Consider the following 57,671-nt stretch of genomic DNA (forward strand, 5'->3'; position numbering starts at 1 on the left):
GAGCGTGCCCTCGACATCGCTGAACAGCGTGTAGGTGTCGACGATCACGCCCGCGGGGCCGGTGACGGATGTCGTGAGGCCCGGTGGGGCGAGCCCGCGCACGGTCGAGCGCATCTCGTCGATCTGGTCGGCGAACCTGTTCGCGTCCGCCAACTGCTCCATCGGCACGATCAGCAGCGCGGCCCGCCCGTCCGGGGAGGGAACCGGCGGGGGGAGCTGGGTCGTCCCGAACGGCGCGAGCCGGGCAGCCGCGGTCTGGACGGCGGTCTGGTCCTGCGCCGTGAGCGGTCCGCCCGCCCGGGCGAACACCACCACCGCGGGGATCGCGTCCCCGCCGGGCAGGCTCCGCTGGGCGACGAGCACCTTGGTGGACTCGGCGTTCGGCGGCAGGAAGGCCGCGGCGTCGTTGGTCTGCGCGTCGTCGAGCCGCGCGGCCAGCGGTGTGGCCACCAGCGCGAGCGCCAGCCACAGCAGGACGACACCCCAGCGAGCCCACCGCCCGGTCATACATCCGGCCAGGCGCTCCCCGCGCTTCAGGCGCTCCCCGCACTCCGCCGGCGTCTCGTCGGTCGCCGGCGAGCCCTCGGAGCGAGCCGAGCCCCCCGACTGGCGCATTCCAAGACCCCCCACTCGAAGCGCCCCACCGAGCCGTCGCCGGCCACGCGGCGACACACCGCTCCGAGGGAGGATCGTCGCAGCACTGAGCCGTCCGCGCCGCCTGATGTTGCCGCGATCGCGGCAGTGGGAACCCGGGCGAGCCCGAGCTGGGACGGCTCCCTACGCTTCGGCCGGGGCCGCTTTGTTGGGGAACGGGCGGTCCTGACGGAGCGGCTGGTCTCGCCGGCCGGGGCATGGGGATGGGGAACGCGGATGCGGGCGGGTCGGGAACGGGTGCGGGCGCGGGTCATGGCGGCCATGGCGGCGGCGGGCCTGGTGCTGGTGTTGGCGGGTTGCGGGCTGCTGGGCTCGGGCTCCGAGGATGACGCGGCGACGACGGGCCAGCCGTCCGCCCCGGCGACGAGCGAGGCGCCGGTGGCGGCGGCCACGGCGGCGACCGCCGCGCCGCTTCGCGCGGCGGATTTCATCCTCACCAACGACTCGGGGTTCACGGGGTTCACGCCCGCGAGCGGCGCGACCGGCGCCGATGCCGGGGCCACGCCGTTCGCCGAGTTGGCGTCCTGCCTCGGGGTGTCGGCCGCCGACGTGGCGGACGAGTCGACCGACCGTGCCCAGAGCAGCCACCTGACCAACAGCGGCACCGGTACCACCATCTGGTCGGACGCCCAGGTAGTGCCGGCCGGCCAGCTCGACCGGGACACCGGCCTGCTGCGTCACCCCCGCTTCGCCGACTGCGTGGCCGCCCAGACCAAGAAGGACGCCGTCGCCACGCTTTCGGCCAAGTACGGTGCGGGCGGCGTCTTCGACACGGAGGCGGTGACCCGCGACGGCGCGCCCCTGCCCGCGGGCGCGCTGGCTCGTACCTCGGTGGTCGTGCTCGCCGGTACCGCCAATGGTGGCCAGGCCCAGCTGTTCTACGACACCATCTACCTGGGGTCGGGTCAGGTAGAGGCGCAGCTGCACCTGGTCGGCTCGATAGATCCGCCGAGCGAGGATCTGGTCAGCGTGGCCGCGGCCCAGCTGGCGGCCAAGCTCGGCCAGAGGTAGGCAGGGGAGGGCGCCGTGGTTGGAACGGCGGGGACGCGGCCATCGGGACGTGCCCGGCGCGTCGGCGCCCTCATCGGCGCGTTGATCGTTCCGCTCGTCCTGATCGGATGCACGGACGGGAGCCCGTCCGGTGGCGTCTCCACCCGCGAGGCCGGCGACACCGCGCCGCCGCTGTCGCCGACCGCGTCGCCGAGCGCGAGCGCATCGGCGGCCACCGGGTCCGGCTCGCGCCTCGACCTGCGTGCCGTCAACTTCGTGCTCACCGCCGGGCCGGACACCCCTGGCTTCGCCTCGAAGCCCAGCTCGAAGGACGACTACCGGGAGACTCCGGACGACGACTTCGCCAAGTGCCTCGGGATCACGGCCGCCGACCTCCAGGACACGTCCACCGACACGGCCTACGGTCCCGAGCTCACGGACGCCGCCACCGGCCTGTCGGTCAGCTCGGTCGCCTCGATCGTCCCGGCCGGCACCCTCGACCGGGACGTGAAGATCCTGCGCAACCCGCGCTATCCCCGATGCACCGCCGAGTCGTTCCTGGCACAGCAGCGCGCCGACCTCCCCTCCATGGAGATCGTCTCGGCGGGCCCCGGGCCCGTGCTGCCCGGCGTCCTGGGCAGCACCTCGCTGGTCTTCCGGGTGAAGGTCGACGACCTGGCGCGCGCCGGGGGCGGGGCTGGAGGCGGCGTCGTCACCGCCTCCTGGCCCGGCGCCGCCGAGCGCGCACCGCTGACCATCGAGATCTACTACGACGTGTACTACGCCGGTAAGAGCAGGGTGGAGACGATGGTCCACGTGGTGGGCTACGTCCACCGACCGGACCAGAACCGGATCGCTGCCGCCGTCGCCCAGGTCGTCGGCAAGATCGCCCGGCAGGGCTGACCCGGCCGGAGCCGCCGATCCCGCCAGCGGGCTGATCTTGACGGTCGCGGTGCTAGGCCACGCGCCCGCGCGCTGTGGCCCAGGCCGTCGCGATCTCGGTGGCGACCCTGACGTTGCCGCGGACCACGGCGAGGTTGACCTCGAGGCTGCGGCCCGCGGTCTCGCGGTGGAACGCGGCCAGCAGGAACGGGGTGACGGCCTTGCCGCGCAGCCCGGCGCGTCCCGCCGCGGCGAGCGCGTCGGCCAGCACCCGGTCGTGCAGCTCCCGGTCCAGCGCCTCGGGCTCGGCGACCGGGTTCGCGACCACGACCGCGCTAGACGTGCCGAGCCGGTCGGCGGCGGTCATCACGGCGCTCACCTGTTCCGCGTCGTCTACCCGCCAGTCCAGCCGGTGACCGGTGCTCGGCAGGTAGAAGCCGGGAAAGTCGGCCGTCCGCCAGCCGAGCACGGTGACGCCGAGCGTCTCCAGCCGCTCCAGGGTCGCGCCGACGTCCAGGATGGACTTCACCCCGGCGCAGACGACGGTGATCGGGGTCGCGGCCAGCGTCGGCAGGTCCGCTGACTCGTCGTAGCTGACGGAGCCGGATCCCGCGGCCGGGTCGCCGGCCCCGGTCCCAGCCGCGGCCCCGGCCTCGTCTCCGGCGGCGCGGTGCACGCCGCCGAGGCCGCCGGTCGCGAACACCCTGATCCCGGCCCGGGCCGCGAGCCAGGCCGTCGAGGCGACCGTGGTGGCGCCGGTGCGTCCGAGCGCCCCCGCCGGGGCGAGGTCGCGCACCGATAGCTTCAGCACCTCGGACCCGTCGGCGGTGATCCGTTCCAGGTCGGCGGCGTCGAGCCCGACCGTCGGTACGCCGTCGAGGACGGCCACGGTCGCCGGTACCGCCCCGCCCGCGCGGACCAGCTGCTCCAGCTCGCCGCCGACCTCCCGGTTCCGCGGTGCCGGCAGCCCGTGCGCGAGCAGCGTCGACTCCAGCGCCACCACCGCCCGCCCGTCGGCGAGCGCGTCCTGTACTTCGGCGGACACCTTGATATCGGGCATGACTCGACCATAGTGGCTGGGTTGCGGTGGAAGCGCCCTTGACAGCGGATCTCGGCTGGGGGACCGCGCCGAACCGTGGTGGCCGGTGCCGGAAATTCATGGTGGCCGGTGCCGGAAATTCATGGTGGCCGGTGCCGGGAATTCGTGGTAGCACCATTGTCGGGTCGTCGAGTTCCTTCTCGATATTTCTTCTGGGTGTCGATGGAAGGTCGCCACCTGCGTCCTGACCTGCCGAGTGTCGACGGTCACAGGATTCATCGCCAAAGGAGGGCGTGACATGTCCGCGTGCTGACGGATGCGTCGGACGGGTGACAGCGGAAAACCGTTCCCTTTCGCGCCGGCGCCATTAGCCTGAATTACATGAACACAGCGGTTATGAGTGGCCGCCACCGTAAGGGGCGGCGTTTTCTCCCGGTCGCGCTGACCGCCGCCGCGGCGGTGCTCGCGACCACGCTGGCCGCGTGCCAGAGCGACGGCGCATCCGTCGTCACCCCGGCCAGCGCCATCCCGTCCGCCAGTGCGGCGCCGACGACCCCCGTCACCCCGTCGCGGGCTCCGCTGCGCGCGGCCGACTTCGCGCTCGACGCGGGCCCGGAGACCAGTCGTTACTCGATGGAGCCGGACCCCGACCAGGGCGAGAACTCGATCCTCGGCGGACCGGTCGCCGACTGCCTGCACCTGACGCAGGCCGACCTGGGCCCGGTCGCCACCGATCACGCCAACGGCCCGGTCTTCACCGACGACGAGGTCGGCACGAACATCCGGTCGTTCGCCTCGGTGTTCGCGTCGGTCGACACCGTCGCCGCGCACCGCGGCCTCGTCCGCGACGACCTGTTCCCCGGCTGCTGGGGCAAGGCGCTCGTCGACGAGACGGACTCGGACGACTTCGCCGCGACCCTGACCCACACGCAGACCGCCACGCCTCCGCCCGGGGCGACCGACCGTATCCAGATCGAGCTGGACACGTACTCGGACGGTCAGGAGATCATGATGTACTGCGACATGGTGATCATCTTTACCGGCCGGGTGGAGACCGCGATCTTCGTCGTGAACCCGTTCGAGCCGATCGACGAGGCCACCCTGACCAGCCTGACGTCCCAGGTCGAACACAAGGTCGCCCAGCAATAACACAGGCGATGGGCGGACTCGCGTCGGCAGCGGCGCCGACGCGCACGGGCCGGTGGGACAGTGTCGTCCCACCGGCCCGTGGCCGTCTCGGGGTGTGCCGTGCATCGGGTGGGCCCGTGCCCGGGGGGCACCCGCGCTCGGGCCCGCCGGGTCACAGCGTCTTCTGGGCGGCTCCCGTCGGCACCGCCGGGTGCACCGTCAGGCCGCGGCCGTCGGTGGCCAGGTCGACGATGACCTCGTCGCCGTCGTGCACCTGGCCGCCCAGCAGCTCGCGCGCGAGCTGGTCGCCGATCGCGGTCTGCACCAGCCGGCGCAGCGGACGGGCGCCGTAGACCGGGTCGTTGCCCTCGTCCGCGAGCCAGCCCTTGGCCGCGTCCCTGACCGTCAGGGTGATCCGCCGGTCGGTCAGCCGCCCGCGCAGCCGGTCGAGCTGCAGGTCGACGATCCTGGTCAGGTTCTCCTTGTCGAGCTGGTCGAAGATGAGCACCGCGTCGAGCCGGTTGACGAACTCCGGCTTGAACGCCTCGCGCACCGCGACCTGGACCATGCTCGCCCTGGCCTCCGGCGACAGCATCGGGTCGGCGATGTACTGCGAGCCCAGGTTGGACGTCAGCACCAGGATCGTGTTGCGGAAGTCGACGGTCCGTCCCTGGCCGTCGGTCAGCCGGCCGTCGTCGAGCACCTGCAGCAGCACGTCGAAGACATCCGGGTGGGCCTTCTCGACCTCGTCGAGCAGGATGACGCTGTACGGCCGGCGCCGGATCGCCTCGGTCAGCTGGCCGCCGGACTCGAAGCCGATGTAGCCGGGCGGAGCGCCGATCAGCCGGGCCACGGAGTGCTTCTCGGCGTACTCCGACATGTCGATGCGCACGACCGCGCGGTCGTCGTCGAACAGGAAGTCCGCGAGCGCCTTCGCGAGCTCGGTCTTGCCGACGCCCGTCGGGCCGAGGAACAGGAACGAGCCGGTCGGCCGGTCCGGGTCGGAGATGCCGGCGCGGGCCCGGCGCACCGCGTCCGAGACGGCTCGCACGGCGGCATCCTGCCCGATCACCCGGGCGTGCAGCTCGTCCTCCATCCGCAGCAGCTTGGCCGTCTCGCCCTCGAGCATCCGGCCGGCGGGGATTCCGGTCCAGCTCGCGACCACCTCCGCGACGTCGTCCGGCCCGACCTCCTCGTTGAGCATCGGCTCGCTGCCCGCCGCGCCGGCCCCAGCGCCGTCCGCCTTTCCACCCAGCGCCCCGGTGGCCTCGGCGAGCCGCTTCTCCAGCGCCGGGATGGTGCCGTACCGCAGCTCGCCGGCGCGCGCGAGGTCGAGGTCACGCTCGGCGATCTCGGTCTCCCGGCGGGCGTTCTCCAGCTCCTCCTTGACCTTCTGCACCTCGCCAATGGCGTTCTTCTCCCGCTGCCAGCGGGAGGTCAACGCGGAAAGCTCCTCCTTCTTGCCGGACAGCTCGCGGCGTAGCCGGTCGAGCCGGGCCTTGGAGGCGTCGTCGCTCTCCTTGGTCAGCGCGAGTTCCTCGATCTCCAGGCGGCGTACCGCCCGCTCGAGCTCGTCGATGGCGACCGGCCGACTGTCGAGCTCCATCCGCAGCCGGGACGCGGCCTCGTCGACCAGGTCGATGGCCTTGTCCGGCAGGAACCGGGCGGTGACATAGCGGTCGGAGAGGGTGGCGGCGGCGACGATGGCGGCGTCCGTGATCCGCACGCCGTGATGAACCTCGTAGCGCTCCTTGAGGCCGCGCAGGATGCCGATGGTGTCCTCAACCGACGGCTCACCCACCAGGACCGGCTGGAAGCGGCGCTCCAGCGCCGGGTCCTTCTCGATCCGGGTGCGGTACTCGTCGAGCGTGGTCGCGCCGATCATGCGCAGCTCGCCGCGGGCAAGCATGGGCTTGAGCATGTTGCCGGCGTCCATCGCGCCCTCGGCGGCGCCGGCGCCCACGACGGTGTGCAGCTCGTCGATGAAGGTGATGATCTGGCCCTCGGCCTCGCGGATCTCGTTGAGGACCGCCGTCAGCCGCTCCTCGAACTCGCCGCGCAGCTTGGAGCCGGCCACCATCGAACCCAGGTCGAGCGAGACGATCCGCCGGCCGCGCAGCGACTCGGGCACGTCGCCGTCGACGACACGCAGCGCGAGGCCCTCGACGATCGCGGTCTTGCCGACGCCCGGCTCGCCGATGAGCACCGGGTTGTTCTTGGTCCGCCGCGAGAGCACCTGGATGACCCGGCGGATCTCGGCGTCCCGGCCGACGACCGGGTCGAGCTTGCCGGCGCGGGCGCGCTCGGTGAGGTCCAGGGAGTACTTCTCCAGGGCCTGGTAGGAGCCCTCCGGGTCGCGGCTGGTCACCCGACGGGCGCCGCCGCGGACCTTCTCGATCGCGCCGCGCAGCGTGTCGGCCGTGGCGCCGGCGGAGACGAGGGTGCGGCCCGCCTCGCCGCCCTCCTCGGCCAGCGCGATCACCAGGTGCTCGACCGAGGTGTACTCGTCGCCCAGCCGGCCGGCCTGGCGCTCGGCGTTGTCGAGGACGGTGATCAGCTGACGGGACAGCTGTGGGGGCGAGACGCTCGCGCCGGTCGCGTGCGGCAGCCGGCTGACCGCGCTCTCGGCCCGCTGGCGGACCGCGTCGACCGACGCCCCGGCCGCGGCGACCAGCGCGCTCGCGACGCCGTCCTGCTGCGCCAGCAGAGCGGTGAGCAGATGCAGCGGGTCGACGAGCGGCGAACCGTCGCCGGTGGCGCGGGAGATGGCGGAGGACAGCGCCTCATGGGAGCGGGCGGTCAGCCGGTCAGCGTTCATCTGGTTCCCCACGGTCGTCGAACGGGCTGAGCAATCCTGAGTCTATCTCACTCAACTTTCGTTGAAGCTCGGATGTTCCCATGGCCAAAGGGGTGGAACGTCGCCTCGCGACGTCCACCCCTTTGTCTCAGCGGCGCGGGCCGGGACGCCAGACGACGATCGCGCCGCGGTCGACCGGGACCAGGTCGCGTCGATGGCTGGCGTGCGCCTCCGCGACGCGGCGGTCGGCCTCGTGCCGGGTCCTCACCAGCTCCTCGTGCAGCTGGCGAACCTCGGCCTGCAGCGCGAGCACCTGGGCGCCGAGCCGGAGGATCTGGCGGATGCCCTCCAGGTTGACGCCCTCCTCCTGGGAGAGGCGCTGGACTTCGCGCAGCAGCGCGACATCGCGCGCGGAGTACCGCCGGCCGCGCCCGGCGGTCCGCCCCGGCGTGACCAGGCCGAGCCGGTCGTAGGACCGCAGCGTCTGCGGGTGCATGCCGGCGAGCTCGGCCGCGATCGAGATCACGTACACCGGCGCGTCGTCGTCATGCGCCGGCCCCGGAAGGCCCGGCAGCGGGTATGCGGGCCGCGCAGTGCCCCCGCTGGCGGTCGGTGTGTCACCGGGCTCCGCCCGGCCGCCCCGGCGGCCGGCCGCGCCAGGGCCGTCCATACCGGTGGCATCCCCGCCGGGGGCTCGGTGCCCGGTGGCACCCGGCGTCGGCGGGTCGGAGACACGGTGCGCTCGTGGGTTCATCTGCCTGCCTCATTCCCCCTGGGCCGACGGACGCCGCCGACCAAGTGCCTCCCCCGAGACTGGCGAAAGTCGCCGCGGATCGTGCCCGCCATGGCGGGCACCACCCGTGAGCCGCGGCCCTGCTGGGCCGCCGTTGGTCAGATCTGCCCGAACTGCTCCAGGAGCGCCTCGCGCGGGTCACCGGGATGTGCCAGCGCGAACTCCTGCAGAGCGGTCCTGGCCTTCGGGGACAGGTCGGTGGGCTTCGGGACCGCCACCTCGACGGTGACGATCAGGTCGCCGTGGCCGCCGTCCGTCTTCGGCACGCCGCGCCCCTTGGCCCGCAGCCGCCGCCCGCTGGAGGTGCCAGGTGGAACCTTCACGGTCAGCGGCGCGCCGTCCAGAGTGGGCACCCGCACCGACGCGCCCAGCGTCGCCTCGGTGAAGGTGATCGGCACCGTGATGGTCAGGTTCGGGCCCTCGCGGCCGAACACCGGATGCGGCTGGACGTGCACGGTGACCTCGAGGTCGCCCGGGCTGCCGCCGCGCTCGCCGGGGCTGCCGCGCCCGCGGACCTTCAGTCGCTGGCCGTCGGCGACCCCCGCCGGGATCCGGATCCGCTGCTCGCGGGCACGGCGTCCACTGCCCTGGCAGTCCGGGCACGGGTGCTCGATGATCTGACCGACGCCCCGGCACTCCCGGCACGGCTCGGACAGCGCGAACCCACCCTGCGAGCGGGAGATGACCCCGAGCCCGCGGCAGACCGGGCAGGTCCGCGGCATCGTCCCCGGCCGGGAGCCGACGCCGTTGCAGGTCGCGCAGGTCGCGGCGCCCGGGATGCGGACCGTCGCCTCCAGGCCGGTCAGCGACTTCTCGAACGGAATCGTGACCTCGGCCTCGATGTCGCCGCCGCGGCGCGGTCCCCGACCCTGCGAGGACCGCTGGAAGATGTCACCGAAGCCGCCGAGCAGGTCGTCGAGGTTGACCCCGCCCTGGTTGCCGAAGCCGCCGTAGCCCCCGGGACCGCCGTAGCCGGCGCCCGGGGCGCCGTGCCCGGGGGCGCCTGGGCCCCCGGGGAAACGGCCGGACTGGAACGAGGCCCTGGCTTCGTCGTACTCGCGTCGGCGGCGCTCGTCGGAGAGGACGTCGTACGCCTCGGAGATCTCCTTGAACCGGGCCTCGGCCTTGGCATCCCCGGGATTCTTGTCCGGGTGCAGCTCGCGGGCCAGCTTGCGGTACGCCTTCTTGATATCCGCGGCCGGCGCGTCCTTGGGAACGCCGAGAGCGGCGTAGTAGTCCTTCTCGACCATGTCGCGAACACTCACGGCGCCCCTCCTTTCTTCATGAGACGGGGCTCACCTGTCAACGCTGGGGCCGCCGCCCCCCGGGCCGGGAACACTGCCCGTGTCGTCGGGAACCGACCCGTCCGCGCCGTTCTCGTCCGCGGGCTCGGCCGGTGCCTCCGGCTCGTCGACCGGCTCGGCCACCGCGACCTGCGCCACCCGCAGGACCCGGCCGCCGTACGAGTAGCCGGCCCGGAAGACCTCGACGCAGGTCGTCGAGCTGACGTCGCCGCGGTACGAGTGCATCAGCGCCTCGTGCAGCAGCGGGTCGAACTCGTCGCCGGCGGTGCCGAACCGCTCCAGCCCGACCCCCTCCAGGGCGGTCTCGAGCGACTCGGCGACCGCCTTGAAGGGGCCTTCCAGATCGCCGTGGTCACGGGCGCGACCGATGTCGTCGAGGGTGGGCAGCACCGCGCCGAGGACCCGGCCGGTCGCCTGCTCGGCGATCAGCTGGCGGTCCCGCTCGACACGGCGGCGGTAGTTGTCGTATTCCGCCTTCAGCCGCTGCAGGTCGGCGGTGCGCTCCTGCACCGCCGCGTTCAGCGACTCGATCAGCGCCAGTGTCTCGGCGTCCGGGCCGGCGCCCCCGGCGGCGGAGGCCGCCGCCGGAGAACCGGTGCCCGCGCCCGTGTGGGCGCGGACCTCCCCGCTGGTGGGGTCGATGCGTCGACGGTCCCGGACCACGACAGGAGGCTCCTCGTCTCGGCCTGACGCCCGGCCCGCGTCGTGGGCAGAGCTCACTGCTTGCCCTCCTCGTCGACGATCTCGGCGTCCACCACGTCGTCGTCGGCCGGGTTGCCGGCCGCCGGGCCGCCAGCCGCGCCGCTCGCCTGTGCCTGCTCGTACATCGACTGGCCCATCGCGGTGCTGGCCTTGCCGAGCTCCTCGGTGGCGGTCCGGATGGCGGCGATGTCGGTGCCGGCCACAGCGCCTCGCAGCGTCGCCAGCTTCTCCTCGACGTCGGTCTTGATGGTGGCGTCGATCTTGTCACCGTTCTCGGCGAGGAACCGCTCGGTCGAGTAGACCAGCGACTCGCCCTGGTTGCGGGTCTCGGCCTCCTCGCGGCGGGTGCGGTCCTCCTCCGCGTACTGCTCGGCGTCGCGGATCATCGTCTCGATGTCGTCCTTCGGCAGCGCGGAGCCGCCGGTGATCGTCATCGACTGCTCCTTGCCGGTGCCGAGGTCCTTCGCCGAGACGTGCACGATGCCGTTCGCGTCGATGTCGAAGGTGACCTCGATCTGCGGCACGTTGCGCGGCGCCGGCGGCAGGCCCGTGAGCTCGAACATGCCGAGCTTCTTGTTGTAGACCGCCATCTCGCGCTCGCCTTGGAAGACCTGGATCTGCACGGACGGCTGGCTGTCCTCGGCCGTCGTGAAGATCTCCGAGCGCTTCGTCGGGATCGTGGTGTTGCGCTCGATCAGCTTGGTCATGATGCCGCCCTTGGTCTCGATGCCAAGCGACAGCGGGGTGACGTCGAGCAGCAGGACGTCCTTGACCTCGCCCTTGAGCACGCCGGCCTGCAGGCTGGCGCCGACGGCGACGACCTCGTCCGGGTTGACGCCCTTGTTCGGCTCCTTGCCGCCGGTCAGCTCGCGGACCACGTCGACGACGGCCGGCATCCGGGTGGAACCGCCTACGAGCACGACGTGGTCGATCTGGCTGACCTTGATCCCGGCGTCCTTGACGGCCTGCTGGAACGGGATCTTGCAGCGGTCGATCAGGTCCTGCGTCATCCGCTGGAACTCGGCCCGCGTCAGCGTCACGTCCAGGTGCAGCGGGCCCTCGGCCGAGGCGGTGATGTAGGGCAGGTTGATCGAGGTCTGGCTCGACTGCGACAGCTCGATCTTGGCCTTCTCGGCGGCCTCCCGCAGCCGCTGCAGGGCCATCTTGTCCTTGCCGAGGTCGACCCCGTGCTGACCCTGGAAGGTCTTGATCAGGTGGTCGGTGACCCGCTGGTCCCAGTCGTCACCACCGAGGTGGGTGTCGCCGTGGGTGGCCTTGACCTCCACCACGCCGTCGCCGATCTCCAGCAGGGACACGTCGAACGTGCCACCGCCGAGGTCGAAGACCAGGATCGTCTGCTCCTTCTCGCCCTTGTCCAGGCCGTAGGCGAGCGCGGCCGCGGTCGGCTCGTTCACGATCCGCATGACGTTGAGGCCGGCGATCTCGCCCGCCTCCTTGGTCGCCTGCCGCTGGGCGTCGTCGAAGTACGCCGGAACGGTGATGACCGCGTCGGTGATGGTGTCACCGAGGTACGCCTCGGCGTCCCGCTTGAGCTTCTGCAGGATGAAGGCGCTGATCTGCTGGGGCGTGAAGTCCTTGGTGTCGACCTTCATCTTCCAGCTGGTGCCCATGTGGCGCTTGACCGACCGGATGGTGCGCTCAACGTTCGTGACCGCCTGCCGCTTGGCGACCTCGCCGACCAGGACCTCGCCGTTCTTCGCGAAGGCCACGACCGACGGGGTCGTGCGCGAGCCCTCGGCGTTCGCGATGACCGTTGGCTCACCACCCTCAAGCACGCTCACGACGGAGTTCGTGGTGCCGAGGTCGATGCCGACCGCTCGTGCCATGTCTGTGTGCCTCTCGATCTGATGGCACCGCCGCACGGAGTCCCGTCGGATCAGCGACCGGATCCCTGTCGGATCGGCCAGGCCAACCCGGGAGGTCGTCGATCTGGAGGCACGCCGTGTGCGGAGCCGCCGTTAAATGTGCTGTTGTACTCGCCCGTACTCGCCAACCGCCGAGCGAGGCCCGCGGGCCGCCGAGTCCCTGGCCGAGCGGAGCTCGACGCCGGGGCCTGGGCGGTCGGGCCGCTCCGCGGCGAGGCCCGGAGCCGCGCCCGGTGGGAGTCGCGGCCATCGGAAGCCGACTGGGTGCCAGCTAACACGGTGAGCCGCTCGGGTCGGGTAGGTTGAGTGCGGATGGCTCAGGATCGTCGTAGCCAGGATAGCTCGTCGAACCTGAGTCGTGTTGGCTCAACCTATCGGAGTCGACTTCTCTTCCCGGCAGCTACCCGGCACAGCGGGCACGCCAAACACCCGGCGCGGCCCGAGAGGTGGCCGGCCGGCCGAGGCGGGAGTGTCGTGCCTCAGGCCTTCTTGGGACCGTCTGAGCCCTTCGGGGGAGCGGGCGGCTCCTGCTCGGGACGGACAGCGGCGAGGCTCGGCCGGCCGCCGCTCGACCGGCGGCCACGGGGGCGCCCCGCGGACCGCAGTGACGAGATGTTCCCGCCGGTGGACTCGGGGGGCTCGGTGGCGCGGGGCAGCGGTGGCCCGGCGGCGTCACCGCCGTGGATACCGGTGTCGTCGGCATCGAGGCCCAGGCCGACGTCGTCGAGCAGGCCCAGATCGGCGTCGATCTCGTCCACCCCACCGGGGATGCCGGTCCTGGTGAAGCCGTCTGCCTGGCGGGACAGCTGAGCCTCCAACGACGCCAGCCGGTCGAGCAGGTCGGAGGCGTCGCCGTCGCGTTCCCGGATGGTGTGCAGCGTTTCCATCAGCATCAGCCACTGGTCGCGGTGCAGCGTGACCTGCTCGATGGACCGGTTGTCGACGAACGCGGGGAACAACGTGTGCGCCGCCGCCACGACCTGCTTGACCTCGGCCGGGTTGAGCCGGCGAGGCCGGCCACGCGCCCAGTCGACGATCCCGCGGATGCTGATGATCGTGACCCCGTTGACGGCGCCGTCCTTCCACAGGACGTCCGCCTCGACCATGACCAGGACCGGGCTCACCGGAATCTTCACCAGCGGGACCTCGGCACGCAGCTCGGTCTTGATCTGCTCGGCGAGGAAGGCGGCCCGCTCGATCGCGCCCGTGAGCGGCTCGCCGTCGATGCTGGCGACCTTCTTGGTGTACCGGACGACGCCCTTGCCCGGCTCGCTGCTGAGGATCAGTACGCCGGCCGGGCCGACGAGCAGGTGGCCGACGACCGCGTCGGCGCTCGGCAGCCGCATGTCGTGCATGACCACCCAGCCATGCCGGCGCAGGCGGGCGAGGGCGCGGGCCGTCTTGCGTTCCGCCTCGGCGCCTATGCGCAGGGTCTCGATCTCTGTGTCGCCGCCGAACGCGGACACGACGATGACGCCGCTCCAGCCAGCGACGATCAGTACGAATATGCCGACCGCGAAGCCACCGGGCAGGCCGACGCCGAACGCCAGCACCAGGCTGACGAGCAGGGCGACCGGCACGGATTTGGCCAGCGAGCGTGGCAGCACCCGGCCGAGCCGGTCGCGCCGCACCAGTGCCCGATGTTCACGGGCACGCCGATATTCGGAGTAGAGGTACTGACCGGGGCGCCCGGTCTTGTTCGCCGTCGCCGCCCTGGTGATCGTCGCCATCGTGCCCACCGTGGTTCGCAGGGGTGTTCAACGGAGGTCGGAGCCCGCGTCGGCGCGGCACCGCGCGGCCGGACCCGGACAGCACGCCGCTGGCGTGGTTCATCTTGCGGCCCGTGGAAGCGTGCGCACAAGCCTCGACTGACCAGGAACAGGCTGCGCCAGGAGCTGGGGCGTTGTCGCGCCGAAGGCCATCGTCGGGCGGGCCAGTGGTCGCGCCGGCTGGTAGCCGGCAGGCAGGCGCCGGTCAGCGGCCATAGCCCCGTTCCCTCCCTGTATCGCAGCCGCTCCCTGGATCGCTGCCGCCCTGGGGGGCGCGGCGTTGCGCGTGCCGGAACCGCCGGCGACTGGCCTCGGCTCACGGCGGACCACGACCTGGCGGCCCGCGCGTGCCGACGGCCCGGTGCCGCTGGCGGTCGGACGCGCCACGTGGCCAGGGTGGGGCGGACGGTGCGGAGAGTGCTGATTTCGGGACTTCTGTGCCACCGAGCGTAGCAGCGCGCCGAGGGATGGTGTGGGCGAACTGGTGATCCGTCCTCCCCGAGGCCACGCCCCCGCGAGTGCCGGCCCGCGGCCCGCTGACCTGGCCGCCAACGAGATCAGGAACGGGTCGGGCGGGTGCGTCATCCTCTCGGATCGCCGCCGGACGGATGCCCGGGGTGGCGGGGTGCGTGCGGCCGGGCGGCGGGCGATGTGTCTGAGTCGGTCTCGATTGGGGAGAAGGAATTCGTGCCGGACGGACCACGCCGTGGCAGGGTCGGGGATGCGGCGGTCGTCGAGGAGGGCGCCAGGGCCTGGGCGCCCTGACGGACCTCCTGACGGGGTAGCCGTGGATGATCGAGGCCGGGCCCGACTCGCGGTCGGGATCCTGGCGGAGTTTGGTCCGGCGTCGTGCGGTGCTGGTGGCGCGGGACACTCTGGACCACAAGTTACCGAGCAGTACGAGTAGGCTACGGCCCGTTCGCGGAGCCATAGGAGGAGCTAGTGAGAATCGCGATCGGTGGGGCGATCACGCTGATCGCCCTTGCGGTGGCCGGAAGGCGATTCTTCTGGCTGTTCACGCTGATCCGGACCGGACAGCCGGCCCAAGGGCGCCTCGACGACCTCCCGACCCGGGTCTGGAGCGAGATCTCCGAGGTCGGCGGGCAGCGCAAGCTCCTCAAATGGTCGGTGCCCGGCATCGCGCACGCGCTGACGTTCTGGGGCTTCACGGTCCTGATCCTGACGATCATCGAGACCTTCGGTGGCCTGTTCGACGACGACTTCCACATCCCGCTGTTCGGGCACTGGGCCGCCATCGGGTTCCTCGAGGACTTCTTCGCCGTCGGCGTGCTGGTGGGCCTCGCGACGTTCACCGTCATCCGTATCCAGCGGGCGCCGGCGCGCCTCGAGCGCAAGTCGCGCTTCTATGGCTCACACCTCGGCCCGGCCTGGGTCATCCTGGGCATGATCACGTCCGTCATCGTGACGCTGCTGATCACCCGGGGCGCCCAGTGGAACACCGGCAACCTGCCGCAGGGCCAGACGAAGTGGGCCTTCGCCTCCTACGGCGTCAGCAGGATCTTCTCCGGCCTCTCGCACGACGCCAACGAGGCGATCGAGACCGCCTTCCTGCTGCTCAACCTGGCCATCGTCATGGGCTTCCTGGTGCTGGTGGCCTACTCCAAGCACCTGCACATCTTCCTGGCGCCGATCAACGTCATCCTCAAGCGGGAGCCGAAGGCGCTCGGCGCGCTGGGCACCACGCCTGACATCGAGACGCTGATGGAGGAGGACGAGCCGATCATCGGCGCGGGCAAGGTCGAGGACTTCTCCTGGAAGGCGATGCTCGACTTCTCCACCTGCACCGAGTGCGGCCGCTGCCAGAGCCAGTGCCCGGCCTGGAACACCGGGAAGCCGCTGTCCCCGAAGCTGATCATCATGGACCTGCGCGACCACCTGTTCGCGAAGGCCCCGTACCTGCTGGCCGGGAGCACCGCCGAGGAGCGCGACGCGGCCGCGGAGAAGCTGGCGAAGAAGAAGGCCGTCACCGGCGTTTCCGAGGACGGCTCGGAGGAGCACACCGTCCACCACGTGCCCGAGTCCGGCTTCGGCCGCGTTCCCGAGCCGGGCAAGGCCCAGGCGGAGCGCCCGCTCGTCGGCACGGCGGAAGAGGGCGGGGTCATCGACCCCGACGTGCTGTGGTCGTGCACGAACTGCGGCGCCTGCGTCGAGCAGTGCCCGGTGGACATCGAGCACGTCGACCACATCGTCGACATGCGCCGCTACCAGGTGATGATCGAGTCGGCGTTCCCCTCGGAAGCCGGCGTGATGCTGCGCAACCTGGAGAACAACGGCAACCCGTGGGGCGTCTCGCCGCGCAGCCGCACCGAGTGGACCGATGGCCTGCCCTTCGAGGTCAAGATCATCGGCGAGGGCGAGCAGATCCCGGACGACGTCGAGTACCTCTTCTGGGTCGGCTGCGCCGGTGCCATCGAGGACCGGGCGAAGAAGGTCTCCCGTGCCTTCGTCGAGCTGCTGGACATGGCCGGCGTCTCGTTCGCCATCCTCGGCTCGCAGGAGTCCTGCACCGGCGACCCGGCGCGCCGCCTCGGCAACGAGTACCTGTTCCAGGAGATGGCCAAGGCCAACATCGAGCTGCTGAACTCCACGGGCGTCAAGAAGATCGTCGCGACCTGCCCGCACTGCTTCAACAGCCTGTCGAAGGAGTACTCGGCGCTCGGCGGCACCTGGGAGGTCATCCACCACACCCAGCTGCTCGGCAGGCTCGTCGAGGAGAAGAAGCTGGTGCCGCTCACGCCGATCGAGTCGTCGGTGACCTACCACGACCCGTGCTTCCTCGGCCGGCACAACAAGGTCTACACCCCGCCGCGCGAGATCCTCGAGGCCATTCCGGGCCTCCGTGGCCAGGAGATGCACCGGTGCAAGGAGCGCGGCTTCTGCTGCGGCGCCGGCGGCGCGCGGATGTGGATGGAGGAGAAGATCGGCACCCGGGTCAACACGAACCGGGTGGAGGAGGCCCTCGGCCTCGACCCGGACGTCGTGTCGACCGCGTGCCCGTTCTGCATCGTCATGCTGTCCGACGCGGTGACGGAGCAGAAGCTCGCGGGCAAGGCGAAGGAGACCGTCGAGGTCCTCGACGTCTCCCAGCTCCTCGCCCGTTCCCTCGCGCCGTCCACCGACGGCGCCGGAGCCCAGGCGGCCACCACCGGCTGACCGGCTGACCGGCGGCCGGTGAACCCGGCGGCGAAACCGAACGGACGGGCCCGGCGCGAGCTTCTCGCGCCGGGCCCGTCCGCGTTCGGCGGGTGAGCCACTCGCTCCCCGCCCAGTCCCGGACCGCTCGCGAACTTTCATACAGGGGTTGATGTGAGTGGATGATCGGCTTACAGTCGGTTCAGCATTCTGACCAGGCGGTCGAAGTACTGAACCGACGGTTCAAGTCAGTGAACGGATCGTCTGGCCGCCACGCTGACAGGGCGGTGTTCCATGACTGTTCAAGCGTCGTCGGAGGCGGGTGGGCCTGCCTTAGCCGGCCTGGGCCCGCGACCAAAGATCCGGGCCGTCGGCACGGAGCGGAAGTTCGGCCGCGGGGCCAGGACGGTCCATGCGCTCGGCCCGCTCGACCTGGCGGTCGGTGACGGCGAGTTCGTCTGCGTCGTCGGGCCCTCCGGCTGCGGGAAGTCGACCTTCCTGCGGATCGTCGCCGGCCTGGTCCGCCCGACCGGGGGAACCGTCGAGGTGCGGGCCAGCTCCCCGAACCCGGCCGCGATGATCTTCCAGGACTACGGCATCTACCCGTGGAAGACGGTCGAGGCGAACGTCCGGTTCGGTCTCGACGTGCGCGGCGTGCCGCGCGGGGAAGCCCGGGATCGGGCGCGAACCTGGCTCGAGCGGATGGGGCTCGCGGAGTTCGCGTACGCCTACCCACACCAGCTCTCGGGCGGCATGCGCCAGCGGGTGTCGATTGCCCGGGCCCTCGCCGTCGAGCCCGAGATCCTGCTGATGGACGAGCCGTTCGCGGCGCTGGACGCACAGCTGCGCACCATCCTGCAGGACGAGCTGCTCGCCATCTGCCAGGCGGAACGGCGCACGGTGCTCTTCGTGACCCACAGCCTGGAAGAAGCGATCGTGCTGGGCGACCGGGTCGTCGTCATGAGCGCGCGGCCGGGCCGGATCCTCGCCGAACGGGTACCGCCGTTCCCGCGGCCGAGGTCCGCCGAGGTCCGCGAGTCCGCCGAGTTCGCCGCGTTCCGCGGCGAGCTGTGGACGTTGCTGCGCGGCGAGGTGGAAACCGGTGCGCCCGCGGCCATCGCCGCCACCGCCACCACCGCCGCCACCTCGTGGGCCGGCGTGGCCGGGCCACCGGCCACGCCGAAGGGAGCCTGACGATGGCGGGGACGCGGGCCTTCGCGGCCGAAGAGGTACTCATCCGGGCACCGGGACGGGCCGAGCGGGACCCGAGCGGCACGGCCCACCGCCGCGCAGTCCTCGAGATCGGCCTCGCCGTCGGCGTGCCGGTGGTCCTGCTTGGCCTCTGGCAGGCGGCCAGCGGCCTTGGCTGGATCGACTCGCGGCTCTATCCGTCGCCCACCGACATCGTCCGGACCGGCGGCCGAATGCTCGGCCACGGCCAGCTGTGGGACGACATCTGGCACACCACCTTTCGCGTGCTCGCCGGCTTCGCCCTCGGCACGCTGGCCGGCGTGCTGTTCGGGCTGGCCATGGGCTCGGTCCGGCTCATCCAGGTCGCGCTCGAGCCCACCCTGGACGCGTTGTACGTCGTGCCAAAGCTCGCGCTGCTGCCCATCTTCCTGACGATGTTCGGCCTCGGTGAGGGCCCGAAGATCGCGCTCGTGGCGGTGACGGTCTTCTTCTTCGTCTGGATCTCGACGATGTCGGCGATCATCGCCGTGGAGGACGGCTATCGCGAGGCGGGCCGCTGTTTCGGCGCGAACAGGTGGCAGATGTTCCGCCATGTGCTGGTCCCGGCCGCGCTGCCGCAGATGTTCGTCGCGATGCGCGTCGCGGCGGGCGTGGCGTTCCTCGTCATCATCGCGGCCGAGTTCATCGTCGGTGACGACGGCCTCGGCTATCTGATCTTCCAGTCGCGGACGCTGTTCATCAACGACCAGATGTTCGTGGGCATCGTGGTCGTCGCGCTGGAGGGCGTGCTCTTCGCCGAGCTGGTCCGGCTGGTCGGCCGCCGGGTGACCAGGTGGGCGCCCGCGGACCAGGAACGCGCCCGCGGCTGACCCCCACCGGCGCCGCGCCGACGCGGTCGCCGCTCCGCGAGTCCCCGTCGAGACAAGTCCCCGCCGAGATCAGTCAGACCCTGCGCGCCGCCGATGACGCGTGGCGTCTGACTGATCTTGCCCGCGGCCGGGTGGGCCGGCTGTCGCCCACCTTGATTCGCCAGTCCGACTCGCCAGCTCTGAGGAGGAACCTCGATGAGATTCAGGCGCCGTGTGTCCCTGCTGCTCTTACCCGTGTTGTCCGCCGGCGTCGCCCTGACCGCGTGTGGTGACAGCGGCGGCAAGAACACGACCTTCACGCCGGCGTCGGCCGCCCCCATCGTGGCGGTGGCCGGCTGCGAGAACGGCTGGACCAACCCGACCGACCTTTCCGCCGGCCGCAAGCCGGCGCGCTGCGCGGCGAACGCGCCGGCGCCGGACCCGCTGCCAACCAAGACCAAGATCGTCATCACCGCGGCGACGCCGAAGGCGGAGTTCATCGCGCCGATCCGGTGGGCGATCGACAAGGGCGAGTTCGCCAAGGAGAACCTGGACGTCGAGCTGCGCCAGGTGCCGGCGGCCGACGGCCTCAACCTGCTCGCGCAGGGGCAGACCGACGTCATGGTCGGGTCGCCCGACGGCGCCTTCTTCAACGCGGTCAACCAGGGGTTTGGGATCCGCTGGGTGATGGGCAACTTCTCGGCGCCGGCCGCGAGCAGGACCGGCGTCTGGGCACGCGACGTGGACGGCCGGCCGGCGACCTTCGCGGACCTGAAGGGCAAGACGTTCGCGAGCGTCCTGGGCAGCGGCAGCCCGGTGATGTACCCGATCGTCCAGCAGGCCGAGAAGGCGGGCCTCGCCTTCAGTGACCTGAAGTTCAAGACGCTGCCCGCGGCCGACCTGGTGACCGCGCTGCAGAACGGCGGGATCGACGCCGCCTGGGTTCTCGACCCGCTGTGGATCCAGCTGGTCGGCAAGCCAGGGCTGACCTACCTGGGTGGGCAGCCGCCCGGCGAGCCGCTCGGCGGCGTGCTGTTCGGCCCGAACGTCCTCGGCGACAAGCGCGCCGCGGGCGTCGCGTTCACCCGCGCGGTGGTCCGGACGATCAACACGGCGTTCGCCGGCGACTACAAGTCGGACCCGACCTTCGTGGACGACCTCGCCAAGGTGGTCGAGCTGCCGGCCAGCCAGCTCACGGCGACGCCCTCGCTCACGACGGACTGGGAGATCCGCTCGGGCACGTCGACCCGGCTGCAGGATGCGATGATCAAGAGCGGTGCGCTCAGCTACAAGGCGCCCCTGGACGAGTCCAAGGTCGTCGACCGGTCGTTCTACGAGGCGGCCGTCGGTCACAAGGCATAGAAGTCGAAATCGCCTCCCAGGCATAGAAACCGCCTCCCGGCATAGAAACCGCCTCCGCCATCCGGTCCGGTGGGCTCGCCGAGCTCACCGGACCGGCATCCGGCCCCGCGCCCCCGGGCCGCTGGCCCGCCCCGCTGGCGGTGCCTGGCCCGGTCGGGCTGGTCATCGAAGAAAGGTGAGGCCTCGATGGCGACGTCGAATCCGACCCTGCGGGTGGTTGGACTCCTTGACGTGCTGATCCGCTATCCGCACCGAGGATTTGGCCTTTCCGAGCTCGCGCGCGAGGTCGGCATCAGCAAGGGAACCTGCCTGGCGATCGCCGACACCCTCGTCGAGCACGGCTTCCTCGTCCAGCACGCGAAGACGCGCGCCTACCGGCTCGGCCCGGCGCTGATCACCGCGGGCCAGGCGGTTCTCAGCGGTTTCGTCGACCTGCGGCCCGCACTCGGGGCGCTGGCCCGGGTGACCGCCGAGTTCGACGTCTCGTGCTCGGTGCTCGCGGTCGACAACGACCAGCTCGTCGTCCTGGAACGCGTCGGCAACCCCGACCCGACCTACGGCCTGAGCCAGGTCGGCGCCCGGATGCCGTTCGCGCCGCCGTGGGGGGCGCCGTTCGTCGCCTGGGGCCGGCCGACGGACATCGACGGCTGGCTGGACCGGAGTCTCGTTCCCTTGTCGGAGGAGACCAGGAGTGCGCTGCGCCGGGCGCTGCAGGCCGGTCGCCGCCTCGGTTTCATCGCCACCAGGGAGATCCCGCCGACTCATCCTGCGGCCGTCGACCTTCATCGCATCCGAGCCACCGCGGGAGCCGTGGACCTCGCCGCGCTACGCCGGCTCGCCGCCGCCCGCCTGTCCGAGATCGGCTATTTCATCGACGATCTGGACGCGGCGGCGACATACCAGGTGAACCACATCGCGGTCCCGCTCATCGGCCCGGACGGCCGGGTCGTCGCGAGTCTGCTTGCCACGATGTTCGGCCGGCACGTCACCGGCGAGGAGGTCCAGCGCATCGGAACCCGCCTGATCGACGTCGCCGCCGACGTCGTCGCCCGCGTCTCGCATCACCGAACAGCGCCGGAACATTTCTGAACGCACCGCGCTGGTGGCTCAGCCATCATTCGAGTAGGGAGATCGTCGCGACCGTGTTGCTGTCGTCGTGGATGTGGCGAAATCGCGACGCTGGCAACACGGTGGCGACGATCAACGGCCGGGCGGCGACGAGAACCGTATGAGCCGCTGCCCCGCTGGGGCCGGACGCGCCTCGACAGCGCGGGCCGCCAGAGCTATTCCTCCTCCGAAGTGCCCGGGTGGTGGTAGAAGAGCGGCTCGCGGCCGGCGGGCTGGTGGGGTTGTTCGGTGGGGGCGATGGGCGAGATCGGGAAAGTGGCCGGGGTGTCCGGTTCCAGGCGGAATGGCTCGCCGTGGTGGGTGAGGGTGATCGCCTCACCGTCCTCGATGGAGTAGGTCGCCGACGCGCGGTGAACCTCGACGCGCAGGTGGCGGCCGCGCACGCAGAGGCCGAAGGACAACCGGGAAAGGCCCTCGGACAGGCGCGGGGCGAAGCTGAGGACGTCGCCCTGGTCCCGCAGGCCGCCGAACCCCTCGACCAGGACTATCCAGGTGCCCGCCAGCGAGGCTATGTGCAGGCCGTCGGACGTGTTGTGCTCGATGTCGTGCAGGTCCATCAGCGCTGCCTCGCGCAGGTAGGCGTGCGCGAGCGCCAGATGCCCGCACTCCGCCGCGAGCACGCCCTGCACGCTGGCGGACAGCGACGAGTCCCGAACGGTCAGCGCCTCGTAGTAGGCGAAGTTGCGCAGCTTCTCCTCACGGGTGAACGCGTCGCCGCGCCGCTGCATCGCCAGCACCAGGTCCGCCTGCTTGACGACCTGCTTGCGGTACAGGTCGAAATACGGGAAGTGCAGCAGCAAGGGGTACTGGTCCTGCGCGGTGTTCTGGAAGTTCCAGATCTCGTGGCCGGTGAATCCGTCCGACTGTGGGTGGACGCCCAGGTGGTGGTCGTACGGGATGTACATGTCCTCGGCGGCGTCCCGCCAGGAGGCGGTCTCCTCGGCGTCGACGCCGAACTCGTACGCCCGGTCGGGGTGCCGTTTTGCCGCGTCCGCCGCCGCGCGCAGGTTCCGCTGCGCCATCAGGTTCGTGTAGACGTTGTTGTCCGCGATCGCCGAGTACTCGTCGGGCCCGGTCACCCCGTCGATCCGGAATCGGCCGTCGAGGTCGTGGTGGCCGAGCGAACGCCATAGCCGGGCGGTCTCGACCAGCAGCTCCAGCCCGACGGAATTCTCGAAGTCGTAGTCCTCGGTGACGTTGACGTAGCGGATGGCGGCGTCGGCGATGTCGGCGTTGACGTGGAAGGCGGCGGTGCCGGCCGGCCAGTACCCGGAGCACTCCTCCCCGTTGATGGTGCGCCACGGGAAGCAAGCACCGCGCAGGTTGAGCTGCTGGGCGCGTTCCTGCGCCAGCTTCAGGGTGGAGTGCCGCCAGCGCAGCGCGTCGGCCGCGGCCGACGGCTGCGTGTAGGTCAGCACCGGCAGCACGTAGCTTTCGGTGTCCCAGAACGCATGACCGTCATAACCCGGCCCCGTCAGCCCCTTCGCCGAGATAGCGCGGCGTTCGGAGCGCGCGCCGGCCTGTAGCACGTGGAACAGCGCGAACCGGACGGCCTGCTGAACCTCGGGGTCGCCCTCCACCTCCACGTCCGAGCGCCGCCAGAACTCGGCCAGGTAGGCGCGTTGCTCGTCGAGCAGGCCATCCCAACCGGTCTCCTTCGCCGCGACGAGCGCCGCCGCGGCCTGGTCACGCATGGCCGGCAGCGACCGCTGCTGCGACCAGCCATACGCCAAGAACTTGATGATCCGCAGCTTCTGCCCGGGTTTCAACAGGCCGGTGACGGTCACCCGCCCCGAGTTCGGCTCGCTCTCCGAGAGCACGCCCAACGCGCCTGGACCGTCGATGACGTGATCCATCGCCACGGCGACGCGGAGCTTGCTGTGCTGGGTGATGTGCACCAGCTCGACGGAGCAGTCCCGGGCGAAGTGCAGCTCCGGCATCAGCGGGGACTCGAGCACCGCGGCGGCCCGTGGGTCGCCTGTGCGTATCGGGAGCGTCTCGTTGGCCACCAGCTCGGACTGGACGACCACCCGCGGAGCGTCGGTGATCGACTCGACCTCGTAGCAGATCGCCGCGATCGCTCGCTGGGAGAACGAGACCAGCCGTCGCGAGACCACCCGCACCACCTGGCCTGCGGGTGACTCCCACTCGGCCTCGCGAACCAGCACCCCGTCGCGGAAGTCGATGGAACGCCGGTGCGAGCGCAGCTCGCCGTAACGGACGTCGAGCGGCTCATCGTCGACCATCAGCCGGATCAGTTTGCCGTTGGTGACGTTGATGACCGTCTGTCCCGACTCGGGATAGCCGTAGCCGGCCTCCGCGTACGGCAGCGGGCGCAACTCGTGCACCGAGTTCAGGTAGGTACCGGGCAGGCCGTGCGGCTCGCCTTCGTCGAGGTTGGCGCGCAGGCCGATGTGGCCGTTGGAGAGCGCGAACAACGACTCGGCGCGCGCGGGGTCGTCCATGTTGAGGCCGGTCTCGCGCAGGCCCCACGGGTCGACCGTGTAGCGGGCTTCCCCGCTCATCGACCGTGCCCGGCCCGCGGCTTGGCCTCACCTCGGGCGCGGCCACCCGCCGCACCCGCCGCACCCGCCGTGCCTGGCGCACCCGCCGCGCCTGGCGTCGGCGGTGGGTAGGCGTCGGCGAGCAGGTCGCCCAGGTCGGTGACCACCACGTCGGCGCCATGCGCCCGCAGCGCGTCCGCGTGCCCGTGCCCGATCCGGTCGAGTCCGACGACGTAGCCGAAGCCGCCGGCCCGTCCGGCCGCGACGCCGGCCTCCGCGTCCTCGAAGACCGCCGCCCGCTCGGGCGGCACGCCCAGCTCCCGCGCCGCGGCGAGGAACGTGTCCGGAGCCGGCTTGCCGGCGAGCCCGCGCTGCGCGATGGTCTCGCCGTCGACGCGCACCTGGAGCAGGTCGGCGAGCCCGGCGGCCCGCGCCACCTCGCCGGCGTTCGCGCTGGACGAGACGAGCGCCCGCGCCTTCCCCGCGCTGGCGCAGGCCTCCAGGTAGGGCCTTGACCCCGGGTATGGCTGGACGCCATCATCGGCGATCTTGTTCAGGACGAGGATGTTCTTGCGGTTCCCCAGGGCGTGGACCGTAAGGGCGGACGGCGGATCGCCATCGGTGCCCTCGGGCAGATGGATGTCGCGGGAAGCCAGGAACGAGCGGACGCCGTCGAGCCTTGGCAGCCCGTCCACGTACCGCTCGTAGTCCCCCTCGATGTCGAACGGCTTCTCCGGGTCGCCGGACCGCGAGGCCCAGTTCTCCAGGAAGCCGTCGAACATCTCCTTCCAGGCCCGTGCGTGGACCTCCGCCGTGCTCGTGAGCACGCCGTCGAGGTCGAAGAGGCACGCATCGATGTGGGCCGGTAGTCCAAGCGTGGCTTCGGCACCGGCCCCGGCTTCGCGGCGCCGCAGCCGCGCGAACGGCAAACGCATGCCTGCCGTCTACCCCGCCGGCGCGGGTCACTACCACGTCAATCCGGACGAACCTGGCCCGCGACGGCGGGCTCACCCGCGCCGGGTGGCTACGAGCGGGCGCCGCGGGGCAGGCGGCGCGCGGCAGGCGGTTTGCGCGGGGCGGTAGTTTGCAGGACGTGTTGTTGTCCGACCGGGACATCCGGGCCGAGATCACCTCCGGACGCGTGTGCCTCGATCCCTACGACCCTGGCCTGATCCAGCCGAGCAGCATCGATCTGCGCCTCGACCGGGCGTTCCGGGTATTCCAGAACCATCGGTACAGCCACATCGATCCGGCTGTCGAGCAGGAGGACCTGACCGAGCTCGTCGCCCCCGAGGGGGATGAGCCGTTCGTGCTGCACCCGGGCGAGTTCGTGCTCGGCTCCACCCTCGAGGTCATCACGCTGCCGGATGACCTGGCAGGCAGGCTCGAGGGCAAGTCCAGCCTTGGCCGGCTTGGCCTGCTCACCCACTCGACGGCCGGCTTCATCGATCCCGGCTTCTCCGGCCACGTCACGTTGGAGCTCTCCAACGTCGCGACGCTGCCGATCAAGCTCTGGCCCGGCATGAAGATCGGTCAGCTCTGCCTGTTCCGCCTCTCGTCCCCGGCCGAGCATCCCTACGGCGCCGCCGTCTACGGCTCCCGCTACCAGGGCCAGCGCGGCCCGACCCCGTCCCGCGCCTACCGCGACTTCACCCGCGCCCCGGTCCCCCCGGTGGTTCCGCCGGTCAACGGACAGGCCTGAACCGCGGCGACGAGAACCGCGGCGACGAGAGCGGTCGCCGACTGGTTTCAAATTATTGGTAAAGAGTCGGTCGGGCACCCGACAGCGGTCTTTGTGGTGGAATTTATGTCGGGTTTCTAACCTTCTTTTCCATGACCACAAGGAACGAAATCGAACCCCGCCGGAATGGACGGCGCGTTCTCCGGGCGGCCCTGGCCGCGACCGCGACGGTGGCGCTCGTCACGGCGCTGGCCGCGTGCGGGAACGGCGACTCGTCGGACCCGGCGAGCGTTGGCGACGGCGCCACGACCGCGTCGGCGCCCGCTGCGCCGCCGCTGCGCCCCGCCGACTATGTCCTCGTCGCCGGGCCCGCGACCAGCGGCTACTCGATGGAGGACAACACCGACACCACCGAGAGTTCCGTCTTCGAGGACCCGGTACCCAGCTGCATGCACCTGTCCAGCTCCGATCTGGGACCGGCGTCCACCGACCACGCCAACGGCCCGGTCTTCAACGACGACGACGAGGGCACCTCGATCCAGTCCGGCGCACGGGTGTTCGCGAGCGCGGACACGGTCGCGGCGCACCGCGCGCTCACCCAGCGCCCGGACTTTCCCGGCTGCGTGGCCGAGGCGATCGTCAGCCAGCTGTCCAACAGGGACAGGGAGAAGACGACCGTGACGGTCCAGAGCGCTCAGGCCGGCACGCCGCCGACCGGCTCCACTGCCCTGACGCGGCTCGACCTCGCGGTCAGCTCCGACGGCCAGAACATTGATGTCAACGTCGACCTGGTCAGCATCTTCACCGGTCGCGTCGAGTCCGTGATTCTCATCGTCAGCCCGGCGGGACCGATCGACGACAGCGAGCTGAACGGCCTGACCGGCCAGGTGGTGGCCACACTCGCCAAGCAGTGACGTGACCGACCGGCCTGACCGACCGGCCTGACCGACCGGCCTGACCGACCGGCCTGAACCCGACTCTGGCAATCGGCCACCAGCCCCGGCCCGGCAGCGCCGCTCTCGAATCGGAGGATCGGAGCGTGCGGCGGCGTTCAGACACCCGCGCTGAATTCCGCGCCCGGGCCGGGGGCATTCGGGAGGCGTGTCGCGTTGGTGGTTCTTTCCTGGCGTGGTGGGTGCGCGGGATGCTTGCGGTGTGGGTGGTCAGGCGGGAACGCGAGGTGGCGCCGCTGGTGGCCCGTTCCTGGCTGACGCGATGGTCGGGCGGGGGCGGGAGATCGCGGCGCTGCGGGGGTGGCTCGACCAGACACGGAGCGGGGTCGGGCGGTTGGTGCTGTGCGGGGGCGACGCGGGGATCGGGAAGACGAGGCTGGCGCGGGAACTGGCCGGGATGGCGTTGGCCGGTGGGTGCGCGGTCGCGTGGGGGCGTTGCTCCGAGGTGGAGGGTGCGCCCGCGTTCTGGCCGTGGCGGCAGGCGCTGCGGTCGCTCGGTGTCGACCCCGACAGCGTGCTGGGACGAGGCGAGGCCCAGTCGCCTGAGGACCGGTTCCCGGTGTTCGACGGCTTGGCCGACGTGGTGGGCGCCGTCGCCTCTCGGAATGGCCTGACCGTCGTCCTCGACGACATCCACCGGGCCGACGAGCCGTCGCTGCTGGTCCTGCGCCATCTCGCCGATCAGGTGGCCGATGTGCCTCTGATCGTTTTCGCCGCATTTCGTGACCGCGAACCTTCCGGCGTCCTGGCCCGGGTGCTGCCCGACCTGTTGCGTTCACCGGCCGCCGTGCGACTGGACCTGCGGGGTTTCGACCTGGCGGAGGTCCGCGAGCAACTACGGCGCATGACGGAATCGGCGGCCTCGGAGTTGCCAGCGGATTCGCCCGCCCGAGACGGCGAGTCCGCTGGTGACGTCGGGGATCTCGCGTCCGCCGGCGCGGAGGCGACAGCGCGGTTGGTGCTAGGCGTCACCGCCGGTAATCCCCTGTTCGTCCGGGAGATCGGGCGGGCGGTGGCCGACGGGACCTGGCGGCCCGACCGGCCGCCGCGCAGTGTGCTCGACGTCGTCGGTGCCCGGCTTGAACGGGTCGGGCCGGACTGTCGCCGGCTGGTGCAGGCCGCCGCCATCATCGGCCGGCGGTTCGGGATCGCGCTCGTCGCGGCGGTGCTCGGCGAGCCTGTCGAGGAGTGCCTCACCCTGGCCGACGAGGCGGCCGAGCACGGCCTGCTCGATCGGCTGAACTCCGGTGAGTTCCAGTTCGCGCACGCACTGACCAGGGACGCCGTCGAGGCCTCGCTCGCCGGTGCCGCGGTCACCGTGCTGCACCGCGCGGTCGCCACCGTCCTCGCGGACCGGTTCGCGGACGACCTCTCCGAACACCTCGCGGACATCGCGCGGCACTGGGCGCACCTCGCGCCTCTTGGCGTGACCGAGGCGGCCACGGCGCGGGCCTGGTCGGCGCGCGCCGCCGAGGAGGCGGTTCGCCGCCTCGCCTACGAGGAGGGCGCGCGGCTGTACCGGGCCGCGCTCACGTTCGACCAAGGCTCGGTGACCGACGCCGAAAGGTGCCGGCTGCTGGTCGCGCTTGGTCGGGCCGCCTACTTCGCCGGCGATCTGGCAGGCTGCGTGGACGCCGCGGTGCGCGCGGCCGAGGCAGGGCGGGCGGCCGGCAACCCTGAGCTGGTAGCCGAGGCCGCGCTGGTGCTCGAGGCCGCGCCGGGGCAGGGCGTCAACGCGGTCGCCGACCAGTTGTGCGAGGAGGCCCTCGCCGGCCTGGGTTCCGCCGGTGAGCATTCGAACGCCTCGCCGCCAGCCGGTCTTGCGGGTTCGGGTGGCCGGGTGGTCGCGGATGGGTTGGCCCAGGACACGGCGCGCCGGAGAATAGCGCTGCGCGCCCGACTGGTGGCACAGCGTGCCCATTTGGCGTTCTACGGCGGGGAGCAGGAGCGGTTGGCGAGCCAGAGCGCCGAGGCGCTCGCGCTTGCCCGCGCGTCTGGTGACGACCATGCGCTGGGCGAAGCCCTGCGCGCCAGGCAGGAGGCCTGTCCCGGCCCGGCCGGCCGGGCCGAGCGGCTGGAACTGGCGACCGAGATGCTGGACCTCGCTCGGCGGACGGCTGGCCCGCAGGAGGAGCCTCGAAGTCGACGTAGCCGATCAGACGGCTACCCGGGCGCCAGAGCGGCCATGTGGGGCGAGCTGTGGCGGATCGAGGCACTGGTCGAGAGCGGCCGGATCCCGGCGGCGGCCGAGGAGCTCGCGGGGTTGCGGGTGGCGGTCGAACGGGTTGGCGGGCCGGTCAGCGCCTGGCACCTAGACCGGGCGACCGCGTGCGTCGCCCAGGCACAGGGGCGCTACGCCGAGGCACGAGCGGCCGGGCGGCGTGGGTTCGACCGGATGCGGGTGATCGAGCCCGCTCCGGCCGGCGGCGCCTACCTGGCGCTCACCTGCGCGCTCGCCTGCCATCTGGGTGTCGGCGCCGGTGCTGACGCCGAGATGTTCCTGCGGCAGACGTTTGAGTCACCACCGCGCTTCCGGACGATGGCTCCGCTGACCCGGGCGGTCATGCACGTCGCCGCCGGACGGCTGGACGAGGCGGCGGCGACGTACCAGCTGGCTGGGCCGCGCGACTCGTGGTCGCTGCCGGCGTTCTTCGTCGTACCCGGGCACGTGTACGCCGTGCTCGTGGTCGCTGCCCTCGTCACCGCCGGGCTCGGCCGGCCCGACGAGCTCACCGACCTGCTCGACCGGCTCTCGGTATTCCGCGGCGAGCACGCGGTCGGCGGCGGGGTCGCGTACATGGGGCCGACGGAGCTGACGCTGGGGCGCGGCGCGCTCGCCCTCGGCCGGCTCGGCCAGGCCGTCGACGACCTGGCCGCCGCGGCCGAGAGCGCTGGCCGAGCCGGCGCGCCGGGCTTCGCGGCCGAGGCGCGCTACCACCTGGCGACCGCGTTGGTGGCCCGTTCCGCGCCCGGTGACCGGGACCTGGCCGTCGTCGCCGCCCGCGACGCGCGTCGAGTCGCCCGGGCACTCGGCATGACGGCGTACACCGACCGCGCCGCGGCGCTCGTCGTCGAACTCGACGGCGCCGCCGAGCTCGCCGGCGCCGCCGAGCTCGCCGCCGCGCGGACCCCGGGGCTCGGTGACGCCGCGCTCAGCCCGCGGGAGGACGAGGTCGCCCGGCTGGTCGCGCAGGGCCTGACCAATCGCCAGATCGCGGCGCGGCTCGTCATCTCCGAGCGCACCGCGCAGAACCACGTCCAGCACATCCTCACCAAGCTCGGTTTCAGCGCGCGCAGCCAGATCGCCGCCTGGGTCGTGCGTGCCTCCGGCTGACGGCCGCCGTGGTGGCGGATGAGTATGCGCGGTGAGTAGTTCGGCGGATGGCGTGCCGGCCGCGGCCTCCTAACGTTCCCTTCGTCGTCGGCCCCGGCTTCGGGGCCGCCAGGCGAAAGGGAACCTGGAGGAAGAGAAATGCAGTGGATCACGGTCGCCGTTCCGCCCTTCGGCACGGTCGAGCAGGCCGACGCGGTGTTCGCCCAGCAGGAACCGCCGCCTGACGGGCTCGTGGCGCGCTACGTCGGCACGGCCGACGGCAAGCTGCGCATCGTCGCCCTGTGGGAGTCCAAGGCGCACGCCGAGCGTTTCTTTGCCACGTCGCTCGGCCCCGCGCTGGCCCGCGCCCTGGGCCCCGAACCCGCCGGCATGCCCGAGGTCATCGGCTTCGATGTCGTCCGGTCCTACCTCCGAGAGCCGGTCGCCTGACCTGTATCGGCTGACGGCCCGGCCGCGCCAGGCTTCGCCATCGCCGCGCCGGCCACGGCCCGCCGCTCACTCTGACCGCTCACCCGGCCTGACGGGGTGCCCGCTCGGGCTGGCCGGGCGCTGGGGTTCGGTCCGATGCGGGCCGGCTCCAGCGACTGCTCTCCAGATCCGCCGCAATGAGATGAGGCGACCATGTGCATGGACCCGGCGGTCACGGACCCGAGTCTTTACCGGTTGATATTTGAGAACGACCGCGTCCGTGTCCTGGAGTACCGGGACGTTCCGGGCGACAGGACCAACCCGCACCGTCACCCGGACAGCGTGATGGTCACGCTCAGCGCCTTCCGCCGCCGGGTCAGCGTCGGCGGCCGCGCGGTCGAGGTCGATCTCCCCGCCGGCCAGGCCCGCTGGCTCGACGCCCAGGAGCACAGCGGCGAGAACATCGGCGACACCGACACTCACTCGATCTTCGTCGAGCTGAAGGAGCCGCGCGCCGTCGCTCTCGCCACCGCCACCGACCCTTTGGGCCCCAGCGCCGGCTGACCGGCCGTCGCACCGCCCGGCGACCGTTGCCCGTACCGGGCCCGGCCGTTTCGGCCGCGGCTCCAGGCTGAACATTCGCGATCGACGACCGTGCATATCCCGACGGGAAGGAAAATCCTGTGAACAGGATGGCGAGCAGGCGGGTGGGGCTGCGTGGGCGGATGGCCGTCGGCGTCGCGGTAGTCGTCGCCGCCACCGGGCTCACCCTGGTGTCGGCGCCACCCGCGTCGGCCGCCTGGCTCTCCAACTATGAAGGACTGGCGGACTTCAACGGCGACGGCTGCCAGGACATCGTGTGGAGAATCCACTCGGACTCGCCCCATCCCCAAGAGGGCCAGTTGTGGTTGGACGTCGGCAGCTGTACCCGCGATGGTGATGGTTTTGGCGGAAGGTATCAGATTGGTAGCGGGTGGGACGGATACACCATTGCCGGGTTTGGGGACTGGGACAGCGACGGCTACCTGGACGTCGTGGCCAGAGACCCGAACGGTGACCTGTGGCTGTACCCCTGTGAAGGCGCCCGCGGATTCACTCAGCCACGGGTGCAGATCGGTGACGGGTGGAACGGGTACACCTTCGCCGGGGTCGCGGACTGGGACCGTGACGGCAATCAGGACATCGTGGCCAAAGACTACTGGGGTTACCTTTGGCTGTACCCCGGTGACAGCGTCCGCGGGTACAGCAGCCAGCGGAGGATGCAGATCGGTAACGGGTGGAACGGGTACACCTTCGCCGGGGTCGCGGACTGGGACAGCGACGGCAACCAGGACATCGTGGCCAGAGACAGGAACGGTTACCTGTGGCTGTACCCGGGCGAGGGCGTCCGCGGGTACAGCAGCCAGCAGAGGGTGCTGATCGGTAACGGGTGGAACGGGTACACCTTCGTCGGAATCGGGGACTGGGACCGCGACCTCCACCAGGACATCGTGGCCAGAGACTTCAACAGTGAGCCGGTCCATTACCTGTGGCTGTACCCGGGTGAGGGCGTCCGCGGGTACAGCGGTCAGCCGCGGGTGCGGCTCAATTGGTACTGACGGCGCGACGTCAGCTGCCCGCGGTCCAGCCGCCGTCGACGACGAGGTAGGAGCCGGTCATGTAGGAGGCGTCGTCGGAGGCCAGGAACGCGGCGACGGCAGCGACCTCGTCCGGATGGCCGGGGCGGTTCATCGCGGACCTCGAGGCCGCGTGCCGCGCGAGATCCGGAAACTTCTCCTCGCCCATGAGGGTCATACCGGTGGGATAGATGAAGCCGGGGCAGATCGCGTTGACCCGGACGTTCTGCTGACCCCACTCGCGGGCGGCGGTCCGGGTCAACGAGAGGATCGCGGCCTTGCTGGCGCCATAGGCACCCGAGGTTGGCGATGCTGCCAAGGCGCCGACTGAAGACCAGTTGATGACGGAGCCTCCGCCGCCCGCGACCATCGCGGGGATCGCGTACTTCATGCCCAGAAAGATGCTCTTGAGGTTGATGGTCAGCAGGCGGTCGAAGTCGTCCTCGTCGACGTCCGGGATCAGCGCCTGCGCCACCCCGGCGACCCCGACGACGTTGCACATGATGTCCAGCCGGCCGAACCGCTCCGTCGCCTCGCGGACGAGCGCCTCGACGTCCGCCGACCGGGTGACGTCCACCTGGAACGGCACGATCGCGTCCGACTCGGCGGCGGTCTCCTTCTCCGCTCCGCTGAGATCGGCGGCGATGACCGTCGCGCCCTCGCTGGCCAGCCGTAACGCCGTCGACTTGCCCTGTCCGATCCCAGCGCCGGTGACAATCGCGACCTTGCCCGCGAGACGCTCCATGATCTTCCCTTCGTCGGCCGCCTGTGGCCTGGCAGCCTATGTGGGTGAGCGTTCGCTTTCAACGAACTGCCGAGGTCAACGAACGACCGAGGCCAGGGACGCGTCGCCTGCCGGCGCACGCCGAGCTACCGCCTGGCGGGCTACCGCGTGCCCGGCTATGCGTCCGGCGCGGCGTACACCCGGGCCCCGGCGACGAACGTCTGCAGCACCCGGGTGTTGCCGATGTCGGTTGGCGGGCCGGCGAACGGATCCCGGTCCAGCACGACGAGGTCCGCGTCCTTGCCGACGGAGACCGTGCCCGTGACGTCGTCGAGGTGGTTCACCCACGCCGACCCTGACGTGTAGGCGGCCAGCGCGCTCGCCAGGTCGAGGCGCTGCTCCGGCAGGAAGACCTCGTGCTCGAAGGCCTCGTGCTCGCCACCCGGCGCGACCTCGCTCGGTGAGGGAGTCCGGTTGACGGCCACGTGGATCGCGGCGAGCGGGTTGGGCGTCGAGACCGGCCAGTCACTGCCGGCCACCAGCACCGCCCCGGTCTCCTGAAGCCGCCGGAACGGGTACTGCCACGAGCCCCGCTCGGGGCCGAGGAAGGGCAGGTTCAGCTCGATCATCTGCGCCTCCAGCACCGCCCACAGGAACTGCAGGTTCGCCGCGACCCCGAGCCGTCCGAACCGCGGGACGTCATCGGGATGGACGACCTGCAGATGGGCGATGTGATGACGCAGATCGCCACGGCCGTTCGCGGTGATCGCCGCCGCCACCGCGTCGAGGCAGTCACGGACGGCCCGGTCGCCGATGGCGTGAAAATGCGTCTGGAAGCCCGCGGCGTCGAGCGCTGGAACGGCTTCGAGCAGCAGCTCGCGGGGGAAGAACGTGATGCCGTCGCCCTTGCCGCCGTTGCTGTCTCCGCCTGCACCGTCGTTGCCGCGTTTGCCGCATCCGCAGGGCGACAGGTAAGGGTCCAACATCGCCGCGGTGAAGTTCTCCGGTATGCCGTCCTGCATGATCTTCACGCTGGTCGCGCGGAACCGGCCGTGGGTGAAGGTCTCACGCCGGTGGCGTAGATCGTCGAGCTGTTCGACGCCCCGGTCGCGCTCGAACCACAGCGACCCGATCACCCGCGCGGTGAGCTGGCCCGACGTCGCGCACGCGAGGTATGCCGGTGCGGGGTCGTCCGCGTTGCCGTAGGTCCCGACGATGGCGTCCTGCCAGGCGGTGACGCCGAACGAGTGCAGATACTCCTGCCCCCGCAGCAGCGCCCGGGCCATCGTCTCGGCGGTCACCGGCGGCAGCAGCCCGTTGACCAGGGAGATCGCGCCTTCGTGCAGCGTCCCGGTCGGCGCCCCGTTCGCGTCGCGCTCGATCCGCCCGTCGGCCGGGTCGGGTGTGCGCGTGTCGACGCCCGCGAGTTCGAGCGCCCGCGAGTTCACCCACGCCCCATGGCCATCCCGGTTCATCAGCATCACGGGCCGGTCCGGCACGACCGCGTCGAGATCCGCCGCGAGCGGAGTGCCACCGGGGAACGCGGGCATGCTCCAGCCACTGCCGACGATCCACGCGGCGTCGGCGTGGATCCGGGCATATTCGGCGACCAGGGCCAGATAGCCGGCCCGGTCGGTCGCGGACCGCAGGTCGCACCGCAACAGGTCGAGCCCGCCCCATACCGGGTGCACGTGGGCGTCCTGGAACCCCGGAACGAGCAGCTTCCCCGAAAGGTCGACGACCTCCGTCGACGGCCCGACCAGCGCCTCGGCACCGCGCCCGACGGCAACGATCCGCCCCCCGCGCACCGCCACCGCGTGCGTACGCGTGCGGGCCGCGTCGGCGGTGAACACCGGCCCACCGGTGAAGACCAGTTCCGCGTCGGTCATCGGTTGTCCCCACCCTCGGCACCCTCGTTGGCGCAGCGGCGATCGCAATGCCGCTCCAGCACGACAGGATGACACCCTCATCCTGGCCGCGGCGACCCCCGCGGGCCCCCCACCTGCCGAGATACCGCGCCGGTATTGCCCCGGTGTCCCTGGTGCCGGGCCAGGCCGGCGGGCGGACCCCGCGAGGCGGCCGGGTGCTGCCGTCGGTGATGACGAGGACGACCGGGCATTGCGGCCGCCAGACCGAGCGCGCGGGACCGTGGATTTCGGCCCGCTCCGCGCCCCTTGGTCAATATCATCGAGATGGTGGCTGGGTCTCGCCGCGAGTGCTGGACCGCAAGTACCAGACCGCGAGTGCCCAGACCGCAAATACCAGACCGCGAGTGCCCAGACCGCAAATACCTGGACGGCGGAGGTGAAACGTGGCTCGCCGCATGTCGCACGAACGAAGCGTCTTACTGGCCGAGCGGGCGCTGGGTACACAGGGAGATTCACCCCGATGGCGCGTGTGGTCGGCCATGGCGCGGCTCCGGCGGGCTATCAGGCGCCGAGACGACGCGGCGCTCGGCGCCGTGGTCCTCATCGGCCGGTCGAACGAGCGGGCATTCACGAAGGCCCGCGACCTGCTTGCCGCGGCGGCAGGTGATCCACGCATCTCGGTCTGGCTCGCGTATGGCTTGCGAAAGGGCTCGAGGCACGAGGATCTCCCGCTTTTCGCCTCGGTGCTGACGAGCCCCGCGAAGGGACCCGTGGAGGGCGTTCCGCCCGTGCACCTCACCAAGATCCTTACCGTCGACGAGTCGCGGTTCCCTCGGCGGGAACGCTATCGCTTCTTTGAGGTGTACAACGGCCTGCCGAGAATGCTGGTCGACCTGCTGACGCAGGACGCGACTCCACCGGCCGAGATCGCGACGTTTCTTCGGGAGACCGACAACCGGGCGGTCCTGAACGCGCTCGCCCGCGCCTGGACGGCCGGCGTCTCCTGGCAGGAGCCGTCCGAGGTGTTGACGCCTGTAGTCATGGCCAACGACCATCTCCCGCGGGGTGGGCCGCAGCCCGAACCGGGCGACATCTTGATTGCGATCATCAAAGGTCGTGACGATGTCGTCGAGGAACTTCTCCGGTCCGACCGCACGGCCGGGGATGCTGTAGAGACCCTGCTCGACGGTCTGTCCGCCTCTGGCGCGCTGTCTGACAGCTGCTGGCGAATTCTGCATGGATTGGAATCCGGCGCCGCGTTGGATTCTCTCCGTGCCAAGCTTTTGAGGGGTCCGCGGAGAAGTAACAAGACTACTCGCCTGATCATGGAAATGGGCTTCTTTCGCCCAAGCGAGGCGTATTTGCTGCTCGATCTCTTTCAGCACGGCGATCTCGACCTCGTCGCGTCCGTGGACCCTGGAGGTGTGAACCTCCGCGCGGCATACCATTCGGTTTCTCTGGACTGGCAGACGAGTATCCGAGATTTCGTGAAATGGCTCGTCGCTGAACTGGCGAAGCCTGTCGAGGCGCGGTCCACCGCCGGCGCTCCACGCGTCAACGCGTTCCCCGCCGATCTTTCCATCAGCCCGCAGGCGCGCCAGGTCGTCGACGGGCTGAGCGCCGTCATCGCGGCGGACGACGCCGATTGGCGACGGCGGGTCGCGGACCGGGAGGAGAGGCGACGGTCCGCGGCCTCCCGGTCCTCCTATGACGTGCCGTCGTGCGGGTGACCGGGCGGTCGTCACCACGCAGCCTCGATATCGAGGCGGAATGCCAGGCCGAGTGGGCGTGAAACCGCGGCCATTGGGCTACGGAATCGGCTGGCGACCGGCGATCGACGAGGTCGTCTCCAGCCTTCCCGGCCTTGATTTCATCGAGGTGATCGCCGAAGGAATCGATCCGCGCCGTGTTCCCGACGGGTTGATGGAGCTGCGCGCACACGGCGTGACGATCATCCCGCACGGGACGACCCTCAACCTGGGCGGGGCCGGACCCCCCGATCCGGGGCGGCTGGCGCACCTCGCGGCGGTCGCGCGGGCGCTCGATGCGCCCCTCGTCAGCGAGCACGTGGCCCTGTGCCGGTCCGGCGACCTGAACAGCGGGCATCTCCTCCCAGTGCCACTGACCCGGACATCGCTGATCGTGACGGCTGAGAACGCGCGCATCGCGCGGTCCGCCCTGCCGGTGCCACTCGCGGTCGAGAATGTCGCGCCCCTGTTCGGATGGCCGGACGACAAGATGTCCCAGGCGCGTTTCCTGGCCGAGCTCGTCGAGCGTGCCGACGTCGACCTTCTGCTGGACGTCGCGAACCTGCGCACCGCCTGGATCAACCTCGACCACGATCCGATCTCCGCGCTGCGGGACCTGCCGTTGGACCGAGTCGCCTACGTACACGTCGCCGGCGGCGAACTACGAGACGGGCTGTGGCATGACACCCACAACCGTCCGGTGCCGGATCCCACGTTGCGACTGCTCGCGGAACTGACGGCCCGCTGCGACCCGCCGGGAGTGCTCCTCGAGCGTGACCGTGACTATCCGCCCGCGGCGGAGATCGCCGACGAGCTGGCGCTGATCCGCAAGACCGTCGAGGAGGCGCGCGACTCCCGCCCGGCTACCGGACCGGGTGACTCGCGCGACCAGCGCGCCCGCGCGGATGGGCGCCGCCGTCTTCCGACGCGCCGACCTCTCAGCCGTCCCGTTCCGGACGCCGTACGGCAGCGCCTGGGGCATGCGCAGCATGATCTACTCGCCGCCTTGGTCGGGCACGGCCCGGTACCGGCCGGATTCGACGCCCATCGGCTCGCCGTCCAGACCCAGGCCCTGGCAGAGCGGAGAGCGAGGTTGGTCAGCCCGCTCCTGCCAGATGTCGCGGACGACCTTGACTCCGATGGGCAGGCGGATAGCTGAGTGCGGACCTGCTGCGCGTGCGGCGTCCTACCCGGTATGCCTATCCGAATGGTGTCGGTCATCCCTGGCCGCTGGGCCGATTCAGCCAGACGTCGAGGATGCGGGCGGCGGTTGCGGCGATGGTCTGGTCGGTGGTGTCGATGACCGTCGCGCCCATCGGGTCACCCCGGGCGATCATGCGTGCAACCCAGTGACCACGATCTGTGCAACCTGTGGTGTGCTGCCCGGCGTTCCGATCCAGGTCAGGCGCTGTGATCGTGAGAGCGGGTGACGGGAATCGAACCCGCGTTGCAAGCTTGGGAAGCTCGTGTTCTGCCTCTGAACTACACCCGCGTGGTGCTGCCTTCGCATCCTAGCGGATCGCTCGGGTGGGGTGGGGGAGACATCGTCCGGCGCTGGAGCGCCTAGGCCAGCTGGGCAGATCGTCGAGGGCGGCGTCAGCTCGGGGCTCAGCCGGGGATGACGAGGCGGGCGAGGGTTCGGGGGGCGACCAGGGTGTAGGAGATGCGGATCCATTCCTCGACCTGGTCCCAGCGGTCCTCGGCCTCGTCGGAGGTGAGGGTGAGCGCGACCCAGCCGTGGCGGCCCAGGCCGTAGCCGGCGGGCTTGGCGGCCGGGTCGGAGGCGCATACGGCCGCGGCCTCGTCCTTGGGCAGCTTGACCGTGATGCCGGCGCCTTCGGGGTGGGCGAACACGAAGGTCTTGCCGCGGACGCGGAAGGTCGGCTCGCCGTCCCAGGCCTCGACGTCGACCCGCTGCGCCTCGGGCAGCGCCAGCGCGATGGATTCGAGCCGCCGCAGGTTCGGGTGGTCCCGTTGGCCATCCATGCCCTTAAGCGTCGCATGGAGATCCGACATGTCATGCGCGGCTCTCAGGCTCGGACCGAACCGAGGATGTCGAGTCGATGCCTGGGCCGATGGACCTGGACTGACACAGGACCTGGCCCAGACCAGGGACGGGGCGGTCGTCGGGACCCGGGAACACGCCGCCATGCCGCTGGTCTGGGCCGCGGTCCGTCACAAGGTGAGCTCGATCGTGCCGTCGGCGGCGAGCCGGACCGGGTAACAGCCGATCGGCGGTGCCCCCGAGGAGGACTCGCCGGTGGCCAGGTTGAAGACGTGGGAGTGCAACGGGCAGATGACGACGCCCGCGTCGGCCTGGCCGTCGGCGAGCGGCCCGCCCGCGTGCGGGCAGACCGCGTCGACGGCCCGCAGGATGTCGCCGCGTAGCCGGAAGACGGCGATCTGCGCGTCGCCGACGGCGTACGCCCGCGCCTCGCCGATCGGAATCTCGTTGAGGAGGCCGAGCCGGTGCACGGCGCCGGTTCCCGTCGCCGCCAGCTGGGCTGATTTCGCCTCGGTTCCGACCGGACCGCCCTTGTCCGGGCCGGATCCGGCGGCGTCGGCAGGAATGGCGGTCATGGCGACGGCGCTCTGCGCGCTCATCGGACCGGGACCTGGGGCAGGGCGACGAGCGGCAGGGAGGTGAGGAACTGGCCGGAGGTGGCCGGCTTCTCGCGCTCCAGCCAGGGGTCGACGTAGGCGTCGATCGACTCCTGGATGCGGGCGTCCAGATCCGCGGCGATGCCCTCCGCGTCGTCCACGATGACGGCCCGGATCTTCTCGATGCCGATTCTCGGGACGAACGTGTACGTCCGCTCCAGCCATTTCGCGTTCTCGCGGTAGTACTGCAGGAAGCGGCCCGTCAGCGTCATGACCTCCTCGGGGCTGCCGACGGTGGCCAGCAGGTCGCCCTTGCGGACGTGCGCGCCGCCCGCTCCGCCGATGTAGATCTCCCAACGACCACCGTCGATCGCGACGACGCCGACGTCCTTGATCAGGCCCTCGGCGCAGTTGCGCGGGCAGCCGTTGACCGCCAGCTTGAGCTTCCCGGGGCTTTCCAGGCCGTGATAACGCTGCTCGATCGCGACACCGAGGGCGGTCGAGTCGCCGACCCCGAAGCGGCAGAAGTCCTTGCCGACGCAGGTCTTCACCGTGCGGAAGCTCTTGCCGTACGCGTGGCCGCTCGGCATGTCCAGATCGGCCCAGACCTTCGGCAGGTCCTCCTTGCGCACGCCCAGCAGGTCGATGCGCTGGCCGCCGGTGATCTTCACCATCGGGACGTCGTACTTCTCGGCGACGTCGGCGATCCGGCGCAGCTCGTCCGGGCTGGTGACGCCGCCGGCGATCATCGGGACGACCGAGAAGGTGCCGTCCTTCTGGATGTTGGCGTGGACACGGTCGTTGATGAACCGGCCGTCGCGTTCGTCGATGAAGTCGTTGCCCCAGACGATGCGCAGCAGCGACGTCAACGCCATCTTGCTGGCCGCGTCCTCCTTGCCCTCGGGCGCCAGGGCGGCGAAGACCGCGGACACCGACCGCAGGTTCCGCTCACGCACGGCCGCCATCAGCGCCGGCTTGTCCAGCGGAACACCGGGGACGTACCAGTTCGCCGAGAGGTCCTCCTCCACCTCTCCGTCGGCCGCCCACTCGACGATCTCCTTGACGAGCAGCTTGCACGAGCCGCAGCCCTTGCCGGCGCGGGTCGCGTTCATGACGCCGGGGACGGTCTTCATCCCGCCCTTGACGCAGGCGACGATCTTCCCCTTGCTCACGCCGTTGCAGTTGCAGACCTGGGCGTCGTCGGCCATCTCCGCCGCCCCGACCTCGGCCGCGGGCAGGCCGATGTCGAACAGCAGCTGGAGCCGCTCGTCCGGCAGTGGCAGGCCGTTGTCGAACGCCTGGATGAGCGAGGCCGACTTGGCCGTGTCGCCGAGCAGGGTGGCGCCGACGAGCTTTCCGTCGCGAATGATGACGCTCTTGTAGACGCCCCGGCGCGGCTCGACGAACCGGACCACCTCGTCGTCGGGGTGCTCCGCGTCCTTGAGGCCCATCGCGGCGACGGCCACACCGGCGACCTTGAGCTTCGTGGCGGTCTTCGAGCCGTGGTAGGCGGCGTCCGGGTCGGCGCCGGTGATGTGCTCGGCGAGTACCGTCGCCTGCTCCCACAGCGGCGCGACCAGGCCGTAGACCTGGCCACGGTGCTGCGCGCACTCGCCGACCACGTAGATGTCGGGATCGTCGACCGAGCGCAGCTGGTCGTCGGTGACGATGCCGCGCTCGACGGTCAGCCCGCCGCGCAGCCCGATCTCGACGTTGGGCCGGATCCCGGCCGCCACCACGATCATGTCGACGTCGAGCCGTGCCCCGTCGGTGAACTCCAGCCCGATCGCCCTGCCAAGGCCGGCGTTCTCGCCCGTGCTCTCGCCCGTACCCCCGCCGGCCTCGCCACTGGTCTGATCGTCGGTTTCGCGGCCGGTCTCGTCGTCGGCGAGCAGGATCCGCGCGGTGCGCGCTCCCGGATGCACGGTGATCCCGAGCTCCTCGACGCCGCGCCGCAGGATGGCACCAGCCTCGGCGCACAGCTGCTGGTTCATCAGCGTCGGTGCGGCATCGATGATGTGCACCTCGAGCCCGTAGGTCTGCAGGCCGCGGGCGGCCTCCAGACCGAGCAGACCGCCGCCGATGACGGCCGCGGTCCGCCGCCCCTCGGCGAATCCGATCATGGCGCGGCAGTCGTCGATCGTGCGGAACGCGAAGACACCGCCCGGAAGCCGGCCATCGGGTCCGGCGAGGCCCTTGATGGGCGGGATGAACGAGCGGCTGCCGGTGGCGATGATCAGTTTGTCGTAGGGGGCGACGGTGCCGTCCTCGACCGTGACGACGCGGGCGTACCGGTCGAGCCCGGTGACCCGGACGCCGGCGCGCAGGCGGATGCCGTTGTCCGAGTACCACTCCGGCGTGTTGAGGAAGATCTCGTCCTCGGTGTCGGCGCCGGCCAGCACGTTGGACAGCAGGATCCGGTTGTAGTTGCCGTACGGCTCGTCGCCGAACACGGTGATGTCGAACAGGTCGCCGCCATGCCGGGCGAGGATCTCCTCGACGGCGCGTATGCCGGCCATGCCGTTGCCGACGACGACGAGGCGCTCGCGCCCGCCGGCGGGCGTTCGGCCATGGGCCCGCTGCGCCGGAACGACGTCGGCGGAGGTGGGCACGGTGGAGGCGGCAGACGCGGTGGCGTTGGCGGCGTTGGATGTGCCTGGGGCGTTCTCGGTGATGGTCATGGTCGCACCCGCTCAGAACTCGATCAGGCCGAGATCGATGACCACGGTGCCCTCGATGCCCTCCGGGGCGGCGAGATGCAGCTCGATGCGGGTGTCGCCGAGCAGGTCCTCGACCACCCGCAGCGGGACGTGCACATCGGCACGGGCGCCGATCGGGAAGTAGCGCATCGGCGCGCCGTCCCGGACGAGCAGCACGTAGACCAGCTCGTCCGAGGCGTTGCCGCCGCGGAAGTACACCGGCTGCGCGGTCGCTCCGGGCGGGACCGTGTAGGTCAGCGACGGGTCGAGGAATGCCGGCTTGGTCAGCCCCTGCCCCTCGAACGAGAAGACGCCCTGCAAGAAGCGGGGTGTGCTGTGCATGCGACGGTCCTTCCGGTGTGACACGGGCGCGGTGTCCTGTGCGCTGTCGGAGCCAGTCCGGGCGGAGCCGGTGCCCGGGAACGTGCGGACGGAGGCCGGGGCGGTCGCCACCGGCCCGGCGAGGTCGGCAAGGTCGGCAAGGTCGGCGAGACCGGCTGAGGGGGCGCCACCGGCACCGCCGCCGCCGGCGACGTTGGTGCCTGCGGTGCCGGTGTTGGCGGCGGTGGATGGCGACGTGGTGCGTGGGCGGGACCATTCGGTGGCCACCGGGACGGTTGCCTCGGTCGGCAGGGCGGCGCCTCCGTCGGGAAGGTGATCGATCCGGCGCAGCGCCACCGCGCACGCCTTGAACTCGGGCATCCGCGAGGTTGGGTCGAGTGCTGGATTGGTCAGCAGGTTGACGGTCGAGTAGCCGCCCCAGTGGAACGGCGCGAACAACGTGTCCTGGCGGATGGTGTCGGTCACGCGGGCCCGGAACACCGCCCGTCCGCGACGGGAGCTCAGTTCGACCAGATCCCCTGCGGTGATCTCATACTTGGTCGCCAGAACCGGGTGCAGCTCGACAACCGGGTCGGGATCGTCGGCGACGAGCGCCCGGACCCGCCGGGTCTGCGTTCCCGACTGGTACTGGCGCATCGTGCGGCCGGTAGTCAGGTAGTAGGGGTAGTCACGGTCGGGCGTCTCCGCCGCGCCCCGGTGATGTACCGCGACGAACCGCGCCCGCCCGTCCGGCGTGGCGAAACGTTCGGCGAACAGCCGCGGCGTGCCCGGGTGAACCGCCTCGCCGGCCTCGCCCAGCTCGCCGACGGCGTTCGCGCTGTCCTCGCCAGCGGCGGCGGGGGCCGGGCAGGGCCAGAAGACGCCCTTCTCGGCCTCGATCCGCTCGTAGCTGATGCCGGAGTAGTCGGCGAGCCCGCCGGCGCTCGCCCGCCGCAGTTCCTCGAACACCGCCCGCGGCTCGACGGGGAACGCCTCGGCGGAACGCCCGAGACGGATGGCGAGCTCGGAGATGACCTCCAGGTCGGTACGCACCCCGGGTGGCGGAGCGAGCGCCCGGCGGCGGCGCAGCACCCGGCCTTCGAGGTTGGTCATCGTGCCCTCCTCCTCCGCCCACTGCGCGACCGGCAGCACGACGTCGGCGAGGGCCGCCGTCTCGGAGAGGAAGAAGTCGGAGACGACCAAAAGGTCCAGGGCCGCGAGCCGGTCGGCGATCCGGTTCGCGTCCGGGCCGGACACGATCGGGTTGGAGCCGAGCACCCACATGGCCCGCACACCGCCTTCGGTGCCCAACGCGTCGAGCATCTCGAAGGCGGACACACCGGGCGGCGGCAGCTCGTCCGGCGAGACACCCCAGATCGCGGCGATGTGCGCGCGGTCGGCCGGGTCGGCGAGCTTGCGGTATCCGGGCAGCTGATCAGCCTTCTGCCCGTGCTCCCGGCCACCCTGGCCGTTGCCCTGGCCGGTGATCGTGCCGTAGCCGGAGAACGAGCGCCCGGGGAGGCCGAGCGCGAGCGCCAGGTTGATGAACGCCTGCGTGGTGTCGGTGCCGGACGCGTGCTGTTCGGCCCCGCGAGCGGTCAGCACCATGGCGCGTTCCGCCTCGGCGAGCAGCCGGACGGCCTCGCGCAGGTTCGTCTCGGGCACCCCGGTGATCCGCTCGACCCGGCCGGGCCAGTAGGCCGTGACCGCCCGGCGGACAGCGTCGAACCCGGTCGTGCGACTGGCGACGAAGTCGGTGTCCACCAGCCCGTCGCGGATCGCGATGTGCAGCAGGCCGGCGGCGAGCGCGAGGTCGGTGCCCGGGGTGGGCTGCAGGTGCAGGTGCGCTCCGCGGGCGGTCGGGGTCGCGCGCGGGTCGACGACGATATGCCGCGCGCCCTTCGCCCTGCCCGCGTCGAACCACTGCATGATCGGCGGCATCGTGTCGGCCGGGTTGCTTCCGACCAGCAGGACGACGTCGGCTTCGGCGATGTCGCTCACCGGGAACGGCAGCCCGCGGTCGATTCCGAACGCGCGATTGCCGGCCGCGGCGGCCGACGACATGCAGAAGCGGCCGTTGTAGTCGATGGATCGGCTGCGCAGCGCGACCCGGACGAACTTGCCGAGCGCGTACGCCTTCTCGTTGGTCAGTCCGCCGCCGCCGAACACGCCGACGCTGTCCCGGCCATACCGGCGCTGGCAGTCACGCCAGCTGGTGACGATCCGCTCCAGCGCCTCGTCCCAGGTCGCCGGCCGAAGCTCGCCGCGGGCGCCCCCGGCAGACCGGTCGCGCAGCAGCGGAGTGGTCAGCCTGTCGGGGTGGTCAAGCAGCCCGGCGGCCGTCCAGCCCTTGGAGCACAGGCCTCCGCGGTTCGTCGGGAAGTCGTCCTGGGGGATGAGGTCGACCACGCCCGGCCGTGGGCGTAGCTCGATGCCGCACTGCAGCGCGCAGTACGGGCAGTGTGACGGCGTGAAGGCGCGGCTCGCCGTCGCGACGGTGTCGCCTGTGCCGGAAGCGGCAGCCCCGGCGGTGGCGGCAGCCGCGGCCTGGGCTTGGTCGGGGGACACAAGCCCATCCTGGGATCTTCGTGTTTCGCCAGGCGCCTCTTGACGCATTCAGTCGGTTACTAGGTACTCACCCCGAGAAACGCCACTCTGTGAGGTCTGAGCGTGGGCGACGTGCGGATCGTCTCGTATCGTTCGGGCGCGATGGCAGTCGGGCAGGCAACCGGGTACGGACGGGCCGGACGGTACAGGGGGGCCGGACCAACCGGAGAAGCCGCCTCGCGGTCAGGGCTAGGGTGAGACCGTGACGACCGAGAGCCAGAGTGCTCCCGCCATCGACGCCTCCGCCGGCGCGGCCGGACAGGCCGACGCCGTCGTGCCCGACGACAAGGACTGGACCTGGGTCCTGGAGCGGGCCTGCCCGGAGTGTGGGTTCGACGCGGCGACCTTCCCGGCCACCGACGTCTCCGGCCTCGTGCTGCGCGTCGCCTCTGCCTGGCTGGCGGTGCTCGCGGACAAGCCGGACGACGAGGTGCGGGGCCGGCCGTCACCTGAGCGCTGGTCGACGCTGGAGTACGCCTGCCATGTGCGCGATGTCCTGCGCCTTTACGACGAGCGGCTCCAGTTGATGCTCACGCGGGACAACCCGCTGTATCCGAACTGGGACCAGGACGACACCGCCGTGGCCGACCGCTACGGCGAGCAGGACCCGGCCCGGGTCGCCGGCGACCTCGCGGGCGCGGCAGCCAAGATCGCCGCCCGGTTCGCGACCGTCTCCGGTGCCCAGTGGCAACGGACCGGTAGGCGTTCCGACGGCGCCAGCTTCACCATCGACACCTTCGCCCGCTACTTTGCGCATGATCCGGTGCATCACCTGTACGACGTGACCGGGCTGCCTCTGGGCGGCGTCGGTCCAGCCGAGGACGTCGCTCCCGCCAAGGACTGAGCCGCCGGCTGACGCGGCCGACGGCTGGTGTGGGGCAACGGCCGTTGTGGGTAACGGCTGCTGTGAGGTAACGGCTGCCGTGGGGTAGCCGGCACGGACGCCGGCTACCCCACCCCCGCGGTCAGGTCGCTGGTTCGGTCAGGTCGCCGGTTCGGCGGCGCGGGCCGGGGCGGCCGAACCGAGGTCCGTGGCGGACAGGCGGCGGTAGAGGGGGCAGGTCTCCCGCAGCTCCTCGTGGGTGCCGGTCGCCAGCACCCGGCCCTCGTCGAGCACGATGATCCGGTCCGCGGCCCGCACGGTGGACATCCGGTGCGCGATCACCAGCAGGGCGTGCCGCGTGGCGATGTCATGCATGACCTGGGTCAGGGCGCGCTCGTTGACGCTGTCCATCTGCGACGTCGGCTCGTCGAGCAGCAGCACCGCCGGCCGCGCGAGCATCGCCCGCGCGATCGCCACCCGCTGGCGTTCCCCACCGGACAGCAGCACCCCGTGATCGCCCACGTCGGTCCACACGCCGTGTGACATCCGCGTGACCAGGTCGCCCAGACGCGCGGTCTCGACGGCTTCGTCGATCTCGGCCTCGGTGGCGTCCGGGGCGGCATAGGTGATGTTGTCGCGCAGCGAGCCCTGCAACACCGGCGCGTTCTGCTCGACGAGGTTCACCCAGCCGCGCGCCGCGTCCCGCGACATCGCCCGCACGTCGACGCCGCGCAACAGGATCTCGCCGCGGTCGGCGTCGTAGAACCGTTCCAGCAGCTCGAACGTCGTCGACTTGCCCGCGCCGGACGGCCCGACCAGCGCGACGTGTCCGCGCGACGGGATCGTGAATGAGACATCGCGCAGCACTGGCCGGTCCGGCGTGTAACCGAACCACACGTCGCGGAACTCGACGGCCGGCGCTTCGGCGTGGCCCTCCGCCTGCTCGGCGTCGGGTGTGCTCGCCGGCGTCTCCGGATCCGTGACCCGCGCCGTCGCGGGTGTCTCGACCGCCGGGATGACGCGGACCAGCGGCCTGGTCGCCTCGTCGGCAAGGCCGGCGTCGAGGTCGGCGCCGCGGTCGGTGTCGAGGGCGGTATCGAGGTCGGCCTCACACGGCAGGTCGAAGACGGCGTCGACGCGGTCCAGCGCGCCCATCCCGCGCTGCATGATCCCGGAGGCCTCGATCAGCTGCGAGAGCGGCACGACCAGGTAGGTCGCATAGAGCAGGAACGCGACCAGCGAGCCCAACGACGTCACGCCGTGCGCGACGAGCACGCCGCCGACCAGCAGGACGACGAGCACCGATCCCTGCACGGCCAGCTCCATCGCCGGCGCGATGACGGAGTTCAGCCGCGCCATTCGCACCCCGAGCCGGTAGGCGTCGCGCGCGTGCACGGCGATCCGCTCGGCCTCGCGCTCCTCGGCACGGCTCGCCCGGACGGTGCGGATCGCGGACAGCGAGCGTTCCAGGTCGGCGGTCATCCGCCCGACGCTCGCCTGGCCCTCCTCCGAGGTTCCCCGGATCCGGCGCAGGGCCGACAGCACGCCGACGCTCGCGACCAGCACGGCGACGACGACCAGCAGGAAGAGCCGGACGTCGATGTAGATCATCAGCGCGATCGCGCCGGCGGCGCCGATCAGGCTGGTCAGGAACGCGGCGAAGCTGTAGGCGACGGCCTCTCGGACGACCACCGTGTCGGTGTTCGCCCGGGAGATGAGATCGCCCATCCTTCGCTCGTCGTAGACGCTGACCCGCAGCCGCAGCAGGTGGCCGACCAGCCGGGTGCGCAGGCCGAGGATGATGCCCTGGCCGGTGCGCTCCAGCAGGTAGTGGCCAAGCGTGTCGACGAAGGCCTGGCCGACGAACAGCCCCAGCAGGGTGCACAGCAACCAGGCGGAGATCCCGCCGTGCTGGGCGCCGTCGATCACCCGCTTGACCAGCAGCGGCTGGACGACCCCGAACAGCGTGCCGAGGGCGGTGAGGGCGACGCCGATCATGACGGTCCGGCTGTGCCCGCGCATCAGCTGCCACAGCCGCCCGAGCCCGAGGCCGCCCGGCCGCCGGCCGCCGGTACCGGGCGGCGGCGGTCCTGGCGGTCCCAGCGGTCCTGGCGGTCCCAGCGATCCTGGCGGCCCGAGCGGTCCCGCGGGCCCCAGTGGTCCTGGAGGCCCCAGCGGCCCCGGGGGTCTCGGGGGTCTCGGTGAGCCCTGCGGTCCAGGCGGTCCAAACAGGTCCGGCGATCCTGGCGGTCCCGGCGGCTCGGGCGTGCCGCCCGGTCGAGGCCGCCCCCACACCATGCCGGTCATCGCGTGGCCGCCGGGAGGTCGCCGGCGGACGGTCCCGCCGCTGATCCGGTCGGTGTCGCCGGCGCGTCCGTAGCCGGCCTGGCCGTGCTCGCGGTGGGAACGGCGGCCGGCGAGGCCGGCCTGCTGGTCACCGTCGTCACCCTGGCCGCCGACCGCGCCGTTCGGCGCGGCTCCACCGCCAGCAGTGGGCGGAAGTAGCCCGCGGGCTCGTCCTCGCCCACCATCAGCCCGTCCGCCTCGACCCAGGCATGCGCGGCGAACGGCGCGATGGTGCGCACGCCCACGCACCACGTTGGCCACGTGCCTGACATCCGGCACAGCAGCGCCGTCGCCACCGACCGGGGGACGCAGCCGCGGGACCCGCGACAGACCAGGCTGACGGTGGTCACGTCGTCCCTGGCCATCTGAGCTCGGCGCCGGCTGGCCGCCTCGGCGCCGTGGCTCGCCGCGGAGAGGAAGGCGCGGATCCTGGCCGGCGGCTGGGTGGCGAGTGCCCGGGCGGCCGCGACCGCGAGGTGCGCGCGCAGGCGGCGAGGCAGCGGTGGCGGTGGCGGCGGTCGTCGGCGCGCTGACATCGGTATCGACATCGGTGTCGGCATCGGCACTGTCATCGACCTCCCTCGCGGCGGTCGTCGCGCCGGTCGATCGGCCGCCGGTCGTCCAGCTGCTGGTTGCCCCGCGGGCCGCCGTTTCGTCTGCTGTGCCGGCCGGCTGGGGCCTCGCCTGGACGACGGCGGAACGGCAGTCGGACCCCTCGTGGGGCGCTGGCCCGCCGGCTGGCCCGTCGAACGGCCTCCTGGCCGGTGACCGGCTCGGCAGCCGACGCGGAGTCGGTCAGCAGGCCCGCCGAGCACAGTTGCTCGACCAGCCGGTCGACGTCGGCGCGTGCTGTGTCCGGCTCGACGTCGAAGTGGTCGAGCAGGGCACGCGTGGCGCTCGGCCGGTCTCCGCCGTCGAGCAGCACGCGCAGGATGAGAGTGGCCGTAGGGTTCAGCGTCCAGTACCGGCCGGAACGCTGATCCAACAGCGCCGTCCCGTAGTCGGTGTCGGTCGAGACGACCGACCGGCTCAACGTCAACATGTCCACTCCAGCGCTCCTTCCCCACCGATGGGCAGTCCGACGGCTACGGGATGTCCCAGGCGCGTAACCAGACCTCGGCGGCGGCGGTCTGCTGCAGCGCCAGGTGCGGCAGGTCGGGCGCCGGGGTGTATCGGCAGGCCCGCAGCAGCGCCTCCTCGTCCACGAGCCCGAGCGCGGCCAGCCGCGACCCGGTGAACAGGGCGCGCAGGGCGTCCTGGTTGGTGCGCAGCCCCGCCTCCTCCTCGACCGAGCCTTCCGCCTTCGTCTGCCGCCGCAGACAGTCCGCCGGCACGTGGAAGCGCATCGCCGCCTTCAGGAGCGGCTTGTACTCCCAGGGCGTGCATCGTTCGGCCGTCCGCACGGCGAGCGCCGCCTCGACCACCCGGTCGTCGTAGAACGGTGTGGTCAGCGGTGGTCCGGTAGGGGCGGCGAGCTGCGCGAAGCCACGTGCCACGGCCGCGCCGGCGCGGATCGCGAACAGATCGGCGTGCCTGTCCCGGGTGGGACCGAGCGGCTCGGCCTCCTCGACCGCTTCGGTGAGCGCGGCGCGCAGCAGCTCCACGGCCCTGGGGGTAAGCCAGGCCGGAATCCGCGGCGGAATCGACCAGTCGAGCTCGGCGACCGGCCGCGGCGACAGGCGCCGAAGACGCCGGCGGGGATGGGCGCGGGCGCGGCGGCGGTCCGGGCGGGACGCGGGGGCGAGCAGGTCGGCGAGCCAGGTCCGGTAGGAACGCGGGCGCAGCGTCCAGACGCTGGCGGCGAGTGGCCAGCGGCCCTGCGCGCGCAGGGCGCGCAGCCGCGCGTACGCGGCCAGTGGGTGGCCGAGAGCGAGGCCGGCCAGGCAGTTCGGCGATCCCTGCGCCACCTCGTCGCCGCCGAGGCCGCACAGGTGCAGCCTGGGTCGGTGGCGGCCGGCGAGGCGGAGCCCGGCGAGCAGCTTCGCGCGGTCGATCACCCCGATGAACGGGCGGTCGAGCGGCTCGCCGGCCAGGCCGATCCCGTCGTAGACCAGCGGGACGCGCTCGCGGGGGAGCAGCTCGAAGGCGCCTGGCGAGCCGTCGGCGGCGCCGGGCAACGCCGCGCGCGCGAGGGCGGCCCAGGCGGCGTCCTCGTCCGCCGGGTCACGTCCCACCCCGGTGTAGGGGACGACCGTCGCCGCCCCGGCGGCGGCGAGGAAACACAGGGCGGTGGAGTCCAGCCCGCCGGACAGGTCGGCGGTGACGGTGCCGCCAGCCGCCGTACGGAAACCCACGGCCTCGACCAGGGCACGGCGCAGCGCCGCCGCGCCCACGCGGCCGTCGAGCTCCGGTTTCGGCGCGTGCCACCAGCGCCGATGGGTCGCGGCCGGCCCGGCGGTGCCCGGCGGGTCGACGCGTAGCCAGTGGTCGGGCGGGACGGCGGTCAGGCCCAGCCACAGCGGCCGGTCGTCGAGCGGGTGCGGGGCGACCGGATCGACCAGGCAGAGCGCGAGCGCGGTGAGATCGAGATCAGGGCGATCCCCACTGAGGGCCATGACGACGTCCGCGCGGTCTCCCGCGACGACCGCGCCGTCGAGACGGCTGCCGTCGAGACGGTTTCCGCCGGGGCAGCCTGGGACGGGGGAGGCGCTCAGCCCGGCATGGAAGACGCGGCGCAGGCCGGAGGCCGTGCCCTGGACCCGGCCGTGGCCGTCGATCTCCGCGACCAGGTGAAAACTGCCGGGCAGCTCGTTCGCCAGCTGGTCGAGGTCGGCGACGTCCCTGACGCGCGCGAGCCGGTCCGCGAGCTCACCGGGGCCGATCGGAACGTCGCCGATCAGTGCGAGCCGCGACCGGCCGACGGCCGCGTGCACGATGCCAGCAGCGGTGCTGGCGGCGGCGCCGGTGCGAGCAGCGGTGACACTGCCGGCGCGGGTGCCAGCAGCGGTGCCGGTGCCGGTGGCCGCGGTGGCGCTGTCGGCCGTGGTGGTCGCGCTGGCGGCCCATCGGCCGATCAGCCAGGGTCGGCCGGAGCCACGTCGCACTGCCGCGACGGTGTCGTCCGCGGCCAGCACGGCGGCGCCGAGGGCGCCGCCGGCGGGCGTGTCCGGAAGGACGGCGAACCACGGCGCGCCCGGCGCGAGCACCCGAGGCGTCCGCGGCATCGCGCGGGTCAGAGTCGTCATCTGCTCGTCAGCCGATCCTTTCCGGGCCAGGTGCCTAGAGGGCCGGAGGCTGTTGTCCCCGGGTCGCTAACAGCTCGTACTCCTGTCCGTCCTCTTCTTCGCGTTCTTGGTGCCAACTCCTTCTTTCCCCTTAGTTCAACGGAGAGCTCGCGTGGCCCGCTGGAATCTTCCGTTCCATGGAGGAAGGGGCCTTCGGGCCCTGAGGACGAATCCTGGTTTCGGTGGAATCGGCGTGAAAAGAACTGGCGGGCCGGCCGCGATGGCCGGCCCGCCAGTTCGTGGCAGGTTCCGTGGTGTGTCAGGTGTCAGGTGTCAGGCGCCAGATGCCCGATGCCAGGGTTCAGGCGTCGATGGCGTCGACGAGGTCCGTCACCAGCCGCCTCCGCCTCCGCCGATGATGATCACACCGCCGCCTCCACCGCCGCCGGGGCCGCGGGGGTAGCCACCCCAGAAGCTGCGCCAAAGCCAGTCACGACCCCAGCCAAACCGGCCACCGGTCACCTCGGCGAACGAGCCGGCACCGTCCAGTTCGGGCATCTCGTAACGAGCCTTCATAGGGCAAAACTCCCATCGGTCGCTGTCGGGGCCCATCGGGCGCATGTCGTCCGGGCTGTACCCAGTGGTGTCCGGGCCGCGCCGGTGGCATGGCCGCGGTGGGCGGCCAAAGCCTGGTCGGTGCTTCGTCGACATGTTCGTGAGCCGTGAGCCGCTTGTTCGTGAGTCGCATATTCGGGGCCGCCGGGCGGGTTCACCGGAGCGGTGGGCCTGCGCCCGCTGGCTCGAAGGGCCGTTCGCCCGGGCCGTTCGCCAGAACGCCGGTCACTGAACCGGCGGCGACGGTCCGGCTCGGCGTGGGCGTCGATGCCCGCCGCGTCCGCCGCGCCCTGGCCCCGATGTCGGCGAGTGGGCTTTCCGCTCGCCTCTCCGGCAGCCCCGGGGCATCAGCGGCGCTCGCCGTGCCCTTCCTGCGCCCTTGCCTCCAGAATCTCTCGTGAGTTCCGCGTCCAGATCGCCACGTCGGCGGCCTAGCTAGGCACTGCCCAGCATCGGTTCAGCCCCGGTTCATCGCTCACCGTGGCGATCCGCGGCGGTGCCGCCTGGCCGGCGGCGGGCCGGCGTGGGCGGGCCGCGCGTCGGCGTGGGCGGGCCGCGGGCCGGACAGCTCCGTGGCGGCCGGCCCGCCGGTGCCGCGCAGGATGCGCTGGTGCAGGGCACGCAGGTCCTCGCCCGGCTCGATGCCGAGCCGCTCGGTGAGGGTCCGGTAGACCGCCTGGTAGGCGCGCAACGCCTCGGCCCGCCGGCCGTCCTGGTCGAGCGCGACCAGGAGCTGGCCCCACAGCCGCTCCCTGGTCGGGTGCTCGATGGTCAGCGCGCGCAGCGCCGGCAGCACCAGTCCGTGTTGGCCGAGCCGCAGGCGGGCGTCGGCCAGGTTCTCCCAGGCGTTCCAGCGCAGCTCCTCGAGCCGGGCGGTCTCGGCGACCGCGAGGTCGGCGGGCAGGTCGTCATACGGCCGGCCACGCCAGAGCTTCAGCGCCTGCTCGAGCAGCCGGACGGCCCGGGCCGGATCTCCTTCGGCGAGGGCATCGTCGCCAGCACGGGCCCCCGCGTCGAACAGGTCGACGTCCAGCTCGCCAGGTGCCAGCCGGATGGCGTACTCGCCGTCCCGGCTGGCTATGCGGCCGGGCCTGTGCGCCGCGGTCGGCGGATCGTGACCCGCCGACGTGCTCGCCGTCGGCGGCGGTGAGGGCAACGCATGGCGCAGCTCGGAGACGTACGTCTTGATGTTGCCGAGCGCGGAGCGTGGGGGGTCGTCCTCCCACAGCGCCACGCCGATCTGCTCGGTGCCCACCCAGGAGCCCGCGTGCAACAGGAGCAGGGACAACAGGCGACGTCTCTTGCGCTGGCCGATGAACACGGGCGTTCCGTCGGCCGCCGAGACCTCCAGCGGCCCCAGGGCGCCGAACCGGGCCACGTCCAGACCCACCTCCGCGCCGCCGTCATCGCGATGATCGCCGGCGATGACAGCGGCTGCGGTCGCGGCTGTATGCATCGACGCTGTCCCCCAACCCGCACCGATGATGGCGCGCACACGACTGGTCACGCACTGTGGCCATGTTGCGCTGTCTACCCGCTCCTATCTCCGCCAGACGGCCGCCTCGGCTCGAAACGACCATCCCCCGCAGAGGGTGACCAAGTGGTCCCGGTAACAGGGTGGGTGACACCGGACAGGTCCGGGCACATCGACTGCCAGGCGCCCGAGCCGTCAGAGGTTGCATGCTGGTGGGTGAGCGGCGGTTCGCTAGGCGGGCACCGCGCGGGGCGGGTCGCCGGTGGGCGGAGTTCGCCCCGCTCCGCCCCACTAGGCCCCGTTCCGCCCCGCGCCGTCAGGCGCCTCGGCGGGTGGTGACAGGTGGCGGCGGGCCATGACGGTAACGGCGGGTGGTGGAGGCAAGATGTGCCAGATGTTCGCGCTGACCAGCGGAGCGCAGCCGATCGAAGCAACGTTCTGGCTGCTCGACGCTCCGGACAGCGAGCGGGCGCGAACGTCGCGATCCCCTGACGGCGCCGGCATCGCGACGTTCGCGCCGGATGGCACCCCCCGCGTCATCAAACAACCGATCACCGAGCGCGCCGGCGCGGAGTTCGCCCACCAGCCGCGAACCGTCGTCTCGTCGACGTTCATCGCCCACGTGCGGCACGCGTCCACAGGACGCGCCAACCTGGCCAACACCCACCCTTTTCAGTACGGGAACCGGGTCTTCGCCCACAACGGGGTGATCGAGGACCTGGGCCGACTGGACGCTCACCTCGGCAACGACCGTGCGCTGGTCCAGGGCGACACCGACTCGGAGCGATACTTCGCGCTGATCAACCGGGAGATCGCGGCCGCGGACGGCGACGTCGGATCGGGCATCGTCGCCGCCGCCCGGTGGATCGCGGCGAACCTGCCGCTCTACTCGATCAACATGGTGATGGCCACCGCGGACGAGCTCTGGGCGCTGCGTTACCCGGACACGAACCGGCTCTACGCGCTGTGCCGTGAGCCGGGCGGTCGCCACCAGCGCCACCTCGACCACGCGAGCCCGTTCAGCGAGATCAGGGCCCGGTCCTTCGACCTGGCCGACCGGCCGGCGGTGGCGGTGGAAAGCGAGCGGATGGACGAGGACCCTTCCTGGCGCCTGATGGCGTCCGGCGAGCTGCTCCACGTCGCCCCCGACCTGACGGTCACCTCCCGGGTGGTCCTGGCGATCCCGCCGGCCCACCAGCTCTCCCTCGACGACCTGCGCCCCGAGGCCGCCTTGTCCCAGACCATCAACGTCTCGCCGGCCGACGTCGACGCCGACGTCGAGGTCGAGGTCGAGTCGGCGGCGACGGCATAGCGGATACCCGCCGCCGCCCCGCCCCGCCGCGCGTCGCCTGCCGCCCGCCGTCCCGTCGCCGCCCCGCCGCCGGTCCGAGCCTGCTCGGACCGGCCGTCGGCGCGCGCTCAGAAGTTTCTTCCGAGTTTCTCCTGTTTCGTCTCAACGTCCCCAGACGAATGGCGCGTTGATACGAGTGTGGCAACCGTGCCGCAGAGGAGGACGCAATGACGATGTCCGACCTACCGGGGCGACAGTCGGCCAACGGTCGAACCATCCGAACCGCTCGAACCCGCTGGAGAATGCGCCTGACCGGGCTTGTTCTGCTGATCGTCGGCGCCGTGGCCCTGGTTCCGATGGAGGGGGCGCTGGCAGCCGACAATGCATTCCAGCCGACACTCCCGGGAGCGGAGTCCGCAATCAGGGCGGCGTACGCGCAGGCGTTCACCGGTGGTGGGGACCAGGCGCACGCCCTCGCCGCGGTGGATGACGGCCCGGCGCTGGCCGGCACCCTGGCACTGGCGGCGCAGAACTTCCCGCAGGCTGTCGAGACCGCGCAGGTGACCGTCAGCAACGTCACCTTCAATAACCTGTTCAACGCGAAAGTGCGTTTCCACATCACCTACCAGGGTGGCGCCGACTTCGGCGAGCGGGACGGCACCGCCGTGTTCGTCAACCTCAAGTGGAAGGTCAGTCGGGAAACGTACTGCACCGTGATGGGCTGGGCCGGCGCCACCTGCCCGCCCAGGGCTGGACTTCCGCCGCTGAATCCGGCCGCGGCACAGAACGCCATCCGGCAGGCCTACGCGCAGGCGTTCACCGGCGGCCAGGACCCGGCGGTCGTGCTCGCGGCGATCGAGGGCGGCCAGGGGCTGGCCGGAACACTGGCACAGGCGGCCCAGAACTATCCCGACATCGTCGCCTCGTCCACGGTGACCACAAGCGACATCGTTTTCACCGATCCGTGGCATGCGTGGGTTCGCTACCACATCAGCTACCAGGGCGGCGGCCTCGGCAGCACCGGCACTGCGGTGATCTCCGACGGCCACTGGAAGGTCAGCCGGGCCACGTACTGCTCGGTGGCGAGCCTGCTGGGAGCTGTCTGCCCGGCTCCCTGATCCGGCTCCCTGATCTTCAGATGACTCCCGAGCGAAGCGCCGGTGGCGGCCCCTGGGTGCCGCCACCGGCGTCGGGAGGGCGGCTGGCGCGGCGGCGTGAACCGGAACGCGTACGGGACCGCGCCGAGGCCGGCGGACGAACCGGAACGCTGACTGGAATACTGGTGGACGACCAGCCGTCGGCCGCCGTGCCGACGGTGTCGCGGGACGAAGGCGGCCATGCCCGAGCTTGCTCGGCGCCGGTACCGTCGGACCGCCGGTCGGGAGGGCTCGCCTAGTGGCCGATGGCGGCGGTCTTGAAAACCGCTATGGGGGCAACCTCATCGTGGGTTCGAATCCCACGCCCTCCGCTCGTGACCTGCACGTTTGCGTTCTTGCGAGGCCGGCTCGGCGCCCTGAAGATCGTTGTGGGTGTCAGGTGGGCGTGGGAGTGTGCGTCGAACGCGGGATTGCGTTCGCCACGGCGAGGGTGGCGCGTCGCCCATCATCTGACCGACCACCATGACCTGAGCTGCGCGTACCGCCACCACCATCCCCCGTGGGTCGCCAGATAGGTCGACAACGGGGCAGGCCTGCGAACCGGGGGCAACGGTCTGGACGGCCAGCTCGCCGCCCACGCACACCGGACCGGCCTCGACCTGGTCGAGGTGTTCGTCGACCGCGACACGACCGCTAGCCAAAGCGACAGGCACGGCCTGGCCCTCACTGTCGACGCGATCACCCTTCACCCGAACGCGCTGCTCATGATCCCCGACCTGTCGCACCTGCCCACCGGGCCGGCCGCCGGGGTGCCGTCCGACGAGTGGCTCACCAGCGTGGTGCACGAGATCCGTACGGTGAGTCCCGCCCGCACCCACCCCTCGACCGGGGCGTCGTCCCCTTGAGGCCGAGCCGATGCTGTCAGTCCCGGCGGGCCGAGCCCGGCTGACCGCCGGGCGAGAGCCTGTTCAGGGTGACCAGCTACCGGCGGCCAGGCACCGGCCGCCGAAATCCACGGAGGCACCGCACACCGCCGCATCGTCGAGTTCCGCCGCCGGACATCACCGCCGCCTGATCGCCGTCTCATGGACGAGGGCAACCTTCAGCTGGAGTGTCCCGACCGGCCAGCGTCGCCCGATCGGTCGCGAGCTGGTCGGCCTCACCGCTGATGACCTCGCCGGCAGCAGGACGAACACGTCCTGGCCCGGCTAGCGACCCAGACCGCCGACCGTGCCCTCACCATCAGCAGCCTCCTTGAATCCTTGTGAGAAAGGCACTCACGCCCGCGGCGTGTCGGCGATGCTGGGCCAGGTGCCAATCCGGAAGGAACCCATGGACCTCGCGGAGCGTTACCAGGCCCTGATGCACGGCGCGACGCTGGTCGCCGAGTCCGCTGAGGACGCCTACCGGCTGGGTGCCTTGGACGGTTTCCTCAAGCCGTGGATCCGGAGCAGGTTCGACCGGCTCGCCGGGGTTTTCGCGAGCTGTGACACAAGCCGTGAGCTGGCCGCGGACAGCAGAGGAGTGGCCAGGGCGGCGGCCGATTACTCCGAGCTGCGTGAACAGCTGTTTTCCGACCTCCACCACGCCCGTCCGGAGCCGCCTTGGCGCGTCGTCGAACGGCGAGCGTTCGCGATCCGCGTCCAGTCCGTGGTGCTGCTACGACAGCCGACGTTCGTCCTGCGCGATCTCCACTCCGGCCAGGACGTTCCAGGCGCGGCGGCCTGGGAGTTCAGCGCACTCTCCAGACCGTCCGACCCGGCCGACACGGGGAAATCCTTCGTGGTCATGGTGTCGACAGGGGACCAGCGGTTCGGTGTTCCCGTCCAGGTGTCGAGGGAACTCGAGCGGGAACGCACCTGGTACCAGCAGCTGGAATACGGCTTCTACGCCCTCGGGATCACGCCCTCGCTACTCGCTCTCCAGGATCCGGACCGTCACCTCGGACGGCCGACCGGTGACGGGGACGATCTCTGACCGTTGCGGACAGCCAGCGGACTCGCGTCGACAGCCTCTCCAATAGGTTGGTGTCCCGCTGGTGCGCTGACCACTTACGTTTGCCGAGGCAAGACACAGTGATCGGTTGTCGCTTGCCGGGTGTCCAGGCCCATCTATTCCGGCACACATGGCGCTTGTGGCGAAGCCACAAGCGCTCAGGAATTCCCCTCCCG

Annotated in this window: 43 protein-coding genes and 2 tRNA genes (1 of these 45 cut by a window edge); 22 read left to right on the top strand and 23 right to left on the bottom strand. The window is 71.5% G+C overall.

Annotated features, from left to right (window positions below; translation table 11 throughout):
• Positions 1-615: the start of an MMPL family transporter gene (locus FRCN3DRAFT_RS0207330; protein WP_007511034.1), read on the bottom strand. Its footprint begins 1,656 nt before the window's first position; only the first 615 of its 2,271 coding nucleotides appear in the window; the start codon lies at positions 613-615; its stop codon lies beyond the left edge, outside the window.
• Between the two features lie 255 nt (positions 616-870).
• Here FRCN3DRAFT_RS0207330 and FRCN3DRAFT_RS0207335 point away from each other — a divergent pair, with 255 nt between their 5' ends.
• A complete protein-coding gene (locus FRCN3DRAFT_RS0207335; RefSeq protein WP_007511033.1) occupies positions 871-1,665 on the top strand; it encodes a hypothetical protein in 795 nt (264 codons plus the stop codon).
• Positions 1,666-1,680: 15 nt separating this feature from the next.
• Positions 1,681-2,547 carry a hypothetical protein gene (locus FRCN3DRAFT_RS0207340; RefSeq protein WP_007511032.1) on the top strand — a complete coding sequence of 289 codons (867 nt, stop codon included), beginning with the start codon at positions 1,681-1,683 and terminating at the stop codon, positions 2,545-2,547.
• A 52-nt stretch (positions 2,548-2,599) separates the two neighbouring features.
• On the opposite strand, the gene FRCN3DRAFT_RS0207345 is transcribed toward FRCN3DRAFT_RS0207340, so the two are convergent.
• Entirely contained in the window at positions 2,600-3,586 is a 987-nt protein-coding gene (locus FRCN3DRAFT_RS0207345) for a pseudouridine-5'-phosphate glycosidase (protein ID WP_007511031.1), read from the bottom strand.
• Positions 3,587-3,946: 360 nt separating this feature from the next.
• Here FRCN3DRAFT_RS0207345 and FRCN3DRAFT_RS43145 point away from each other — a divergent pair, with 360 nt between their 5' ends.
• A complete protein-coding gene (locus FRCN3DRAFT_RS43145; protein WP_131803387.1) occupies positions 3,947-4,714 on the top strand; it encodes a hypothetical protein in 768 nt (255 codons plus the stop codon).
• Between the two features lie 151 nt (positions 4,715-4,865).
• Here FRCN3DRAFT_RS43145 and clpB read toward each other — a convergent pair whose 3' ends face one another.
• The 6 genes from clpB to FRCN3DRAFT_RS0207380 form a co-directional block, all read right to left on the bottom strand.
• Positions 4,866-7,511, bottom strand: coding sequence for an ATP-dependent chaperone ClpB (gene clpB, locus FRCN3DRAFT_RS0207355; RefSeq protein WP_007511029.1), 2,646 nt, complete (start codon positions 7,509-7,511; stop codon positions 4,866-4,868).
• Positions 7,512-7,638: 127 nt separating this feature from the next.
• Positions 7,639-8,244 (bottom strand): heat shock protein transcriptional repressor HspR, encoded by a 606-nt coding sequence (locus tag FRCN3DRAFT_RS0207360; protein WP_007511028.1) that lies wholly within the window; start codon positions 8,242-8,244, stop codon positions 7,639-7,641.
• 137 nt (positions 8,245-8,381) lie between these two features.
• Positions 8,382-9,548, bottom strand: a complete 1,167-nt coding sequence (gene dnaJ / locus FRCN3DRAFT_RS0207365; RefSeq protein ID WP_007511027.1) for a molecular chaperone DnaJ — start codon at positions 9,546-9,548, stop codon at positions 8,382-8,384.
• Between the two features lie 30 nt (positions 9,549-9,578).
• Complete coding sequence (grpE, locus tag FRCN3DRAFT_RS0207370; RefSeq protein ID WP_035924461.1) at positions 9,579-10,307, bottom strand: nucleotide exchange factor GrpE; 729 nt, start codon at positions 10,305-10,307, stop codon at positions 9,579-9,581.
• The gene (gene dnaK / locus FRCN3DRAFT_RS0207375; RefSeq protein WP_007511025.1) at positions 10,304-12,136 is read right to left on the bottom strand and encodes a molecular chaperone DnaK; all 1,833 of its coding nucleotides are present in this window, start codon (positions 12,134-12,136) and stop codon (positions 10,304-10,306) included. The genes grpE and dnaK overlap by 4 nt, the downstream gene beginning before the upstream one ends.
• Before the next feature lie 518 nt (positions 12,137-12,654).
• Positions 12,655-13,905 (bottom strand): nuclease-related domain-containing protein, encoded by a 1,251-nt coding sequence (locus tag FRCN3DRAFT_RS0207380; protein WP_007511024.1) that lies wholly within the window; start codon positions 13,903-13,905, stop codon positions 12,655-12,657.
• Between the two features lie 981 nt (positions 13,906-14,886).
• On the opposite strand from FRCN3DRAFT_RS0207380, the gene FRCN3DRAFT_RS0207385 reads away from it, so the two are divergent.
• From FRCN3DRAFT_RS0207385 to FRCN3DRAFT_RS0207405, 5 genes are all read left to right on the top strand, one after another.
• The gene (locus tag FRCN3DRAFT_RS0207385; protein WP_007511023.1) at positions 14,887-17,118 is read left to right on the top strand and encodes a (Fe-S)-binding protein; all 2,232 of its coding nucleotides are present in this window, start codon (positions 14,887-14,889) and stop codon (positions 17,116-17,118) included.
• Positions 17,119-17,391: 273 nt separating this feature from the next.
• On the top strand, positions 17,392-18,291 hold the full coding sequence (locus FRCN3DRAFT_RS43150) for an ABC transporter ATP-binding protein (RefSeq protein ID WP_007511021.1): 900 nt from the start codon (positions 17,392-17,394) through the stop codon (positions 18,289-18,291).
• A 2-nt stretch (positions 18,292-18,293) separates the two neighbouring features.
• Positions 18,294-19,157, top strand: coding sequence for an ABC transporter permease (locus FRCN3DRAFT_RS0207395; RefSeq protein ID WP_007511019.1), 864 nt, complete (start codon positions 18,294-18,296; stop codon positions 19,155-19,157).
• 195 nt (positions 19,158-19,352) lie between these two features.
• A complete protein-coding gene (locus FRCN3DRAFT_RS0207400; RefSeq protein ID WP_007511017.1) occupies positions 19,353-20,498 on the top strand; it encodes an ABC transporter substrate-binding protein in 1,146 nt (381 codons plus the stop codon).
• Positions 20,499-20,684: 186 nt separating this feature from the next.
• Positions 20,685-21,587, top strand: a complete 903-nt coding sequence (locus tag FRCN3DRAFT_RS0207405) for an IclR family transcriptional regulator (RefSeq protein ID WP_007511016.1) — start codon at positions 20,685-20,687, stop codon at positions 21,585-21,587.
• A gap of 194 nt (positions 21,588-21,781) precedes the next feature.
• On the opposite strand, the gene FRCN3DRAFT_RS0207410 is transcribed toward FRCN3DRAFT_RS0207405, so the two are convergent.
• Positions 21,782-24,151 (bottom strand): glycoside hydrolase family 65 protein, encoded by a 2,370-nt coding sequence (locus FRCN3DRAFT_RS0207410; protein WP_007511015.1) that lies wholly within the window; start codon positions 24,149-24,151, stop codon positions 21,782-21,784.
• The gene (locus FRCN3DRAFT_RS43155) at positions 24,148-25,065 is read right to left on the bottom strand and encodes a beta-phosphoglucomutase family hydrolase (protein ID WP_007511013.1); all 918 of its coding nucleotides are present in this window, start codon (positions 25,063-25,065) and stop codon (positions 24,148-24,150) included. The genes FRCN3DRAFT_RS0207410 and FRCN3DRAFT_RS43155 overlap by 4 nt, the downstream gene beginning before the upstream one ends.
• 158 nt (positions 25,066-25,223) lie before the next feature.
• On the opposite strand from FRCN3DRAFT_RS43155, the gene dcd reads away from it, so the two are divergent.
• From dcd to FRCN3DRAFT_RS0207445, 6 genes are all read left to right on the top strand, one after another.
• Positions 25,224-25,832, top strand: coding sequence for a dCTP deaminase (dcd, locus tag FRCN3DRAFT_RS0207420; protein WP_027140345.1), 609 nt, complete (start codon positions 25,224-25,226; stop codon positions 25,830-25,832).
• 131 nt (positions 25,833-25,963) lie between these two features.
• Positions 25,964-26,725, top strand: a complete 762-nt coding sequence (locus tag FRCN3DRAFT_RS0207425; protein ID WP_007511010.1) for a hypothetical protein — start codon at positions 25,964-25,966, stop codon at positions 26,723-26,725.
• A gap of 241 nt (positions 26,726-26,966) precedes the next feature.
• On the top strand, positions 26,967-30,098 hold the full coding sequence (locus FRCN3DRAFT_RS0207430) for a helix-turn-helix transcriptional regulator (RefSeq protein WP_035924463.1): 3,132 nt from the start codon (positions 26,967-26,969) through the stop codon (positions 30,096-30,098).
• Positions 30,099-30,236: 138 nt separating this feature from the next.
• Positions 30,237-30,527: a hypothetical protein gene (locus tag FRCN3DRAFT_RS0207435; protein ID WP_007511008.1), complete on the top strand. Its 291-nt coding sequence runs from the start codon at positions 30,237-30,239 to the stop codon at positions 30,525-30,527.
• Positions 30,528-30,719: 192 nt separating this feature from the next.
• Positions 30,720-31,070 carry a cupin domain-containing protein gene (locus FRCN3DRAFT_RS0207440; RefSeq protein ID WP_007511007.1) on the top strand — a complete coding sequence of 117 codons (351 nt, stop codon included), beginning with the start codon at positions 30,720-30,722 and terminating at the stop codon, positions 31,068-31,070.
• A 128-nt stretch (positions 31,071-31,198) separates the two neighbouring features.
• Positions 31,199-32,104 (top strand): FG-GAP repeat domain-containing protein, encoded by a 906-nt coding sequence (locus FRCN3DRAFT_RS0207445; protein WP_232794268.1) that lies wholly within the window; start codon positions 31,199-31,201, stop codon positions 32,102-32,104.
• A 10-nt stretch (positions 32,105-32,114) separates the two neighbouring features.
• Here the strand turns inward: FRCN3DRAFT_RS0207445 and FRCN3DRAFT_RS0207450 are convergent, their stop codons facing one another.
• On the bottom strand, positions 32,115-32,867 hold the full coding sequence (locus FRCN3DRAFT_RS0207450; RefSeq protein ID WP_007511005.1) for an SDR family NAD(P)-dependent oxidoreductase: 753 nt from the start codon (positions 32,865-32,867) through the stop codon (positions 32,115-32,117).
• A gap of 155 nt (positions 32,868-33,022) precedes the next feature.
• Complete coding sequence (locus FRCN3DRAFT_RS0207455; RefSeq protein WP_007511004.1) at positions 33,023-34,735, bottom strand: amidohydrolase; 1,713 nt, start codon at positions 34,733-34,735, stop codon at positions 33,023-33,025.
• 422 nt (positions 34,736-35,157) lie between these two features.
• On the opposite strand from FRCN3DRAFT_RS0207455, the gene FRCN3DRAFT_RS0207460 reads away from it, so the two are divergent.
• Entirely contained in the window at positions 35,158-36,444 is a 1,287-nt protein-coding gene (locus FRCN3DRAFT_RS0207460) for a hypothetical protein (protein ID WP_007511003.1), read from the top strand.
• Between the two features lie 58 nt (positions 36,445-36,502).
• Complete coding sequence (locus FRCN3DRAFT_RS43160) at positions 36,503-37,621, top strand: MbnB/TglH/ChrH family RiPP precursor modification enzyme (RefSeq protein WP_157845187.1); 1,119 nt, start codon at positions 36,503-36,505, stop codon at positions 37,619-37,621.
• 262 nt (positions 37,622-37,883) lie between these two features.
• On the opposite strand, the gene FRCN3DRAFT_RS0207475 is transcribed toward FRCN3DRAFT_RS43160, so the two are convergent.
• From FRCN3DRAFT_RS0207475 to FRCN3DRAFT_RS0207495, 5 genes are all read right to left on the bottom strand, one after another.
• Positions 37,884-37,954: transfer RNA gene (locus tag FRCN3DRAFT_RS0207475), tRNA-Gly, on the bottom strand.
• A gap of 116 nt (positions 37,955-38,070) precedes the next feature.
• The gene (locus FRCN3DRAFT_RS0207480) at positions 38,071-38,448 is read right to left on the bottom strand and encodes an MmcQ/YjbR family DNA-binding protein (RefSeq protein ID WP_027140348.1); all 378 of its coding nucleotides are present in this window, start codon (positions 38,446-38,448) and stop codon (positions 38,071-38,073) included.
• A 189-nt stretch (positions 38,449-38,637) separates the two neighbouring features.
• Complete coding sequence (locus FRCN3DRAFT_RS0207485; protein WP_007510998.1) at positions 38,638-39,066, bottom strand: Rieske (2Fe-2S) protein; 429 nt, start codon at positions 39,064-39,066, stop codon at positions 38,638-38,640.
• Positions 39,063-41,744 (bottom strand): FAD-dependent oxidoreductase, encoded by a 2,682-nt coding sequence (locus FRCN3DRAFT_RS0207490; RefSeq protein WP_007510997.1) that lies wholly within the window; start codon positions 41,742-41,744, stop codon positions 39,063-39,065. Before FRCN3DRAFT_RS0207490 ends, FRCN3DRAFT_RS0207485 begins: the two co-directional genes overlap by 4 nt.
• A gap of 12 nt (positions 41,745-41,756) precedes the next feature.
• Positions 41,757-44,651 (bottom strand): molybdopterin oxidoreductase family protein, encoded by a 2,895-nt coding sequence (locus FRCN3DRAFT_RS0207495; RefSeq protein WP_007510996.1) that lies wholly within the window; start codon positions 44,649-44,651, stop codon positions 41,757-41,759.
• Positions 44,652-44,892: 241 nt separating this feature from the next.
• Between FRCN3DRAFT_RS0207495 and FRCN3DRAFT_RS0207500 the strand changes: the two genes are divergently transcribed.
• Positions 44,893-45,534, top strand: a complete 642-nt coding sequence (locus tag FRCN3DRAFT_RS0207500; protein WP_007510995.1) for a DinB family protein — start codon at positions 44,893-44,895, stop codon at positions 45,532-45,534.
• Between the two features lie 138 nt (positions 45,535-45,672).
• Here the strand turns inward: FRCN3DRAFT_RS0207500 and FRCN3DRAFT_RS43165 are convergent, their stop codons facing one another.
• From FRCN3DRAFT_RS43165 to FRCN3DRAFT_RS43180, 6 genes are all read right to left on the bottom strand, one after another.
• Complete coding sequence (locus tag FRCN3DRAFT_RS43165) at positions 45,673-47,535, bottom strand: ABC transporter ATP-binding protein (RefSeq protein WP_232793959.1); 1,863 nt, start codon at positions 47,533-47,535, stop codon at positions 45,673-45,675.
• 281 nt (positions 47,536-47,816) lie between these two features.
• Complete coding sequence (locus FRCN3DRAFT_RS43170; RefSeq protein WP_007510993.1) at positions 47,817-48,431, bottom strand: lasso peptide biosynthesis B2 protein; 615 nt, start codon at positions 48,429-48,431, stop codon at positions 47,817-47,819.
• Positions 48,428-48,901, bottom strand: coding sequence for a lasso peptide biosynthesis PqqD family chaperone (locus FRCN3DRAFT_RS50595; protein ID WP_083401336.1), 474 nt, complete (start codon positions 48,899-48,901; stop codon positions 48,428-48,430). The genes FRCN3DRAFT_RS43170 and FRCN3DRAFT_RS50595 overlap by 4 nt, the downstream gene beginning before the upstream one ends.
• A 43-nt stretch (positions 48,902-48,944) precedes the next feature.
• Positions 48,945-51,044: an asparagine synthase-related protein gene (locus FRCN3DRAFT_RS0207520; RefSeq protein WP_007510991.1), complete on the bottom strand. Its 2,100-nt coding sequence runs from the start codon at positions 51,042-51,044 to the stop codon at positions 48,945-48,947.
• A 369-nt stretch (positions 51,045-51,413) separates the two neighbouring features.
• Complete coding sequence (locus FRCN3DRAFT_RS0207525) at positions 51,414-51,599, bottom strand: lasso RiPP family leader peptide-containing protein (protein WP_007510990.1); 186 nt, start codon at positions 51,597-51,599, stop codon at positions 51,414-51,416.
• A gap of 514 nt (positions 51,600-52,113) precedes the next feature.
• Positions 52,114-53,094: an AfsR/SARP family transcriptional regulator gene (locus FRCN3DRAFT_RS43180; protein WP_007510989.1), complete on the bottom strand. Its 981-nt coding sequence runs from the start codon at positions 53,092-53,094 to the stop codon at positions 52,114-52,116.
• 403 nt (positions 53,095-53,497) lie between these two features.
• Here FRCN3DRAFT_RS43180 and FRCN3DRAFT_RS0207535 point away from each other — a divergent pair, with 403 nt between their 5' ends.
• The 5 genes from FRCN3DRAFT_RS0207535 (at position 53,498) to FRCN3DRAFT_RS49280 (ending at position 57,477) form a co-directional block, all read left to right on the top strand.
• A complete protein-coding gene (locus FRCN3DRAFT_RS0207535) occupies positions 53,498-54,424 on the top strand; it encodes a class II glutamine amidotransferase (RefSeq protein ID WP_007510988.1) in 927 nt (308 codons plus the stop codon).
• A 320-nt stretch (positions 54,425-54,744) separates the two neighbouring features.
• Positions 54,745-55,521: an MTB12 C-terminal domain-containing protein gene (locus FRCN3DRAFT_RS0207540; RefSeq protein ID WP_232793960.1), complete on the top strand. Its 777-nt coding sequence runs from the start codon at positions 54,745-54,747 to the stop codon at positions 55,519-55,521.
• Positions 55,522-55,784: 263 nt separating this feature from the next.
• Positions 55,785-55,871 (top strand) — tRNA-Ser (locus tag FRCN3DRAFT_RS0207545).
• 297 nt (positions 55,872-56,168) lie between these two features.
• The gene (locus FRCN3DRAFT_RS0207550) at positions 56,169-56,405 is read left to right on the top strand and encodes a hypothetical protein (protein WP_007510984.1); all 237 of its coding nucleotides are present in this window, start codon (positions 56,169-56,171) and stop codon (positions 56,403-56,405) included.
• Positions 56,406-56,811: 406 nt separating this feature from the next.
• Positions 56,812-57,477 carry a hypothetical protein gene (locus tag FRCN3DRAFT_RS49280; protein ID WP_198535949.1) on the top strand — a complete coding sequence of 222 codons (666 nt, stop codon included), beginning with the start codon at positions 56,812-56,814 and terminating at the stop codon, positions 57,475-57,477.
• The last annotated feature ends 194 nt before the right edge of the window (positions 57,478-57,671 follow it).

This window comes from Pseudofrankia saprophytica (assembly GCF_000235425.2).
GTDB classification, from domain to species: Bacteria; Actinomycetota; Actinomycetes; order Frankiales; family Frankiaceae; genus Pseudofrankia; species Pseudofrankia saprophytica.

Bases quoted from the DNA above. Each gene is read 5' to 3' on its own strand.
- FRCN3DRAFT_RS0207335 (WP_007511033.1), top strand. From the start codon at position 871: ATGCGGGCGGGTCGGGAACGGGTGCGGGCGCGGGTCATGGCGGCCATG.
- FRCN3DRAFT_RS0207345 (WP_007511031.1), bottom strand. From the start codon at position 3,586: ATGCCCGATATCAAGGTGTCCGCCGAAGTACAGGACGCGCTCGCCGAC.
- FRCN3DRAFT_RS43145 (WP_131803387.1), top strand. From the start codon at position 3,947: ATGAACACAGCGGTTATGAGTGGCCGCCACCGTAAGGGGCGGCGTTTT.
- clpB (WP_007511029.1), bottom strand. From the start codon at position 7,511: ATGAACGCTGACCGGCTGACCGCCCGCTCCCATGAGGCGCTGTCCTCC.
- FRCN3DRAFT_RS0207360 (WP_007511028.1), bottom strand. From the start codon at position 8,244: ATGAACCCACGAGCGCACCGTGTCTCCGACCCGCCGACGCCGGGTGCC.
- dnaK (WP_007511025.1), bottom strand. From the start codon at position 12,136: ATGGCACGAGCGGTCGGCATCGACCTCGGCACCACGAACTCCGTCGTG.
- FRCN3DRAFT_RS0207380 (WP_007511024.1), bottom strand. From the start codon at position 13,905: ATGGCGACGATCACCAGGGCGGCGACGGCGAACAAGACCGGGCGCCCC.
- FRCN3DRAFT_RS43150 (WP_007511021.1), top strand. From the start codon at position 17,392: ATGACTGTTCAAGCGTCGTCGGAGGCGGGTGGGCCTGCCTTAGCCGGC.
- FRCN3DRAFT_RS0207395 (WP_007511019.1), top strand. From the start codon at position 18,294: ATGGCGGGGACGCGGGCCTTCGCGGCCGAAGAGGTACTCATCCGGGCA.
- FRCN3DRAFT_RS0207400 (WP_007511017.1), top strand. From the start codon at position 19,353: ATGAGATTCAGGCGCCGTGTGTCCCTGCTGCTCTTACCCGTGTTGTCC.
- FRCN3DRAFT_RS0207405 (WP_007511016.1), top strand. From the start codon at position 20,685: ATGGCGACGTCGAATCCGACCCTGCGGGTGGTTGGACTCCTTGACGTG.
- FRCN3DRAFT_RS0207410 (WP_007511015.1), bottom strand. From the start codon at position 24,151: ATGAGCGGGGAAGCCCGCTACACGGTCGACCCGTGGGGCCTGCGCGAG.
- FRCN3DRAFT_RS43155 (WP_007511013.1), bottom strand. From the start codon at position 25,065: ATGCGTTTGCCGTTCGCGCGGCTGCGGCGCCGCGAAGCCGGGGCCGGT.
- FRCN3DRAFT_RS0207425 (WP_007511010.1), top strand. From the start codon at position 25,964: ATGACCACAAGGAACGAAATCGAACCCCGCCGGAATGGACGGCGCGTT.
- FRCN3DRAFT_RS0207435 (WP_007511008.1), top strand. From the start codon at position 30,237: ATGCAGTGGATCACGGTCGCCGTTCCGCCCTTCGGCACGGTCGAGCAG.
- FRCN3DRAFT_RS0207440 (WP_007511007.1), top strand. From the start codon at position 30,720: ATGTGCATGGACCCGGCGGTCACGGACCCGAGTCTTTACCGGTTGATA.
- FRCN3DRAFT_RS0207445 (WP_232794268.1), top strand. From the start codon at position 31,199: ATGGCGAGCAGGCGGGTGGGGCTGCGTGGGCGGATGGCCGTCGGCGTC.
- FRCN3DRAFT_RS0207450 (WP_007511005.1), bottom strand. From the start codon at position 32,867: ATGGAGCGTCTCGCGGGCAAGGTCGCGATTGTCACCGGCGCTGGGATC.
- FRCN3DRAFT_RS0207455 (WP_007511004.1), bottom strand. From the start codon at position 34,735: ATGACCGACGCGGAACTGGTCTTCACCGGTGGGCCGGTGTTCACCGCC.
- FRCN3DRAFT_RS0207480 (WP_027140348.1), bottom strand. From the start codon at position 38,448: ATGGATGGCCAACGGGACCACCCGAACCTGCGGCGGCTCGAATCCATC.
- FRCN3DRAFT_RS0207485 (WP_007510998.1), bottom strand. From the start codon at position 39,066: ATGAGCGCGCAGAGCGCCGTCGCCATGACCGCCATTCCTGCCGACGCC.
- FRCN3DRAFT_RS0207490 (WP_007510997.1), bottom strand. From the start codon at position 41,744: ATGACCATCACCGAGAACGCCCCAGGCACATCCAACGCCGCCAACGCC.
- FRCN3DRAFT_RS43165 (WP_232793959.1), bottom strand. From the start codon at position 47,535: ATGCGCGGGCACAGCCGGACCGTCATGATCGGCGTCGCCCTCACCGCC.
- FRCN3DRAFT_RS43170 (WP_007510993.1), bottom strand. From the start codon at position 48,431: ATGACAGTGCCGATGCCGACACCGATGTCGATACCGATGTCAGCGCGC.
- FRCN3DRAFT_RS50595 (WP_083401336.1), bottom strand. From the start codon at position 48,901: ATGTTGACGTTGAGCCGGTCGGTCGTCTCGACCGACACCGACTACGGG.
- FRCN3DRAFT_RS0207520 (WP_007510991.1), bottom strand. From the start codon at position 51,044: ATGACGACTCTGACCCGCGCGATGCCGCGGACGCCTCGGGTGCTCGCG.
- FRCN3DRAFT_RS0207525 (WP_007510990.1), bottom strand. From the start codon at position 51,599: ATGAAGGCTCGTTACGAGATGCCCGAACTGGACGGTGCCGGCTCGTTC.
- FRCN3DRAFT_RS43180 (WP_007510989.1), bottom strand. From the start codon at position 53,094: ATGCATACAGCCGCGACCGCAGCCGCTGTCATCGCCGGCGATCATCGC.
- FRCN3DRAFT_RS0207535 (WP_007510988.1), top strand. From the start codon at position 53,498: ATGTGCCAGATGTTCGCGCTGACCAGCGGAGCGCAGCCGATCGAAGCA.